The sequence below is a fragment of the Bradyrhizobium sp. LVM 105 genome (genome assembly GCF_003957705.1).
GTDB lineage: Bacteria > Pseudomonadota > Alphaproteobacteria > Rhizobiales > Xanthobacteraceae > Bradyrhizobium > Bradyrhizobium frederickii.
Window position 1 is genome coordinate 110,001 of the sequence record NZ_QZMV01000009.1, and the last position, 55,212, is coordinate 165,212.

At 65.1% G+C, this 55,212-nt stretch carries 58 protein-coding genes (1 of these 58 cut by a window edge); 37 read left to right on the top strand and 21 right to left on the bottom strand.

Features of this window, described 5'->3' with window-relative positions; genetic code table 11:
- The 5 genes from D6B98_RS24145 to D6B98_RS24165 form a co-directional block, all read right to left on the bottom strand.
- Positions 1-999, bottom strand: partial view of a TRAP transporter substrate-binding protein gene (locus tag D6B98_RS24145; protein ID WP_126259396.1) — the 5' portion only. The gene continues 90 nt to the left of window position 1, outside the view; only the first 999 of its 1,089 coding nucleotides appear in the window; the start codon lies at positions 997-999; the stop codon falls past the left edge of the window.
- A gap of 183 nt (positions 1,000-1,182) precedes the next feature.
- Positions 1,183-2,496 carry an NAD(P)H-dependent oxidoreductase gene (locus D6B98_RS24150; protein WP_126259397.1) on the bottom strand — a complete coding sequence of 438 codons (1,314 nt, stop codon included), beginning with the start codon at positions 2,494-2,496 and terminating at the stop codon, positions 1,183-1,185.
- A gap of 159 nt (positions 2,497-2,655) precedes the next feature.
- Complete coding sequence (locus D6B98_RS24155; protein ID WP_126259398.1) at positions 2,656-3,456, bottom strand: phytanoyl-CoA dioxygenase family protein; 801 nt, start codon at positions 3,454-3,456, stop codon at positions 2,656-2,658.
- A 142-nt stretch (positions 3,457-3,598) separates the two neighbouring features.
- A complete protein-coding gene (locus tag D6B98_RS24160) occupies positions 3,599-4,273 on the bottom strand; it encodes a GntR family transcriptional regulator (RefSeq protein ID WP_126259399.1) in 675 nt (224 codons plus the stop codon).
- 177 nt (positions 4,274-4,450) lie between these two features.
- Complete coding sequence (locus D6B98_RS24165) at positions 4,451-5,308, bottom strand: sigma-70 family RNA polymerase sigma factor (RefSeq protein WP_126259400.1); 858 nt, start codon at positions 5,306-5,308, stop codon at positions 4,451-4,453.
- A 99-nt stretch (positions 5,309-5,407) separates the two neighbouring features.
- On the opposite strand from D6B98_RS24165, the gene D6B98_RS24170 reads away from it, so the two are divergent.
- Positions 5,408-5,863 (top strand): carboxymuconolactone decarboxylase family protein, encoded by a 456-nt coding sequence (locus tag D6B98_RS24170; RefSeq protein WP_126259556.1) that lies wholly within the window; start codon positions 5,408-5,410, stop codon positions 5,861-5,863.
- A gap of 49 nt (positions 5,864-5,912) precedes the next feature.
- Here D6B98_RS24170 and D6B98_RS24175 read toward each other — a convergent pair whose 3' ends face one another.
- Both D6B98_RS24175 and D6B98_RS24180 read right to left on the bottom strand, forming a co-directional pair.
- Positions 5,913-6,725 (bottom strand): alpha/beta fold hydrolase, encoded by an 813-nt coding sequence (locus tag D6B98_RS24175; protein ID WP_126259401.1) that lies wholly within the window; start codon positions 6,723-6,725, stop codon positions 5,913-5,915.
- A 17-nt stretch (positions 6,726-6,742) separates the two neighbouring features.
- Positions 6,743-7,561, bottom strand: a complete 819-nt coding sequence (locus D6B98_RS24180) for an alpha/beta fold hydrolase (protein ID WP_126259402.1) — start codon at positions 7,559-7,561, stop codon at positions 6,743-6,745.
- A gap of 136 nt (positions 7,562-7,697) precedes the next feature.
- On the opposite strand from D6B98_RS24180, the gene D6B98_RS24185 reads away from it, so the two are divergent.
- Positions 7,698-8,240 carry a methylated-DNA--[protein]-cysteine S-methyltransferase gene (locus D6B98_RS24185; RefSeq protein ID WP_126259403.1) on the top strand — a complete coding sequence of 181 codons (543 nt, stop codon included), beginning with the start codon at positions 7,698-7,700 and terminating at the stop codon, positions 8,238-8,240.
- 118 nt (positions 8,241-8,358) lie between these two features.
- On the opposite strand, the gene D6B98_RS24190 is transcribed toward D6B98_RS24185, so the two are convergent.
- Both D6B98_RS24190 and D6B98_RS24195 read right to left on the bottom strand, forming a co-directional pair.
- Complete coding sequence (locus tag D6B98_RS24190; RefSeq protein ID WP_126259404.1) at positions 8,359-9,903, bottom strand: acyl-CoA synthetase; 1,545 nt, start codon at positions 9,901-9,903, stop codon at positions 8,359-8,361.
- Between the two features lie 115 nt (positions 9,904-10,018).
- The gene (locus D6B98_RS24195) at positions 10,019-11,191 is read right to left on the bottom strand and encodes an acetyl-CoA C-acetyltransferase (RefSeq protein ID WP_126259405.1); all 1,173 of its coding nucleotides are present in this window, start codon (positions 11,189-11,191) and stop codon (positions 10,019-10,021) included.
- Positions 11,192-11,402: 211 nt separating this feature from the next.
- Here D6B98_RS24195 and D6B98_RS24200 point away from each other — a divergent pair, with 211 nt between their 5' ends.
- The 8 genes from D6B98_RS24200 (at position 11,403) to D6B98_RS24235 (ending at position 20,608) form a co-directional block, all read left to right on the top strand.
- On the top strand, positions 11,403-12,005 hold the full coding sequence (locus D6B98_RS24200) for a TetR family transcriptional regulator (RefSeq protein WP_126259557.1): 603 nt from the start codon (positions 11,403-11,405) through the stop codon (positions 12,003-12,005).
- Between the two features lie 55 nt (positions 12,006-12,060).
- Positions 12,061-12,819 (top strand): SDR family NAD(P)-dependent oxidoreductase, encoded by a 759-nt coding sequence (locus D6B98_RS24205; protein WP_126259406.1) that lies wholly within the window; start codon positions 12,061-12,063, stop codon positions 12,817-12,819.
- A 211-nt stretch (positions 12,820-13,030) separates the two neighbouring features.
- Positions 13,031-13,837 carry an enoyl-CoA hydratase/isomerase family protein gene (locus tag D6B98_RS24210; RefSeq protein ID WP_126259407.1) on the top strand — a complete coding sequence of 269 codons (807 nt, stop codon included), beginning with the start codon at positions 13,031-13,033 and terminating at the stop codon, positions 13,835-13,837.
- Between the two features lie 42 nt (positions 13,838-13,879).
- Entirely contained in the window at positions 13,880-15,751 is a 1,872-nt protein-coding gene (locus D6B98_RS24215; RefSeq protein ID WP_126259408.1) for an AMP-binding protein, read from the top strand.
- A 161-nt stretch (positions 15,752-15,912) separates the two neighbouring features.
- On the top strand, positions 15,913-17,040 hold the full coding sequence (locus D6B98_RS24220) for an acyl-CoA dehydrogenase family protein (protein WP_126259409.1): 1,128 nt from the start codon (positions 15,913-15,915) through the stop codon (positions 17,038-17,040).
- A gap of 118 nt (positions 17,041-17,158) precedes the next feature.
- Entirely contained in the window at positions 17,159-18,403 is a 1,245-nt protein-coding gene (locus D6B98_RS24225) for an acyl-CoA dehydrogenase (protein ID WP_126259410.1), read from the top strand.
- 123 nt (positions 18,404-18,526) lie between these two features.
- Positions 18,527-19,771 carry an acyl-CoA dehydrogenase gene (locus D6B98_RS24230; protein ID WP_126259411.1) on the top strand — a complete coding sequence of 415 codons (1,245 nt, stop codon included), beginning with the start codon at positions 18,527-18,529 and terminating at the stop codon, positions 19,769-19,771.
- 135 nt (positions 19,772-19,906) lie between these two features.
- Entirely contained in the window at positions 19,907-20,608 is a 702-nt protein-coding gene (locus D6B98_RS24235; protein WP_126259412.1) for a nitroreductase, read from the top strand.
- Positions 20,609-20,699: 91 nt separating this feature from the next.
- Here the strand turns inward: D6B98_RS24235 and D6B98_RS24240 are convergent, their stop codons facing one another.
- Together D6B98_RS24240 and D6B98_RS24245 are read right to left on the bottom strand one after the other, a co-directional pair.
- Positions 20,700-21,248 (bottom strand): sigma-70 family RNA polymerase sigma factor, encoded by a 549-nt coding sequence (locus tag D6B98_RS24240; protein WP_018316216.1) that lies wholly within the window; start codon positions 21,246-21,248, stop codon positions 20,700-20,702.
- Positions 21,248-21,481: a NepR family anti-sigma factor gene (locus tag D6B98_RS24245; RefSeq protein WP_164718820.1), complete on the bottom strand. Its 234-nt coding sequence runs from the start codon at positions 21,479-21,481 to the stop codon at positions 21,248-21,250. Before D6B98_RS24245 ends, D6B98_RS24240 begins: the two co-directional genes overlap by 1 nt.
- A 208-nt stretch (positions 21,482-21,689) precedes the next feature.
- On the opposite strand from D6B98_RS24245, the gene D6B98_RS24250 reads away from it, so the two are divergent.
- The gene (locus D6B98_RS24250; protein ID WP_164718821.1) at positions 21,690-22,496 is read left to right on the top strand and encodes a response regulator; all 807 of its coding nucleotides are present in this window, start codon (positions 21,690-21,692) and stop codon (positions 22,494-22,496) included.
- A gap of 64 nt (positions 22,497-22,560) precedes the next feature.
- On the opposite strand, the gene D6B98_RS24255 is transcribed toward D6B98_RS24250, so the two are convergent.
- Complete coding sequence (locus D6B98_RS24255; protein ID WP_164718822.1) at positions 22,561-23,034, bottom strand: TonB family protein; 474 nt, start codon at positions 23,032-23,034, stop codon at positions 22,561-22,563.
- A gap of 183 nt (positions 23,035-23,217) precedes the next feature.
- Between D6B98_RS24255 and D6B98_RS24260 the strand changes: the two genes are divergently transcribed.
- The 10 genes from D6B98_RS24260 to D6B98_RS24305 all read left to right on the top strand — a co-directional run bounded on the left by D6B98_RS24260 (position 23,218) and on the right by D6B98_RS24305 (position 32,254).
- Positions 23,218-23,832: a nuclear transport factor 2 family protein gene (locus D6B98_RS24260; RefSeq protein ID WP_164718823.1), complete on the top strand. Its 615-nt coding sequence runs from the start codon at positions 23,218-23,220 to the stop codon at positions 23,830-23,832.
- Between the two features lie 275 nt (positions 23,833-24,107).
- Positions 24,108-24,542, top strand: coding sequence for a hypothetical protein (locus tag D6B98_RS24265; RefSeq protein WP_126259416.1), 435 nt, complete (start codon positions 24,108-24,110; stop codon positions 24,540-24,542).
- A gap of 123 nt (positions 24,543-24,665) precedes the next feature.
- A complete protein-coding gene (gene htpG / locus D6B98_RS24270; RefSeq protein WP_126259417.1) occupies positions 24,666-26,543 on the top strand; it encodes a molecular chaperone HtpG in 1,878 nt (625 codons plus the stop codon).
- Between the two features lie 228 nt (positions 26,544-26,771).
- A complete protein-coding gene (locus D6B98_RS24275; protein ID WP_126259418.1) occupies positions 26,772-27,047 on the top strand; it encodes a DUF3551 domain-containing protein in 276 nt (91 codons plus the stop codon).
- A gap of 33 nt (positions 27,048-27,080) precedes the next feature.
- Positions 27,081-27,344 carry a DUF3551 domain-containing protein gene (locus D6B98_RS24280; protein ID WP_126259419.1) on the top strand — a complete coding sequence of 88 codons (264 nt, stop codon included), beginning with the start codon at positions 27,081-27,083 and terminating at the stop codon, positions 27,342-27,344.
- 304 nt (positions 27,345-27,648) lie between these two features.
- Positions 27,649-29,454, top strand: coding sequence for a long-chain-acyl-CoA synthetase (locus tag D6B98_RS24285; RefSeq protein WP_126259420.1), 1,806 nt, complete (start codon positions 27,649-27,651; stop codon positions 29,452-29,454).
- A gap of 141 nt (positions 29,455-29,595) precedes the next feature.
- Entirely contained in the window at positions 29,596-29,841 is a 246-nt protein-coding gene (locus tag D6B98_RS24290; protein WP_028134192.1) for an acyl carrier protein, read from the top strand.
- On the top strand, positions 29,828-31,210 hold the full coding sequence (locus tag D6B98_RS24295; RefSeq protein WP_164718824.1) for a class I adenylate-forming enzyme family protein: 1,383 nt from the start codon (positions 29,828-29,830) through the stop codon (positions 31,208-31,210). The genes D6B98_RS24290 and D6B98_RS24295 overlap by 14 nt, the downstream gene beginning before the upstream one ends.
- Positions 31,203-31,925 (top strand): SDR family NAD(P)-dependent oxidoreductase, encoded by a 723-nt coding sequence (locus tag D6B98_RS24300; protein WP_126259422.1) that lies wholly within the window; start codon positions 31,203-31,205, stop codon positions 31,923-31,925. Before D6B98_RS24295 ends, D6B98_RS24300 begins: the two co-directional genes overlap by 8 nt.
- Before the next feature lie 125 nt (positions 31,926-32,050).
- Entirely contained in the window at positions 32,051-32,254 is a 204-nt protein-coding gene (locus D6B98_RS24305) for a hypothetical protein (protein ID WP_126259423.1), read from the top strand.
- A 75-nt stretch (positions 32,255-32,329) separates the two neighbouring features.
- Here D6B98_RS24305 and D6B98_RS24310 read toward each other — a convergent pair whose 3' ends face one another.
- The gene (locus D6B98_RS24310) at positions 32,330-32,719 is read right to left on the bottom strand and encodes a hypothetical protein (protein ID WP_126259424.1); all 390 of its coding nucleotides are present in this window, start codon (positions 32,717-32,719) and stop codon (positions 32,330-32,332) included.
- 219 nt (positions 32,720-32,938) lie between these two features.
- Here D6B98_RS24310 and D6B98_RS24315 point away from each other — a divergent pair, with 219 nt between their 5' ends.
- On the top strand, positions 32,939-34,084 hold the full coding sequence (locus tag D6B98_RS24315) for a DUF3095 domain-containing protein (RefSeq protein WP_126259425.1): 1,146 nt from the start codon (positions 32,939-32,941) through the stop codon (positions 34,082-34,084).
- Positions 34,085-34,170: 86 nt separating this feature from the next.
- On the opposite strand, the gene D6B98_RS24320 is transcribed toward D6B98_RS24315, so the two are convergent.
- Complete coding sequence (locus D6B98_RS24320) at positions 34,171-35,556, bottom strand: MATE family efflux transporter (protein ID WP_164718825.1); 1,386 nt, start codon at positions 35,554-35,556, stop codon at positions 34,171-34,173.
- Positions 35,557-35,637: 81 nt separating this feature from the next.
- On the bottom strand, positions 35,638-36,165 hold the full coding sequence (locus D6B98_RS24325; RefSeq protein WP_126259427.1) for a GNAT family N-acetyltransferase: 528 nt from the start codon (positions 36,163-36,165) through the stop codon (positions 35,638-35,640).
- Positions 36,166-36,410: 245 nt separating this feature from the next.
- Between D6B98_RS24325 and D6B98_RS24330 the strand changes: the two genes are divergently transcribed.
- From D6B98_RS24330 to D6B98_RS40085, 11 genes are all read left to right on the top strand, one after another.
- The gene (locus D6B98_RS24330) at positions 36,411-37,007 is read left to right on the top strand and encodes a superoxide dismutase (protein ID WP_028134201.1); all 597 of its coding nucleotides are present in this window, start codon (positions 36,411-36,413) and stop codon (positions 37,005-37,007) included.
- 255 nt (positions 37,008-37,262) lie between these two features.
- Entirely contained in the window at positions 37,263-37,874 is a 612-nt protein-coding gene (locus D6B98_RS24335; RefSeq protein ID WP_126259428.1) for a permease, read from the top strand.
- Positions 37,871-38,371 carry a hypothetical protein gene (locus D6B98_RS24340; protein WP_126259429.1) on the top strand — a complete coding sequence of 167 codons (501 nt, stop codon included), beginning with the start codon at positions 37,871-37,873 and terminating at the stop codon, positions 38,369-38,371. Before D6B98_RS24335 ends, D6B98_RS24340 begins: the two co-directional genes overlap by 4 nt.
- Positions 38,372-38,501: 130 nt before the next feature.
- Entirely contained in the window at positions 38,502-38,744 is a 243-nt protein-coding gene (locus tag D6B98_RS40940) for a hypothetical protein (protein ID WP_126259430.1), read from the top strand.
- Positions 38,745-38,746: 2 nt separating this feature from the next.
- Positions 38,747-39,502, top strand: a complete 756-nt coding sequence (locus D6B98_RS24350; protein WP_164718826.1) for a metal ABC transporter ATP-binding protein — start codon at positions 38,747-38,749, stop codon at positions 39,500-39,502.
- A 6-nt stretch (positions 39,503-39,508) separates the two neighbouring features.
- Positions 39,509-40,378, top strand: coding sequence for a metal ABC transporter permease (locus D6B98_RS24355; RefSeq protein ID WP_126259432.1), 870 nt, complete (start codon positions 39,509-39,511; stop codon positions 40,376-40,378).
- A gap of 2 nt (positions 40,379-40,380) precedes the next feature.
- Positions 40,381-41,244: a metal ABC transporter solute-binding protein, Zn/Mn family gene (locus D6B98_RS24360; protein WP_126259433.1), complete on the top strand. Its 864-nt coding sequence runs from the start codon at positions 40,381-40,383 to the stop codon at positions 41,242-41,244.
- A gap of 55 nt (positions 41,245-41,299) precedes the next feature.
- Entirely contained in the window at positions 41,300-42,346 is a 1,047-nt protein-coding gene (locus tag D6B98_RS24365; RefSeq protein ID WP_126259434.1) for a CobW family GTP-binding protein, read from the top strand.
- Positions 42,346-43,365, top strand: a complete 1,020-nt coding sequence (locus tag D6B98_RS24370; protein ID WP_164718827.1) for a WD40 repeat domain-containing protein — start codon at positions 42,346-42,348, stop codon at positions 43,363-43,365. Before D6B98_RS24365 ends, D6B98_RS24370 begins: the two co-directional genes overlap by 1 nt.
- Before the next feature lie 30 nt (positions 43,366-43,395).
- Positions 43,396-44,112 carry an MgtC/SapB family protein gene (locus D6B98_RS24375; protein WP_126259436.1) on the top strand — a complete coding sequence of 239 codons (717 nt, stop codon included), beginning with the start codon at positions 43,396-43,398 and terminating at the stop codon, positions 44,110-44,112.
- Positions 44,113-44,213: 101 nt separating this feature from the next.
- Complete coding sequence (locus tag D6B98_RS40085; RefSeq protein WP_164718828.1) at positions 44,214-44,546, top strand: hypothetical protein; 333 nt, start codon at positions 44,214-44,216, stop codon at positions 44,544-44,546.
- Positions 44,547-44,698: 152 nt separating this feature from the next.
- Here the strand turns inward: D6B98_RS40085 and D6B98_RS24385 are convergent, their stop codons facing one another.
- The 5 genes from D6B98_RS24385 to D6B98_RS24410 form a co-directional block, all read right to left on the bottom strand.
- A complete protein-coding gene (locus D6B98_RS24385) occupies positions 44,699-46,141 on the bottom strand; it encodes a homospermidine synthase (RefSeq protein WP_126259437.1) in 1,443 nt (480 codons plus the stop codon).
- A 64-nt stretch (positions 46,142-46,205) separates the two neighbouring features.
- Positions 46,206-46,595, bottom strand: a complete 390-nt coding sequence (locus D6B98_RS24390; RefSeq protein ID WP_126259438.1) for a RidA family protein — start codon at positions 46,593-46,595, stop codon at positions 46,206-46,208.
- A gap of 145 nt (positions 46,596-46,740) precedes the next feature.
- Positions 46,741-47,328 (bottom strand): GNAT family N-acetyltransferase, encoded by a 588-nt coding sequence (locus tag D6B98_RS24395; RefSeq protein WP_126259439.1) that lies wholly within the window; start codon positions 47,326-47,328, stop codon positions 46,741-46,743.
- A gap of 132 nt (positions 47,329-47,460) precedes the next feature.
- Positions 47,461-48,603, bottom strand: coding sequence for a type III PLP-dependent enzyme (locus tag D6B98_RS24400; protein WP_126259440.1), 1,143 nt, complete (start codon positions 48,601-48,603; stop codon positions 47,461-47,463).
- A 689-nt stretch (positions 48,604-49,292) separates the two neighbouring features.
- Positions 49,293-49,547: a hypothetical protein gene (locus D6B98_RS24410; RefSeq protein WP_045004054.1), complete on the bottom strand. Its 255-nt coding sequence runs from the start codon at positions 49,545-49,547 to the stop codon at positions 49,293-49,295.
- Positions 49,548-49,687: 140 nt separating this feature from the next.
- On the opposite strand from D6B98_RS24410, the gene D6B98_RS24415 reads away from it, so the two are divergent.
- Genes D6B98_RS24415 through D6B98_RS24425 form a run of 3 tightly spaced genes read left to right on the top strand, consistent with a single transcriptional unit; the run spans position 49,688 to position 53,528 of the window.
- Positions 49,688-51,769 (top strand): M3 family metallopeptidase, encoded by a 2,082-nt coding sequence (locus tag D6B98_RS24415; protein WP_126259441.1) that lies wholly within the window; start codon positions 49,688-49,690, stop codon positions 51,767-51,769.
- A gap of 8 nt (positions 51,770-51,777) precedes the next feature.
- Entirely contained in the window at positions 51,778-52,410 is a 633-nt protein-coding gene (locus tag D6B98_RS24420) for a DUF1007 family protein (RefSeq protein ID WP_430644587.1), read from the top strand.
- Positions 52,407-53,528 carry a nickel/cobalt transporter gene (locus D6B98_RS24425; protein ID WP_205680524.1) on the top strand — a complete coding sequence of 374 codons (1,122 nt, stop codon included), beginning with the start codon at positions 52,407-52,409 and terminating at the stop codon, positions 53,526-53,528. Before D6B98_RS24420 ends, D6B98_RS24425 begins: the two co-directional genes overlap by 4 nt.
- A gap of 159 nt (positions 53,529-53,687) precedes the next feature.
- Here D6B98_RS24425 and D6B98_RS24435 read toward each other — a convergent pair whose 3' ends face one another.
- A complete protein-coding gene (locus tag D6B98_RS24435) occupies positions 53,688-54,086 on the bottom strand; it encodes an MAPEG family protein (protein ID WP_126259444.1) in 399 nt (132 codons plus the stop codon).
- Between the two features lie 82 nt (positions 54,087-54,168).
- Here D6B98_RS24435 and hemH point away from each other — a divergent pair, with 82 nt between their 5' ends.
- The gene (gene hemH / locus D6B98_RS24440; RefSeq protein WP_126259445.1) at positions 54,169-55,206 is read left to right on the top strand and encodes a ferrochelatase; all 1,038 of its coding nucleotides are present in this window, start codon (positions 54,169-54,171) and stop codon (positions 55,204-55,206) included.
- The last annotated feature ends 6 nt before the right edge of the window (positions 55,207-55,212 follow it).

Here is a 55,212-nt window from a genome sequence, read left to right on the forward strand (position 1 = left end):
CAGGCTCGCATACATCTTGCCGAAATGCGGATTGCTCTTGGCGAGATCGGCGTAGATCCCGTTGGCTGCGCCATAGCAGGCTTCGAGCACTTCCTGCGGGAACGGCTTGAGGATCGCGCCGACAGACAGCAATCGCTTCAAGGCCGGCGGATTGACCGAATCGTACTTGCCCGTCACCCACGTGAAGGTGTCCAGCGAGGCCGCGCTGATGGCGGCCTGATAAGGCTTCGGCAGCGCGTTCCACTTTTCGAGGTTCATGATGTTGTGGCCTTGGCCGGTGCCTTCCCACCAGCCCGGATAGTAATAATACTTTGCGACCTTCACGAAGCCGAGCTTCTCGTCGTCATACGGGCCGACCCATTCGGCCGCGTCGATCGTGCCCTTCTCCAGCGCGGGATAGATATCGCCGGCCGCGATCTGCTGCGGCACGCCACCGAGCTTTGCGATGATGGTGCCGGCGAAGCCACCGACGCGGAATTTCAGGCCCTTGAGATCGTCAACGGTCTTGATCTCCTTGCGGAACCAGCCGCCCATCTGCGCGCCGGTCGAGCCTGTCGGCACGCCGATGGCATTGTACTCCTTGAGGAGGTCGTTGAGCATGTCCTGACCGCCGCTCCACAGCAGCCAGGAAATGTGCTGGCGCGTGTTGAGACCGAACGGCAGCGACGTGCCGAACGTGAACGCCGGGTTCTTGCCCCAATAATAATACAGCGCGGTGTTGCCCATCTCGACCGTGCCGTTGGAGACGGCGTCGAGCACTTGCAGGCCAGGCACGAGCTCACCGGCAGCAAAGGGCTGGATCTGGAAACGATTGTCGGTGATCTCGGCAACGCGCTTGCAGAAATATTCGCAGCCGCCATAAAGCGTATCGAGTGATTTCGGCCAGCTCGCGGCGAGCCGCCATTTCACCTCCGGCATTGATTGCGCGATAGCTGGCGCTGCAACTGCGCTTGCGGCAAGGCCCAGCCCGCCTGCCGTCAGGAATTTACGACGTTCCATGCGTTTCCCTCCTGTGATGCCGAGTCCTCGACGAGGGATCGCGGTCTTGGCGCCGCTTTCGTCTTCGTCGCTGGCCGACGTTTCCTTATGTATGTCCGAAATTCAGTATTCCCGGATCGCAGCCAGCATGACCAAAGGGGAACCGCAAATCAAGCGCGCTTTGGCTGCTCCCCACCAAGTCGGTCAATGCTGCGCTGCGAATGCGGTTTCCATGGCCTTGCGCGTCTTCACCGTTTCGTTGCCCGCATCGAATTCGACATCGCTCCAGCGCACCACCGCGCCGTGCGCGACGTCATGCTTCAACTTCACGCGGTGTGCGAGGCCGATGGGCAGCGCGCCGGCCTTCAGGCTCGCGGCCGCCGGTACCAGCTTGCCCCACACCGTGTAACCGCCCTCGCCGTCCAGCAACTCGCCCGCGCGCAAATTCCGCTTGGCGACCGCCGCCACGTCGCCGCGGAAGCCGCTGGCCTGGCCGGTCGGCTCGCCCCGCAGCGCGGCTGACAGCACCGAGATGTTCAGCTCGAGCCCGATCAGGTGATAGGGCTTGTACATCGCGGCATAGCGCCCGCTGGCGTCGGTCTTCAGGCCGTATTGCCGGAAGCAGTCGGCGGCATAGTCGCTCGGAGCCTCCAGCACGACGTAGACACCCCAGCGCAGGTCGCGGAACACCGGCCGGCCGTCGCGCTCGAGCGAGGAGACGACCTCGACCACGCCGGGCCGCTCCAGCACGCCGCCGCGCGACCGCGGCCGCATGATGTGCGGCAGGTCGTCGACGCCGCAGGGCGGAAACAGCAGGCCGTCAGCGGGCACGTCGAGCGCGCAGGCATTGGCGATCGCAGCCATCTCGATCGCCGATTTGGTGCCGTCGAGGAACGAGTTGAACATCTGCGGATTCATGCCGGCCGACTGCGCTTCGCCTGCGGTCAGGCCGTAATGCTGCCAGACGCCGTCAGGCGTCACGTCGTGGTAGGCCGGCAGGTATTTCGTGCCTTTGCCGGCGGCCACGACGCGGAAGCCGGTGGCGCGGGCCCAGTCGACCATCTCGGCGGTGAGCGCCGGCTGGTCGCCATAAGCGAGCGAATAGACCACACCCGCCTTGCGCGCTTCCTCGGCGAGCAGCGGCCCCGCCAGCACGTCGGCTTCGACATTCACCATCACGATATGCTTGCCCGCGGCGATCGCGGCACGCGCATGCTTGATCCCCGCGGCGGGATTGCCGGTCGCCTCCACCACCACATCCATCGCGCCGCCGGCGATGGCGCGCGCGCCGTCGTCGGTGAACATTGTTGCCGCGATACGCTCCGCATCCCAGCCGACGGTGCGGCAGGCCTCGCGTGCGCGGTCGCGGTCGATGTCGACGATGATGGGCACCTCCAGCCCGGGCGTGTGCGGCACCTGCGCCAGAAACATCGAGCCGAATTTGCCCGCACCGATCAATGCGACACGGACCGGCTTGCCGGCGGAGGCGCGGGCCTGGAGGAGGCGGAAGAGGTTCATGGGAATGGTCCGTGAGCGATATGGCTGTCAGGCGAGGTGAGCTATCAACGTTCGTCATTCCGGGGCGCGCGAAGCGCGAGCCCGGAATCTATTCTTCCGCAGTCTCTGCGGCCCAATGGATTCCGGGCTCGACGCTACGCGTCGCCCCGGAATGACAGTCTACTCCGCCGCCTGCCGCGGGGCACGGGCGAGCCGCAGCAGCGCATCGTCGTCCACGGTCTTGATCGGCGTAAAATCGCGATGGGCGATATAGTCCGGCCGCGTGGGGGTGCGGATGTAGTTCGAGACCGCGTTCAGCGTCAGATACACGATCTTGCGCGGATAGGGCGTGATGTTACCGCTCGAGCCGTGCACGAGATTGCCGTGGAACATCAGCATGCCGCCGGGCTTGCCGGTCGGCGCGACGATGCCGCCCTGCGCGACGAGGCGCGTCACCGTCGCCTCGTCCAGCGTCCACAGCGGATAGGAGGTGGTGGCGAGGTCGTGCGAGGCCTCGAGATCGCCGGCGTTCTGGCTGCGCGGCACCAGCATCAAGGGGCCGTTGATCGGCATCACCTCGTCGAGGAAGATCGCGATGTTCATCGCCCGCGGCTCCGGCATGCCGTCGTCGCGCTTCCAGGTGCCGTAATCCTGGTGCCATTGCCAGACGTCGCCGGTAAAGGCCGATTTCGCGTTGATCTTGAACTGGTGCATGTAGACCGGCTCGCCGAACAATTGCTCGACCGGCTCGATCATGCGCGGATGCGCGCCGAGGATGCCGAACGCCTCGTTGTAGAGATGCGCGGCAAACGCCGTACGCGGTGCGCCGCTCTTCTCGCGCCAGACCTCCGGCCGGTTGGCCTCGTAAATGGCGACCGCCTCGCGCGCGAGCAGGTCGATCTCCTCCTGGGCGAACAATTCGGGCAGGAATAACCAGCCCTCGCGGTGGAAGAACTCCAATTGCTCCTGAGACAGTTTCATGGGCCGTCCTCCTGTTTTGTTATTTGTCATTCCGGGGCACGCGAAGCGTGAACCCGGAATCCATTTATCCTCAGCGCGTCCCGCCCGATGGATTCCGGGCTCGACGCTTCGCGACGCCCCGGAATGACGGCGTATGTTGCGGCTACGCCGCCTCGTTCGTCGCCCTCAACCTCTCCTCGGTCATCCGTCCCGCCGTTTGCGCATGCGCGAGCGCGGCGCGTTCGGCCGCGCTCGCATCGCCTGCGAGAATGTGCCCGGCGATACCGGCGTGCTCGGCCCAGGCGCTGCCGCGATAGTCGAGCTCCGACAGCACCGTCGCCATCGAGCGGCGCATATGCGGCCATTGCGGCGCGATCGTCTCCTCGATCACGGGATTGCCGGCGAGCTGATAGATCGCGCGGTGAAAATCGACATCGAGCACGATGAGCTCGGCCAGAGTCGTGGTGCGGTCGATGCGGCCTCCGGCGGCCAGTGCCGCTTCCAACCGCGCGCGGCCGGCCGCGTCGTGTCCCGCGCGTATCGCAGCTAACCGGGCCGCCAGCGCATCGATCGCGCCGCGCACCTCGTAGAGCTGGCGGATACGCGCAGGGTCGAGCTGGGTGACCTCGAAGCCGCGCTTGCCGCTCTCGGCGACGAGACCCTGCCGGTGCAGCAGATGCAGCGCGTGCGATACCGGCTGGCGGGACACGCCGAGCTTGTCGGCGAGCTCGTTCTGGCGGATGCGCTGGCCGGGCTCGAGCGTGCGGTCGGAGATCGCCTCCAGGATGCGCGCATAGACTTGGTCGATCAGGTTCGGGAGCGGGTCGAGGGGGATCACGCCGGCAGCTCCGAATAGGAATACGGAATTCCGTATTCGACGCTACGCTCTGCCAGGGAGGTCGTCAAGCGGTATCGGAGGGTGCGCAATGCCCTCGCGTGGCGTTAGCTAAGCGATTGATATCGCTAGGCCCGTCTACTGTGCATGGGGTTGTTTTCGCGATATTGCGTTCGGGCCTCAGCCCTCCAGCACCTCCACCTCCAGCGCGGCGATCCGCTCCGCATCAGCCAAGGCCTCGATCCCGGCAATGCGGTCATTCTTGAATGTCACGCGCACCGCGATGCGCAGCTGCCCGCCGAGGATGACGGCCACGCCGATCTCGCCGTCGACCAGCGCCGTCCGCGCCGTCTGGGCACGACCCTTGTAGAGCTGCGCGACCGCATCCGCGCCGCGGATCTCGGCCAGCGTGCCGAGCCGCACCGCGGCCTCGTCGGCGCGGAAGACGACGTCGGGATCGAGTACGGCCAGCAGCCCCTCGAAATTGCCCTCGCGCGACGCTTTGAGGAAGGCATCGACGATGGTGCGCTGACGCGACAGGTCCGTCTCGGGGACCGGCGCCCCCTGCACGCGCCGCCGCGCCCGGCTGGCGAGCTGCCGCGACGCCTCGACCGAGCGGCCGACGATCGGCGCGATCTCCTCGAAGGGCACCGCAAACATGTCGTGCAGCACGAAGGCGAGCCGCTCCGCGGGCTGCAGCGTTTCCAGCACGACGAGCAGCGCCGCGCCGACGGAGTCGGCCATCTCAGCCTCGCGCAGCGGCGTCTCGTCGACCGGCTCCGGCACATGCGGGCCCATCGGTTCTTCCTTGCGCGATTTGCGCGCGCGCAGCATGTCGAGGCAGATGCGCGCGACCACGGTGGTCAGCCAGCCGCGCAAATTCGCGATATCGGACATGTCGTAGCGGCTGACCCGCAGCCAGGCCTCCTGCACGGCATCGTCGACCTCGGCGCGGGAGCCCAGCATCCGGTAGGCGACCGCGCGCAAATGGTCCCGGCTGGCCTCGAACTGTTCAGTGAGAAAATTTTGCTCGGTCATCGGTCACATTCCCTCGTCGCGAACCGTCATGCCCATGACGAAGCCAATCCGGCCGATGTGACCGGAACCTTCGAAATTCGAGCGATGGAGACGAAAATGATGCACGCCCGCATGAATCACCCCGTCATGGTCCTCCCCGAGGCCATGAATGTCCTTCAGTCCCTCGGCAACCTGACCAAGCAGGGCCTGCCGGAAAAGCTCCTGGAACTGGTGCACCTGCGCGCCAGCCAGATCAACGGTTGCAGTGTGTGTGTCGACATGCATCCCAAGATCGCCCGCAAGCTGGGTGAGACCGACGAGCGCCTGTTCGCCGTGTCCGCCTGGCGCGATGCGCCCTATTTCACCGAGGCCGAGCGCGCCGCGTTGGCGTTGACCGAGGCCGTCACCCGTCTCGCCGATCGCGAGGATCCGGTGCCGGATGCGGTCTGGAGCGAGGCCGACAAGCATTTCGACGAACGCGAGCTCGCGACGCTGATCCTGTCGATCGCGACCATCAATGTCTGGAACCGGCTGAACGCAGCGATCAAGATGCCGGTCGGTGTGTGGAAAGCGTGAGGTCTTGTTTTTCGCCTCTCCCCGCTTGCGGGAGAGGCGAACAGCACCGCTACTCCGCCAAGAACCGGTTCACCACCTCGCCGAACTCCAGCGGCGCCTGCTCGAACATCCAATGGCCGGCGTTCGGAATCACCGCCGTCTCAGCTCCCGCGATGTGGGCGGCCAGCACGCGCCACAACACCGACAGGCTTCCTGTCGTCGCGCCGCCGCCGATCAGCAGCGTCGGCGTCCTGACCGCCTGCGCGTCCTTGAGCGTATAGGGCCGGCGCTGCTCGTTGATCTGGCCGAGGAAGGTGAGCACGTTGTCGCGCAGCTGCTGCTTCGCCGCCGCCGGAACGCGCCGCCAGGCGCCGTCGCCTTCGATGCCCTCGTAGAAATTCTGCAGCGCGCCCTCGAGATCGCCGGCGCGGATCATCTCGACCGAGCGCGCCGTGCGCGCCGCCAGCGGCGGATGCGCGGGCGTGCCTTCGGGCACGGGCAGGCTGGCGTCGAGATCGCCGCCCGGCTCGGCCAGCACCAGTTTTCGCAGCAGATCCGGCCGCGCCTGCGCCACGCGAAACGCGATGTGGCCGCCGCGTGAATGGCCCATCAGATCCACGGGCGCGGGCTTCACCTGCTCGATGAACGCGATCACGTCGGCGACGTGCTGCGCCATCTTGTAGTCATCGCCGACGGCGTCCCAATGCTCGGGGAAGAAATGCCGCAGGCTGACCGCGATCACGCGATGGGTCTTCGACAGAGGACCGAGCACCGAATACCAGGTGCGGAAATCCCCGAGCGTGCCGTGCACGCAGACCAGCGGCCGGCCACTCCCGACTTCGAGATAGGCCATGTCGTAATCGTTGACGCGAAATGTCTGCATGATCAGCTCGCCAAGAATCAACTTGCTAAGTAGTCCAGGACCACTTCGGAGAATTTTTGCGGCGCCTGCTCGAACATCGGATGCGTCGCGTTCGGAATGATTGCGGTCTTGGAATAGGGCACATGCGCGGCCAGCGCATGCAGCACCTTCGGCAGCAGGCCCTTGGTCCGCGCCCCCAGGATGAACAGCGTCGGCATCTTGATGGACTCCGCATCCGCCTTCGAGAAGGGCGGGCGGTTGTCGCGGACCTGGCCGATCAGCGTATAGGCGTTGTCGCGAAGGTTCTGCTTCACCATCGCCGGCAGCCGCGGCCAGGTGCCGGCGCCCTCCAGCGTGTCGACGAAGACGGCGAGGCCGCCGTCGACATCGCCGGCGGCGATCTTCTCGGCCGAAGCCGTGAAACGCGCCAGGAGCGGCGAGGGGCCGCCGACATAATCGGGATCGAGGCTGGCATCGAGCTCGCCACCGGGCTCCGCCAGGACGAGCCGTCGCAGCAGATCGGGGCGTTGCTGAGCCACGCGAAAGCAGATGTGCCCGCCGCGGGAATGCCCCATCAGGTCAACGGGGCCAAGGTCAAGCTTCTCGATGAAGGCGATCACGTCCTGGACATGCTGGGCGATCGAATAGGTGTCGCCGATGCCGTCCCAGCGGTCGGGAAAGAAATGCCGCAGGCTGACAACGATTGCGCGGCGCTGCTGCGTCAGCGGTCCGAGCACGCAGCCCCAGACGCGGAAGTCGTTGAGCGAGCCGTGCACGCAGACCAGCGGCGGCCGGCCCCTGTCCTCGCCCACGTCGAGATAGGGCATGTCGTAACCATTGACGTGGAGGCTTTGCATTCTGGACTCGCGAGGCAGGCGGAACTCCTGTGCAAGATTCCCGGAAACCGGGTGGATCGCAACTATTTCCAAGCCTAGATTTGGTCCGAGATCACGATGGGGGCATGCGACGAGGACGCAAGCCAGGAACCAAATCATGACCGACCAGCATTTTGCCCTGTTCGATACCAGGATCGGCCTTTGCGCCATCGCCTGGGGCCCGCGCGGCATCAACGGCACGCAATTGCCCATGGGTGGCGAGCAGAAGATACGCACCCGCATCAGCCAGCGCCACGCCGAGGCCACCGAAGCCGAGCCGACCGCCGAGGTGCGAGAGGCGATCGACCGCATCACAAGACTGCTCGCGGGCGAGCCGGATGACCTCACCGACATTCCGCTCGATCTCGACGGCGTGCCCGAGTTCAACCGCGGCGTCTATGAGATCGCCCGCGCGATTCCGCCGGGCAAGACCATCACCTATGGCGATATCGCCAAGCAGCTCGGCGGCGTGCAGCTGTCGCGCGATGTCGGCCAGGCGCTCGGCCGTAACCCGTGCCCGATCGTGGTGCCCTGCCATCGCGTGCTCGCCGCCGGCAACAAGCCCGGAGGCTTCTCGGCCAACGGCGGCGTGGTGACCAAGCTGAAGATGCTCGAGATCGAAGGCGCGCTGGTGAACCACACGCCGAGCTTGTTTGATTGAGACGGCTTGCGCCGGCGTCGTAGGGTGGGCAAAGCGAAGCGTGCCCACCACCTTTATCGAAATCGAGAGATGGTGGGCACGGCGCTTCGCGCCTTTGCCCACCCTACGAGATCCCCTCCTAAATCTTCGCCGCGGCCTTCGGCCAATACCGATCGCGCAGATGCCGTTTCACCAGCTTGCCGGTCGGTGTGCGCGGCAGCTCGGGCTCGAAATCGATCGAGCGCGGGCACTTGATGGCGGAGAGGCGGCCCTTGCAATAGGCGATCAGATCGGCCTCGAACGCCTTGCCGGCACGCGTCATGTCGTGCGGCTGCACCACCGCCTTGACCTCTTCGCCCATTTCCTCGTTCGGGACGCCGAACACCGCGACGTCGGCGACGTCAGGGTGGGTGATCAGCACGTCCTCGGTCTCCTGCGGATAGATGTTCACGCCGCCGGAGATGATCATGTAGGACTTGCGGTCGGTGAGATAGAGGAAGCCGTCCTTGTCGAGGTAGCCGACATCGCCGAGCGTCGACCAGCCCCTGGCATTATAGGCCTTCTTCGTCTTCTCGGGGTCGTTGTGATAGGTGAACGCGGGCGCGTCGGCGAAATAGACCGTGCCGATCTCGCCCACCGGCTGCTCCTCGTCGTTCTCGTCCAGAATCTTGACCTTGCCGACCACGGCGCGGCCGACGCTGCCGCGATGCTCCAGCCATTGCTGCGAGCTGCAGACCGTGACGCCGTTGCCTTCCGAACCCGCGTAATACTCGATCAGGATCGGCCCCCACCATTCGATCATCCTTGCCTTGACGTCGACCGGGCAGGGAGCGGCGGCGTGAATGGCGCCTTTGAGCGTGGAGACGTCATATTTGGTGCGGACCTCGTCCGGAAGCTTCAGCATGCGCACGAACATGGTCGGCACGAGCTGCGATTGGGTGACCTTGTACTTCTCGACCAGCTTCAAGAACTCTTCGGCGTCAAAGTGCTCCATGATGATGGAGGTGCCGCCGAGCACGATCGCCATCATGTTGAAGCGCAAGGGGGCGGCGTGATAGAGCGGCGCCGGGGATAGATAAATGCTCTCCGCGTTCATGCCGCACATGTCGGCGCAGAGCACGCGCAGAAGTGGACTCGGCTCGTCGATGGGCTTGCCTTCAAACCCCTTCTTGACGCCCTTGGGCCGCCCGGTAGTGCCGGACGAATACAGCATGTCGTAGCCGGCGACCTCATCGGCGATCGGCGTGGTCGGCTGCGCGGCGGCTTCCTTGTCGTAGGAGCGGAAGCCGGGCAGCGGCTCGTCCATCATGTAGAAGATCGGTTCGCCGGCGGCGCCCTTGTTCAGGCCCTTGATCTGGTCGGCGCATTTCGGGGTGGTGATCACGACCTTGGCGCCGCAATTGGCGATGATGTAGTCGATCTCGTCCTGCTTCAAATAGCGGCTGATCGCGGTGTAGTAGAGCCCGCTGCGCTGCGCGGCCCAGCACAGCTCCATGAAGGCGAGACGGTTCTCCATCAATAGCGCGATGTGGTCGCCGGCCTTCAGCCCGAGCGAGCGAAACAGCTGCGCGCCCTGGTTCGAGAGCTCGTCGAGCTCGCGATAGGTGATCGCCTTGCCGGTCCCGGCCATCTGGTAGGCGATCTTGTCGGGCGTGGTGCGGGCGTGGATGGAGGGGTGAGTCATGACGATTCCTCAAAACGCGAATGGCGAGTAGCGAGCGGCGAATAGGGAAGAAGGGCAATCCGTTCTTCGCCTATCACCATTCGCTACTCGCCACTCATTACTCGCTTTTGTTTTTCTACAGCCGCTCCACGATCGTCACGTTGGCCATGCCGCCGCCTTCGCACATGGTCTGCAGGCCATAGCGCTTGCCGCGCTGATGCAGGGCGTGGACCAGCGTCGTCATCAGCTTGGTGCCGGAGCCGCCGAGGGGATGGCCGAGCGCGATGGCGCCGCCGTTGACGTTGAGATGCTCGGGATCGGCGCCGGTGCTCTTCAGCCACGCGGTCGGCACCGAGGCGAAGGCCTCGTTGACCTCGAACAGGTCGATATCGCCGATCTTCATGCCGGCCTTCTCCAGCGCGCGCTTGGTCGCGTGCAGCGGCGCGTCGAGCATGATGACGGGGTCGCCGCCGGTCATGGTCATGTGATGGACGCGCGCGAGCGGCTTGACGCCGAGCTGCTTCAGGCCCTTCTCGCTCACCACCATGACGCCCGAGGCGCCGTCGCAGATCTGACTGGCGCTGGCCGCTGTGAGCTTGCCGTTCTCGGCGATCAGCTTGACGCCCCTGATGCCGTCGAGCGTGACGTCGAAGCGGATGCCCTCGTCGATGTGGTGGGTGTCCTTCGAGCCGTCGGCGCGGGTGATCTCGAGCGGCACGATCTCGTTCTTGAAGTGGCCTCCTTGCGTCGCCGCGATCGCGCGCTGATGGCTGTCGTAGGAATATTGGTCGAGCTCGTCCTTGGAGAGGCCGTACTTCTCGGCCATCATCTCAGCGCCGGTGAACTGGCTGAACACGATATTCGGGTACTTCTTCTCGATGCCCGGGCTCTTGTAATTGCCAAAGCCGTTCTTGGCGGGAAGCTGCGAGGACAGGCCCATCGGAACCCGGGTCATCGATTCCACGCCGGCCGCGATCACGACGTCCATGGCGCCGGACATCACGGCCTGCGCGGCGAAGTGCAGCGCCTGCTGTGAGGAGCCGCACTGGCGGTCGATCGAGGTGCCCGGCACGCTCTCCGGCAGCTTCGAGGCCATGACCGCGTTGCGCGCGACGTTGTTGGACTGCTCGCCGACCTGCATCACGCAGCCCATGATCACGTCCTCGACCAAGGCAGGATCGACCTTGGTGCGGTCGACCAGCTCGTCCAGCACCCTCGCGGCGAGATCGGCCGGATGCCAGCCGGCGAGGCGGCCCCCCTTGCGCCCGCCGGCGGTACGCGCGGCGGCGACGATGTAAGCCTCGGCCATGTCGGTTTCTCCCTGAATTCTTGCTTTGGGTTGGTTGTCGGGGACGGATTTAAGGGACGGGAGATCGTTTAGTCAATCGATCAATTAACTCTTGTGATGAGGCGCTGCTTGGGCTTATCTGCGCTCCGCTCCGAGCGGCGAACAGGGAACTTCCGTGGCTACCAGCGTACCGAACAGGCTCCCCAGCGGGAAGAATTCCACGGCGGAGAAATTGCTCGTGGCCGCGAGCGAGCTGATGATCGAACGCTCCTCGATCGAGATCTCGCTGTCCGACATCGCGCAGAAGTCGGGCGCCAACGCCGCCCTGGTCAAATATCATTTCGGCAACAAGGACGGCTTGCTGCTGGCGCTGCTGGCGCGCGATGCCGCAACCGAAATGTCCAACCTCGAATACCTTCTGGCGCAACCGATCACGGCGACGGCGAAGCTCAAGCTGCATATCGCCGGCATCATCCGCGCCTATCACCGGTTCCCCTATATGAACCGGCTGATCCACTATCTCCTGCACGAGACCAGTGCCGACTCGGCCGATGAGGTCTCGAAGTTCTTCGTCGCACCGCTGCTGGATTTTCACCGCCGCCTGCTGGCCGAAGGCGTCAGCCGCGGCGAATTCCGCCAGACCGATCCGGTGTTGTTCTACACCAGCCTGATCGGTGCCTGCGATCATTTGTTCTTCGGCCGGCATGCGATGTCCCGCGCGACCGGCGTCGGCCCGGTCACCGATGATGTCTGCCGGCAATATATCAAGCACATGGAAACGCTGATCTGCGGCGGCATCCTCACGCAGGCCGGGGAAGCCGTTGCAGCCGGATGATCCGGCTGAACCTCTTAAAGTCCAGAGAAGAAACGCCCAAGGAAAGGTACAAGCGATGCAGTTGAAAGACGTAGCCGTTCTCATCACCGGCGGCGGCTCAGGCCTCGGTGAGGCGACCGCCCGCGCCATGGCGGCCAAAGGCGCCAAGATCGGCGTGATCGACCAGAACAAGGACAACGCCGAGAAGGTCGCCGCCGAAGTGAAGGGCGTCGCGCTGCATGCCGATGTCACCAGCGAAGAGCAGATCAAGGCGGCAATCGCGAAAGCCGAAGCCGCGCATGGCGTCGCTCGCGTGCTGATGAACTGCGCCGGCATCGGCGGCTCGCAGCGCATCGTCGGCCGCGACGGCGTCTATCCGCTCGAAAAGTTCGCGCGCATCATCAACGTCAATCTGATCGGCACCTTCAACTGCCTGCGCCTGTTCGCCGAGCGCCTCGTCACGATCGAGCCCGTCGGTGAAGAGCGCGGCGTCATCATCAACACGGCGTCGGTCGCGGCTTACGAAGGCCAGATCGGCCAGATCGCCTATTCGGCGTCGAAGGGCGGCGTGGTCGGCCTGACCTTGCCGGCCGCGCGCGATCTCGCCAGCCAGAAGATCCGCGTCAACACCATCGCGCCCGGCCTGTTCTTTACGCCGCTGCTGATGGGTCTGAACGAAGAGGCCCGCAAGAGCCTCGGCGCCCAGGTGCCGCATCCCTCGCGTCTCGGCGATGCCGCCGAATACGGCTCGCTCGCCGTGCACATCGTCGAGAACCCGATGCTGAACGGCGAGACCATCCGCCTCGACGGCGCCATCCGCATGGCGCCGCGGTAAGCGGTGTTCTTCTTACCCTCCCCTGGAGGGGGAGGGTCGATCGCGCGAGGCGCGAGCGGGGTGGGGTGATCTCTCCACACGGGCAGCGTCTCAAACGGAGAGACTGTCACCCCACCCCGACTCACATTTCGCTGCGCGCAATGTGAGTCGACCCTCCCCCTCCAAGGGAGGGTGGGAGACCGTCTCCGTGTGGCACGAAAGGACGAGCCCCATGTCCCAACCGTTGCTGATCGAGCATGACGACGGCGTCGACCGGGTGACGCTGAACCGGCCTGAACACCTCAACGCGCTCGATCCTGCGCTGATCGACGCGCTCAACGTCTATTTCCAGGGCCTGCAGCGCAACCGCGACACGCGTGTCGTGGTGCTCAAGGGCGCCGGCAAAAATTTCTGCGCAGGCCTCGATCTCAAGGCGGCGATGGCGCGCCGTGCCGGGCAGCAAGAACCGCCCGGCGTCACGGAGTCGCTGGATTCGCAACGCCGCATCGCCGACATCGTGATGCTGATGCGACGTTGTCCGCAGCCGATCCTGTCGCTGGTGCAGGGCGCGGCCGCGGGCGGCGGCTTTGCGCTGGCACTCGCCTCCGACATCCGCATCGCGACGAAATCGGCGCGGATGAATTGCGCCTTCATCAAGCTCGGCCTCGGCGGCTGCGATATCGGCACCAGCTATTTCCTGCCGCGCCTCGTCGGCGTCTCCGTAGCATCTGAATTGATCCTCACCGGGCGCTTCATCGGCGCCGAGCGGGCGCTTGCGGTCGGCCTCGTCTCGGAGGTCGTGGACGAGGACAAGCTCGACGAAGCGGCCGAGCCCTATGTCGAGGCGATGATGACGGCTTCGCCCGTGGGGCTGAGGCTCTCAAAGGAATGCCTCAACATGGGTGTCGATTCCGGTTCGCTGGAGGCTGCGATCGCGATGGAGGATCGCAACCAAGTTCTCTGCAGCCGATCGGAGGAATTTTCGGAAGGGATCAGGGCCTTCCTTGAGAAGCGAAAGCCTGTCTATATCAAGCGCTGAACCACGAAGATCCGCGAAGGACATAATTCCGGGAGACGCAAAATGGGTGGAAGCGCGGCGGCGGTGATGACGAAGCCCGCCTTTCGCAAAGTGGAGTGGCTCAAGCGCGACATCGACGTCGAGCGCCGCGCCGACGGCACGGTGGTGCTGAAGTCGCGCATTCCGCTGCAAGCTTACGAGAAGCACATTCCGGCGTCGCTGGCGAAGTGGGCGCAGGAAGCGCCCGAGCGCATCTGGCTGGCGCAGCGCGGCGGCCCGAACCGCGAATGGCGCAAGGTCTCCTATGCTGAAGCCAAGCGCACCGTGGATGCGCTGACGCAAGGCCTGCTCGATCTCGGGCTCGATGGTCGCCCCGTTGCGATCCTCTCCGGCAATTCGATCGAGCATGCGCTGATGACGCAGGCCGCGATGCAGGCACGCTCACCGGCGGCGCCGGTGTCGCCGGCCTACTCGCTGATGAGCCACGATCACGTCAAGCTGAAGTACCTGTTCGACCTGATCAAGCCGGCCGTGCTGATGGTGCAGGACGGTCCGACCTTCGAGAAGGCGCTGAAAGCGCTCGATCTCGCCGGCGTCACCGTGGTTCACGTCGCGCGGCCTTGTGAGGGCATCACAAGCGTCAGCTTTGCCGAGTTGGCGGCCACGCCGGTGACAAAGGACGTCGAGGATTCGATCGCAAGAATTACGCCGCAGACCGTCGGCAAGCTGCTGTTCACGTCGGGCTCGACCGGCATGCCCAAGGCCGTCATCAACACGCAGGAGATGATGTGCGCTAATGCCGCGATGATGATGCAGGTGCGTCCACGCTCGCCTGATGGCCCTGTTGCGACCATGCTGGACTGGATGCCGTGGAATCACACCATGGGCGGCAACGCGGCATTCCACCCGATCCTGATCGATGGCGGCACGCTCTATATCGATGACGGCCGGCCGATGCCCGGCCAGTTCGAGGAGACGCTGCGGAACCTGCGCGAGATCTCGCCGACCTATTACGCCAACGTGCCGGCCGGCTATGCGGCGCTCGCAGCCGCCATGGAAAAGGACGACGCGCTGTGCCGCTCGTTCTTCAAGAATTTGTCGATCATGGCCTATGGCGGCGCGCGGCTGCCTGACGATCTCTATGACCGCATGCAGGCTCTCGCCGTCAAGACCACCGGCGAGCGCATCGTGTTCTACACCGGCTGGGGCTCGACCGAGACCGCGCCGACCTCGACCGGCACCTATTGGGACACCGAGCGCGTCGGCCTGATCGGGCTGCCCTTCCCCGGGGTCGAATTGAAGATGGTGCCGTGCGGCTCGAAATACGAGCTGCGCCTGCGCGGCGTCAACGTCACGCCCGGCTATTTCGGCCAGCCGGAGCTGACGAAGAAGATGTTCGATGAGGAAGGCTTCTACTGCATCGGCGATGCCGGAATTTTCGTGGACGATACCGATCCGGTGAAGGGCATCATCTTCGCGGGGCGGGTGGTCGAAGATTTCAAGCTCACCACCGGCACCTTCGTGCATGTCGGCTCGCTGCGCACCGATGCGATCGCAGCCGCAACGCCGGTGGTGCATGACGCACTGGTCGCGGGACAGGACCGGCCGTTCATCGGCCTGCTCGCCTGGCCGAACCTTCATGCCTGCCGCCAGCTCGCCGGCAATCCTGATCTGAGGTTTGTCGATGCGGTGAAGCATCCTGACGTAGTCGCCTGCTTCAGGCGCGGGCTGGAAGCGCATAACAAGGAATGCGAGGGCGCCAGCAGCCGCATCATCGCGCGCGCCATGCTGATGGTCGAGCCGCCCTCGATCGACGGCAACGAGCTCACCGACAAGGGCTATATCAACCAGCGCGCCGGCCTCGAGCGGCGCGCCGCGCTGGTGGAGCGGCTCTATGCGGAAAAGCCGGATGTCGAGGTGATCGTGTTGCGATGAAGTACTTCTCTCTCCATTCGTCATTCCGGGGCGCGCGTAGCGCGAACCCGGAATCCATCGGGCCGCATACGCCTGGAGAAATGGATTCCGGGCTCGCCGCTACGCGGCGCCCCGGAATGACGGTCTCAATAGAAGTGACAGACAATAAGAGGTAGCCCGCCATGAACTTCGATTTCTCCGACGACCAGAAGCAGCTCCGCGACCAGGCGCGCAAATTCCTCGCTGAAAAGTGCTCGCCCAAGGCCGTGCGCGTGGTGCTCGACGGCAAGGCGCCTTACGACAAGGAGCTGTGGAAGGGCCTCGCCGAGATGGGCTTTCTCGGCGTCGCGATTCCGGAAGAGTTCGGCGGCGCAGGGGCCGGCCATCTCGAGCTCTGCGTGATCGCGGAGGAGATGGGCCGGGCCAATGCGCCGGTGCCGTTCTCCTCGACGGTCTATCTTGCCGCCGAAGCGCTGCTGATCGCCGGCAGCGAGGCGCAGAAGAAGAAATGGCTGCCTGCGATCGCCTCGGGCGAAGCGATCGGCACGCTGGCGCTGTTCGAGGGCAAGGGCAATCCGTCGCCGAAGAATGTCAAGCTGACGGCTGCGAACGGCCTGCTCAACGGCGTCAAGAAGCCCGTCCCCGACGGTGCCATTGCAGACTTTGCGGTGGTTGCCGCGCGCACCGGATCGAGCGGGCGCGACAGCGACATTTCGCTGTTCCTGGTCGATCTGAAGGCTGGCGGCGTCGAGGTGAAAAGCCTCACCAATCTCGATCCGACCCGCGGGCAGGCCGAGATCACCTTCAAGGACGCCAAGGCGGAGCCACTCGGCGCCGCCGGCGAAGGCTGGAGCATCCTCACAGAGGTGCTCGACCGCGCCGCGGTGCTCTGCGCGTTCGAACAGGTCGGCGGCGCCGACCGGGCGCTGGAGATGGGCCGCGACTACGCGCTCGACCGCATCGCCTTCGGCCGCCAGATCGGCTCGTTCCAGGCGGTCAAGCACATGCTCGCCGACATGTACGTCTCGGCGACGCTGGCGCGCTCCAACAGCTATTATGGCGCCTGGGCGCTCTCGACCAACGCCGCCGAGCTGCCGGAGGCCGCGGCCGCCGCGCGCATCAGCGCGACGCAGGCCTTCCAGCACTGCGCCAAGAACAACATCCAGGTCCACGGCGGCATGGGTTTCACCTGGGAGTTCGACTGCCACATGTACTACCGCCGCGCCAATGCGATGGCGCTCGGGCTCGGCAGCCTCAGCTATTGGGAGGACCAGTTGATCGACCGCATGCGCAAGAAGAACGCGGCCTGATGTTGTCGTCATTCCGGGGGCGGCGCGATAGCGCCGAACCCGGAATCCGGAGATGAGTGAATAGCGTCGAGATTCCGGGTTCGCGCTGCGCGCGCCCCGGAATGACAGAGAGAAAGCCATGAACTTCGACGACACCCCGCAGGAAGCCGAATTTCGCGCCACCGCGCGCGCCTGGATCGCGGCGAATGCGCCCAAGCAATACGAGGAGGAGCTGCGCAAATCCTCGCTCGGCCGCACCGTGCTCAAGAATGCCAACATCCTGGACGTCGCAAAGGCCTGGCAGAAGAAGAAGGCCGATGCCGGCTGGGCCTGCCTGCACTGGCCGAAGGAATATGGCGGCCGTGGGTCGTCGCCGATCGAGCGCGTGATCTGGCAGCAGGAAGAGGGGCCGTTCGGCCAATTGTCCCGCATGTTCATCATCGGCCACGGCATGTGCGGGCCGACCATGATGGCGTTCGCGCGCGAGGAGCACAAGCGCACCTATCTGCCGCCGCTCGCCTCCGGCGAGAAGGTCTGGTGCCAGCTGTTCTCCGAGCCGGCCGGCGGCTCCGACGTGGCGGGCTTGCGTACGCGCGCGGAGAAGGACGGTGACGACTGGATCATCAACGGACAGAAGATCTGGACCTCGGGCGCGCATTATTCCGACTATGGCATCTTGCTCACGCGCAGCGATCCGACCGTGCCCAAGCACAAGGGTCTCACCATGTTCTTCCTGGACATGAAGAGCCCCGGCGTCGAGGTGCGGCCGATCAAGCAGGCGAGCGGGGCGTCCGACTTCAACGAGGTCTATTTCACCAATGTCCGCATTCCCGACCACCAGCGCCTCGGCGAGGTCGGCGACGGCTGGAACGTCTCGCTGACCACGCTGATGAACGAGCGCAGCGCGATCGGTGCGGCGGTCTCGACCGGCTTCCCTGAATTGTTCGAGTACTGCTCCAGCCTGTTGCTCGACGACGGCCCTGCGATCGAGGACCGCGCGGTGCGCTCGAAGCTGGCGAACTGGGCGGTGAAGGCGAGCGGGCTGAAATACACCAGCATGCGCGCGATCTCGGCGCTGTCGAAAGGCGAGCGGCCGGGGCCTGAAAACTCCATCGGCAAGCTGGTGGCGGGCTCGATGATCCAGGACGTCGCGACCTACGCACTCGATCTGCAAGGGGCCGCGGGCCTGGCCAGCGGCGAGGATGCCGAGCTGGCCGGTCGTTTCCAGGCCATGCTGCTGCGCGCGCCCGGAACGCGCGTCGAAGGCGGCACCGACGAGATCATGCGCAACATCATCGCCGAGCGGGTGCTGGGCCTGCCCGGCGATATCCGTGTCGACAAGGACGTGCCGTTCAACAAGATCCCGACGAAGGGAAGAGGCTAGAATCGTAGGGTGGGCAAAGGCGCGGTACGCGCCGTGCCCACCAACTCTGTCGAGAACGAAAGGTGGTGGGCACGCTTCGCTTTGCCCACCCTACGCACCCGCGCAAGGATTGAGAGGTCCGCCATGAATTTCGACGACACCCCGCAGGAAGCCGCATTCCGCGAGACCGCGCGCAAATGGATTGACGCCAATGCGCCGAAGGAGCTGCATGCCGAGCTGTCAAAATCCTCGCTCGGCCGCATTCGTCTTGCCGGCCGCGATATCGTCGAGGTCGGCAAGGCCTGGCAGAAGAAAAAGGCCGATGCGGGCTGGGCCTGCCTGCACTGGCCCAAGGAGTATGGCGGCCGCGGCGCGACACCGATCGAGAAGGTGATCTGGCAGCAGGAGGAAGGCGTCTACGGCAAGCTGACGCAGCCGTTCCAGATCGGCGAGGGCATGTGCGGCCCGACCGTGATGGCGTTCGGCAGCGAGGACGCCAAGCGCCGGTACTTGCCGAAGCTCGCCTCGGGCGAGGAGATCTGGTGCCAGCTGTTCTCCGAACCGTCCGCCGGTTCGGACGTGGCCGGTTTGCGGACGCGTGCCGAGAAGAAGGGCGACGATTGGGTCGTCAACGGCCAGAAGATCTGGACCTCGGGCGCGCATTATTCCGACTATGGCCTTTTGATCGCGCGGACTGATCCCAATGTGCCCAAGCACAAGGGGCTCACCATGTTCTTCCTGGACATGAAGAGCCCCGGCGTCGAGGTTCGCCCGATCAAGCAGGCCAACGGCATGCAGGAGTTCAATGAGGTCTATTTCACCGATGTGGTGATCCCGGACAGCCAGCGGCTCGGGGCGGTCGGCGACGGCTGGAGCGTGTCGCTGACGACGCTGATGAACGAGCGCATGTCGATCGGCGCGCGGCTGGCGACCGGCGTGCCTGAGATGTTCGAATTCTGCTCCAACCTCATGCTCGAGGATGGCCTGGCCATCGACGATCCCGCCGTGCGCTCGAAGCTGGCGAGCTGGGCGGCGAAGTCGAACGGGCTGAAATATACCAGCTACCGCACGATCTCGGCGCTGTCGAAGGGCGAGCGGCCGGGGCCGGAGAACTCGATCGGCAAGCTGGTCTCGGGCATGATGCTGCAGGACATCGCGACCTACGCCATGGACCTGCAGGGTGCGGCCGGCGTTCTCACCGGCAGCGACGAGGAAACCGTGCAGGGCCAGTTCCAGCAGATGCTGCTGTCCTCGCCCTCGATGCGCATCGCCGGCGGCACCGACGAGATCCTGCGCAACATCATCGCCGAGCGCGTGCTGGGCCTGCCCGGCGACATCCGCGTCGACAAGGACGTGCCGTACAATAAGATCCCGACCAAGGGGCGGTGACCTCACGTCTCGCGGTATCTCGTAGGGTGGGCAAAGCGAAGCATGCCCACCATATGCAGATGCTTCGGGGCAAGTCTGTCGGTGGGCACGACGCTTGCGCGTCTTTGCCCACCCTACGAGAGCGCGAGCCAATTCATGGATGCAAAAGTGAGCCAGACCCAAGACCGCATCGGCGTGCTCGAAGAGCTGCTCAACGAGCGATACTCCGTCCGCGCGTTTCTTCCGAAGGACGTCGATCGGGCGACCATCGAGCATGTGCTGACGACCGCGCAGCGTACCGCGTCCTGGTGCAACAGCCAGCCCTGGCAGGTCGTCATCGCCAGCGGCGAAGCCAAGGAGCGTTTTCGCCAGGCGATCTACGCGGAAGCTTCAAAGGGTCTCGGCGACGATTACGACTTCACGCCCCCGCGCGAATATGTCGGCGTCTACCTCGAGCGCCGCCGCGAAAGCGGTTTTCAGCTCTACAACACGCTCGGCATCGCCCGGGGCGACAGAAGCGCTTACGCCAAGCAGGCGCTGGAGAATTACAATTTCTTCGGCGCGCCGCATGTTGCGATCATCCACACCAACGAGCCGCTCGGCATTTACGGTGCGATCGATTGCGGCGCCTATGTCTCTAATTTCATGCTGGCCGCGCAGGCGCTCGGGCTCGGCACCATTCCGCAAGCCGCGCTTGCGCGGCACTCCGGATTGATCCGCCGCCACTTCAACCTGCCCGACGATCGCCGCGTCGTCTGCGGCATTTCGTTCGGCTATGCCGACCACGCCCACAAGGTCAACAGCTACCGCACCTCGCGTGCAAGCGTGGCCGAGACCGTGACCTTCGTGGAGGAGTGATCGGCGCGGGCGGCGCGGTTCTCGCACGCATGAAAAGGCGGCCGCGGAAGCGGCCGCCTTCCTGGTGTCTCGAACTTGACGACGCCGGCGGTCAGCCGCCGCTGCCGCCGATCACGGCCCGCACGGTCTCGTCCGGCCCGAAGTCCTCGGCGCCGTCGACATAGAGCAGGGCGGCGAGCTTCGAGCGCGCGCGGTTGACGCGGCTCTTGATCGTGCCGACTGCGCAGCCGCAGATCGAAGCCGCGTCCTCGTAGGAGAAGCCGGAGGCGCCGACCAGGATCAACGCTTCACGTTGGTCTTGCGGGAGCTTGTCGAGCGCCGTACGGAATTCCTCGAATTCGAGATGCGCGTTCTGCGACGGCTGTGTCTTCAGCGTCTTGGCGTAGTTGCCCTCGGCATCCTCGACCTCGCGCCGCCGCTTGCGATAGTCCGAGCGGAACAGGTTGCGCAGGATCGTGAACAGCCACGCCGGCAGGTTGGAGCCGGGCTGGAACGAGTCGATGTTGGCGAGAGCGCGGAGCAGCGTCTCCTGCACCAGATCGTCGGCGCGGTCGGCATTGCCGCTGAGCGAGATGGCAAACGCGCGCAGACTAGGTACGGCCGCCAGGATGTCGTTACGCAGGGAGTCCGTGAGAGGCATTAATCCCTCCCATTGTTGTTGTCGTTAGATCCCCCGTCATTTTCCACTTGGGGTGTGGCTCCCTGGGCATCAAGCTTCTTGATCAGTTCTGCGAACCGATCCGGAACCCCCTGCCGCACCACGTCGTCATACATGGCGCGGAGCTGATGCCCGATCCGGGATTGAATCTCCGGAGTGAGCCCTCCCTTTCCGGGGGTCGTGCTTCTGGTTGCTTGAGACTTGAGATCTTTCATGACCTGTTCCACGTTTCCCCGAGTTAAGTTACTGTAAAATCGAGAAGTTTTCTCAACCGGGAGCCGTTCCCTGAATAGGCACAATTCCAGGTTCGAGAAAAAGTTCCCCCTCTGGCGGAACTTTTCTTGGCGTGAGGCGTAAACAGCCAACAGGGGAACCCGGGCCCCCCGCGTTGCCAGGTTTGGCCCGAAGATGAATGGAGTGGGGATGTCCCGTTCACAGCTCGTTGCCGAACACTTGCCGTTGTTGCGCCGGTACGCGCGCGCCCTGACGGGTAGCCAGGCATCCGGCGACGCCTATGTCGCAGCCATGCTGGAAGCCATGCTCGGAGATCCGTCGGTGCTCGACGAGAGCCATGGACCCCGCGTCGGGCTCTTCCGGCTGTTCACCCAGATCTGGAATTCGGTCTCCGTCAACGACGATTCGGAGGTGACGACCCTGCCGATGCCGCCGGAGCGGCGGCTGTCGAACATCACGCCGCTGCCGCGGCAGGCCTTCCTGCTGCTCTCGCTGGAGGGATTCTCGGAGGAGGAAGTCGCCTTCATCCTCGGCACCGACGTCGCGGAGACGCGGCGGCTGGCGGATACCGCCGGACGCGAGATGGCGGCCGAGATCGCGACCGACGTGCTGATCATCGAGGACGAGACCTTCATCGCCATGGACCTCGAGAGCCTGGTGAAGAATCTCGGCCACAACGTCGTCGGTGTCGCGCGCACCCATGCCGATGCGGTGGCGCTGGCCAAGAACAAGCGGCCCGGCCTCATCCTCGCCGACATCCAGCTCGCCGACGGCTCCTCGGGCCTCGACGCCGTCAACGAGCTGCTGCGCACCTTCGAGGTGCCGGTGGTGTTCATCACCGCCTATCCGGAGCGATTCCTCACCGGCGAGCGTCCCGAGCCGGCGTTCCTGATCTCAAAACCGTTCCAGCCCGCGATGGTGTCGGCGGTGGCGAGCCAGGCCCTGTTCTTCCAGCGCAACTCGCGCAACCGCGCGCCGAGGGCGCCGGCGGCGTAAGAAGACCTGTATCGAACCAGAGGACGGCGCGTCGCAGGGCGCGCCGTTTCTTTGCATACCCTTTTCAGCAGCGCCGGCAGATGCTGCGCATCTTGGCATCGACCTTGGCTTGTTCTGCAGCCGACTCTGCTGGCGGTAGGCTGCCCGTCCACGGTAGCGTCGTTTTCGCCCTGAAGACGATGGGCGCCGTGAGGCGAAGACCATCCTCGTCAATCTCGGCGGGCGGCTCTGGAAATGGCGCAGCCGCTTCCACCATAGCCAAGGCCGCGGCGTCGAGTTCGCCGGAGCCCGTGCTTTCGGCCAGCGCGCTCGAGATCAAATTGCCCGTCCGATCGAGAACAAACAGGACTTTCGCCGTACCGCCTTCGGTAGGCGAATTGCGCGGATAGATACTCTTGCTGACCAACCGATTGGAAACTTGCCTCTTCCAGGCGTTGATAGAGCTTTCTTGGGTGTCTGACGCCACAGTCTGCGCATATGCGGGGAGCGTCGCGAGCAATCCGAGAAGCGCGGCCAGCAAGGAGAATTTCATCTGCATCGCTGCGATTATTAATCGCGGTCTGGTTGATTTCAAGAACCGTTGCGCGTGTCGCGTTTGCTTGGCTGTGGGCAATTCGCAAGGCCGTGTAGCATCACCTGCTTGACGGCAACCCACTTGCTCCATTGATAGGTTGGGCCGATGACGTCCATCGCAGCCTCAAGCCGCCGGGAGATACGGACCATGGACCAGCAACTGCTCGATCGTCTCGCCATCCGCGACCTCGTCGAGAACTGGGCGGTGTGGCGCGATGCCGGCGATTGGGAGCGGTTCGCCACGGTCTGGCACGAGGAGGGCTGGATGTCCGCCACCTGGTTTCAGGGGCCGGCGCGGGAGTTCATGCGCGTCAGCCAGGAGGGGTTTGCCAAAGGCGTGCGCATCCTGCATTTCCTCGGCGGCACCAGCATCGACCTCGCAGGCGCGCGGGCGATCGCCCAGACCAAGATGACGATCTCGCAGCGCGCCCCCGTGCACGACGTGCTCTGCGACGTCGTCTGCACCGGACGTTTCTACGATTTCCTGGAAAGGCGGCAAGACCAAACAGGAATTGGAAAATGGGGCATCGTCCGGCGCCAGCCGATCTACGAGAAGGACCGGATCGACCCGGTCGATCCCGCAGCATCCCTCCGCCTCGACCAGACCGCGCTCGCCGCGCTGCCCGAAGGCTATCGCCACCTCGCCTACATGCAGGAGCTGATCGGCTACAAGGTCAAGCGTGACATGCCAGGCCTGACCGGGCCCGAGGTCGAGAAGCTCTACGGCGAGGGGCGGGACTGGCTCGCGGGCAAGCCCCAATAACTCGAACCGAAGTGGGCCGCAGACAAAAGTAAGGCGCGACCGGCATCACCACAGTCGCGCCCTACGTCGCCGGCTTATGGGGCAGGGGGGAATAGCCGGCTGCAGAGACGACTCCTGTCCAGGCGAGTCGTTCCACGCCTTCCGAAATATTTTGCGAAATATTTTGCACGCTGCTGAGTTTGTCGGACACGGTTAAGTGATCGTGGCGGCCAAGAACCCCCGGTCCTCCCCTCGCGTTGTTCCCGCGATCGCCATGGGGCGAGGGACCGACAGCCATGTCACAGATTCATAAGGTATTTTTGAGCGCAATCGCGATTGTCGCAACGCTCGGCGCGGTGCAATTGGCCTCCGGCCACGATCTGGCCGACCGCTGGCAGGCGGTCGCCGATGTGCCCAGCCACAGCGCGAGCTTCGCCCCGGGTCACGCCCCAAGTCACAATGTCAATCGCGCCGGCAAAGCCGATCGCCTTGCCGAACTCAAGCCGGCCGCGGTTTCCACCCGCACCGTCTCGATGCGGCTGAACGACCTCGCCGCCACGTCGGTGCTGCTGCGGGTCCCGGCGGCGATCGAGACCGGCAACGCCAAGCCGCCAGCACTGCTCCAGAACCAGAAGAAGGTGCGCACCAAGCCGACGATCGCCTGCGAGCCGATGGTGAGCTCGCTGACCGAGGTCGCAAAGCTGCTCCAGCCCGGTCGTTGCGTGACCTGATCCGCCGAGCGAGCGAACAGATCGTCCTCCCGCCGGGAGGGCGATTTTTCACGTCCACTTGATCCCCTGTCGCCTCGCGTTATATCCCGGGTTTCTTCCCTTTCGTTTTGACCGGGTAAACGCATGACGACGTCAGACACGGCTGTGCATACGCAGCCCTTCCAGGCCGAGGTTTCCGAGCTTCTGCACCTCATGGTGCACTCCGTCTATTCCGAGACCGACATCTTCCTGCGCGAGCTCGTCTCCAACGCCTCCGACGCCTGCGACAAGCTGCGTTACGAGGCGATCGCCAGCCCGGCGCTGCTGGGCGAGGGCGACGCGCTCAAGATCCGCATCACCCCGAACAAGACGGCCAAGACGCTTACGATCGCCGACAACGGCATCGGCATGGAGCGGCAGGAGCTGATCGATCATCTCGGCACCATCGCCCGCTCCGGCACCAAGGCGTTCGTGTCGAAGCTGAAGGAGGCCAAGGACGGCCTCGGCCTGATCGGTCAGTTCGGCGTCGGCTTCTATTCCGCCTTCATGGTCGCAGAGAAGATCGTCGTGATCAGCCGCCGCGCCGGCGAGAGCGACGTCTGGACCTGGACGTCCTCCGGCGGCTCCGGCTTCGAGATCGCCCGCGCCAGCGGCGAGGAGGCGGCGCGTGTGAGCCGCGGCACCGAGATCGTCCTGCACCTGAAGGACGATGCCAGGAAATATCTCGAGGCTTTCGAGATCGAGCGCATCGTCCATGCCTATTCCGACAACATCCTGTTTCCCATCGAGCTCGTGCCGGAAGAAGGCGAGCCGCGCCAGATCAATTCGGCGAGCGCGCTGTGGCAGCGTTCGAAATCCGAGCTGACGCCCGAGGACTACAAGAAGGCTTATCAGCAGATCGCGTCCGCCTTCGACGATCCCGCGATGACGCTGCATTACCGCGCCGAGGGGCGCTATTCCTACGCCGTGCTGCTGTTCGCGCCCTCGACCAAGCCGTTCGACCTGTTCGAGCCGAACCGCAAGGGTCGGGTGAAGCTTTACGTCCGCCGGGTCTTCATCACCGATGATGCCGATCTGTTACCGGGGTATCTGCGCTTCATCCGCGGCGTCGTCGACAGCGAGGATCTCCCGCTCAACATCTCCCGCGAGATGCTGCAGAACAATCCGCAGCTGACGCAGATCCGCAAGGCGGTGGCGACCCGGGTCGTGTCGGAGCTTGAAGGCCTCGCCGACAAGGACCCGGAGAATTTTGTCAAGATATGGGATGCGTTCGGGGCGGTGCTCAAGGAAGGCATCTACGAGGATTTCGAGCGGCGCGAAAAGCTGCTGGCATTGTCGCGCTTCACCACGACGTCGGGCGAGAAGCGCTCGCTGAAGCAGGTCATCGCCGATTTCAAGCCGAACCAGACCGAGATCTATTATCTCGTCGGCGACAGCATCGAGCGGCTGAAGTCCAATCCGCGGCTCGAGGCGGCAACCGCGCGCGGCATCGAGGTGCTGCTGCTGTCCGACCCCGTCGACGCCTTCTGGACCTCGATGCCGTCGGAGTTCGAGGGCAAGCCGCTGAAGTCGCTGAGCCAGGGCGATCTCAATCTCGACCTGATCCCGCGCATTGACGAGGCGGACGAGGCGAAGAAGGAGGAGCCGGCCGCGGATGAGGCCGCCACCGTCGCCGTGATCAAGGCCGCGCTCGGCGAGCGCGTCAGCGACGTCAAGGCCTCGACGCGCCTCACCAGCTCGGCCTCCTGCCTCGTCGCCGACAGCCAGGGGCCGAGCCGCGAGCTCGAGCGCATCCTGTCGCAGCAGAACCGCGGCCTGCGCACCAAGCCCATCCTCGAGATCAACCTGCGGCATCCGCTGGTGACGGCGATCACCAAGGCGCAAGACGGCTCGAAAACGGTCGACGATCTCAGCCTGCTCCTGCTCGAACAGGCGCAGATCCTGGACGGCGAATTGCCGGAGGACCCGGCGGCGTTTGCCGCGAGGCTGAACAGGCTGGTGTTGCAGGGGCTCGGCGCCTAAAGCGCGATGCGATTCGGATGAATCGTCATCGCGCTTTAGGTTGTTGTTTAAGCATGATCTTTTCGGAAAACCGCTGCGCACTTTTCCGGATCATGCTTTAGCGCCGCAGCCCGCAGCGCTCACCTTGCCGTCATCGGTCGCTAGGAACAGTCGCCGCCGGCCTCGTGTTATGCCATAGCAGGTCGTCGGCATCAGACCGGCCGACGCCGTCGATTCGGGATTAAGTCCATGCGCCTGTCGATTTTGACGCTCACCGCGATTGCCACGTTGTTCGTCGCGGCACCGGCCGATGCCCAGAGATACGACCCGCGCTATCCCGTGTGCATGCATGTTTACACCGACGGCGGTATCGGCGGCGGCAGTGGCGGTGATTATTTCGACTGCTCTTTCACCTCGATGCCGCAATGCCGGGCCACGGCGTCGGGGCGTGCGGCGAGCTGTGATGTCAATCCCTATTACGCGCCCGAGGAGCCGCCGCGCCGGCGCTACAAGAAGCCGCATTAGCGATCGTCGATGTGCCGTGCAGGAGCACCCTTCATGCGTCTCTGGTTGTATCCCATCATGGCCATCGCGGCATTGCTCGCGGTAACCTCCTCGCATGCGCAGACCTACGATCCGCGCTATCCCGTCTGCATGCACGTCTATGCCGGTCGCGGCGGCCTGAATTGGTATGATTGCTCTTTCACCTCGATGCCGCAGTGCCGCGCCACAGCCTCAGGCCGCTCCGCGACCTGCGATCTCAATCCGTATTATCAGTTCAATGCACCTTCGCAGCGCTCGCGTCACAAGCGCAGCGGCTAGCGGCCACTACGTCCGCCATCAAGCCAAACGCAAGCCGCTTGCGAAGATGACGTGAGCGCCAGCCGCATCCCTGGGGGTGGGATTGCGTGCTCGCAGGCAGCTAATCCTTTCTGTCCGGACAGCTCCGCCCATCTTGCGCCGGCGATCGGCCTGCGCTGACGGCTGCCGAAATCGTCGGCCTGGTAAAGGATGGCTAGCGTTAATCTCGCACTAACCGGGTTTTACCTTGTCCTTTAACACCTGGGCAGGGCGCGGGGGCTAAGCTTGGGGAGCCAGCAGACACCTTCCGAAAGAATGAACGGCAATGACGAGCGCTGTCATCGAGCAACCGAAAGCCCGGCGCACCCCTTCGGCCTCAAAGATCTGGCTCAAGGCGATCGAGCTCACCGCTCGGATCGAGACGCTGCCGGGACGCCTGTTCGCCGACGTCATCGACGATTGGGCGCAGCGCCAGCCCGATCGCGTCGCGCTGCTCACGGATGAAACCAGCCTCGACTATGCGGGCCTGTCGAAACGCATCAATCGTTACGCGCGCTGGGCGCGCTCGGTCGGCGTGGCCAAGGGCGATATCGTCGCCTTGATCATGCCGAACGGCATCGATTATCTCGCAGCGTGGCTCGGCATCAGCCGGGTCGGCGGCGTGGTCGCGCTTCTCAACACCAAGCTGGTCGGACCCTCGCTCGCGCATTGCATCGACGTCGCCAAGCCCTCCCACATCATCGTGGCTCATCAGCTGACGCAGATGTTGGAGGGAGCCGCGCCGCATCTGAAAATTCAGGCCAAGGTGTGGACGCATGGCGATGCCCGCGGCGACCGCACCATCGATGTCGCGCTTGCGGCGCTGGACGACGCGCCGCTGTCGCCGGAGGAGCACGGCGAGGTCACCATCGACGACCGCGCGCTGCTGATCTACACCTCGGGCACGACAGGCCTGCCGAAGGCCGCCAGCATCAGCCATCGCCGTATTCTCAATTGGGGTTTTTGGTTCGCCGGTCTCACCGGCGCGAGCCCGCAAGACCGGCTCTATGATTGCCTGCCGCTGTTCCACTCGGTCGGCGGCATCGTCGCGCCGTGCAGCATGCTCGCCGCCGGCGGCTCGGTGGTGATCGCCGAGAAATTCTCGGCCTCGCATTTCTGGTCCGACATCGTCCGTCACGACTGCACGTTGTTTCAATATATCGGCGAGCTCTGCCGGTACCTGCTCAGGGCTCCGCCCTCGGAATACGAGAACCGCCATCGTCTCCGCCTCGTTTGCGGCAACGGCCTGCGCGGCGACATCTGGGAAGACTTTCAGGCGCGTTTCGCCATTCCCCGTATCCTCGAATTCTATGCGGCGACGGAAGGCAATTTCTCGCTGTTCAACGTCGAGGGGCAGCCGGGCGCGATTGGCCGCATCCCGCCGCTGCTGGCGCATCGCTTCCCTGCCAATCTCGTCAGGCTCGATCCCGACAGCGGCGCGCCGCTGCGCAGCGAGGAGGGCTTTTGCATCGCCTGCGCCCGCGGCGAGGCCGGCGAAGCGATCGGCCGCATCGGTACCGCCGACGAGGGCGGAGGTCGCTTCGAGGGCTACACCGACGCCGGCGAAACCGAGAAGAAGATCCTGCGCGATGTGTTTGCCAGGGGCGATGCCTGGTTTCGCACCGGCGATCTGATGCGGATCGACGACAAGGGGTTCTTCCATTTCGTCGATCGGATCGGCGATACGTTCCGCTGGAAGGGCGAGAACGTCGCGACCTCCGAGGTGAACGAGGTGATGCGCGATTTCACCGGCGTGGTCGACGCCACCACCTACGGCGTCAGCATCCCCGGCGCCGATGGCCGCGCCGGCATGAGCGCGATCGTGGTGAACGAAGGGTTTGACATTGCGGCACTGCCCGCACATCTCGCGCAACGCCTGCCGGCCTATGCGCGCCCGGTCTTCGTCCGCATCTCCCGCGAGATCGATGCGACCGAGACGTTCAAGCAGAAGAAGGGCGATCTGTCGCGGGAAGGCTTCGATCCCGCCGCGATCCCCGACCCGCTGTTCATGGCGGACTCGAAATTCGGAGCCTATGTCCCGCTCGATGCCGAGGCCTATGCGGCAATCCTGGGCGGCTCGATCAGGCTATAACTCCCGCCAAAATCGGCAGATAGGTCCAATTTTATCTGAATTGTCCAAGAAGCCATTTACTTCTCTCCGGTAAACAGGCCGCCATGGGGAGGCGGCCAGCAAGAGCCGCCGCAACACCAACGATAACAAAGCGAGCCAGCCATGTCGGTAAGGTCAAAGGTCATCGAGGCGATCCGGCAGATCGCCAAGGAGCAAAACGTCACGCTTCCGGAGCTGTCGGACGATCTGTCGCTGCACGAGACGGGCTTCGACTCGCTCGCCTTCGCCATCCTGGTGGCGCGTCTCGAGGATGACACCGGCGTCGATCCCTTCACCATTTCCGAGGACGCAGCGTTCCCTGCCACCGTGGGCGATTTCGTGCGGGCCTACGAAAATGTCCCCGCGTGAGATCTTTGCACTCCGCGACCATCTTGGCGCGGAGTTGAAAGGCCGCACGCTGTCCGATCCGCGGACCAGCGTCTCGCTGACCGACATCCTGTCGCAGACGGTCCTGGGCGGCCGGCTGCGCGAATTGTCGGGCCGCTCCGTGCTGCTCAAACTGGCCGACCAGCTCCGGTCGGGCCTTGCCATGATCGAGCTCGACGGCGTCGCGAGCCGCATGCTGTTGTGCCCGCCCGATCTCAACCCGGCACATCTCGACGCGCTGATCGCGGATGCCGGGATCGATGCCGTCGTCACCGACGAATCCGGTCGCTGGGCCGATTCCGGCGTATCGCTCGTCGTGACCGCGCAATTGCCGCTTGAAGCGACCGCGCCGGCCAAGACCGAGCGCGCCACGGAATGGCTGATGCTGACCTCGGGCACGTCCGGCGTGCCCAAGATCGTCGGTCACACGCTGGAAGCGCTGACCGGCGCCATCGTGGCCGAAGGCCCCGCGCGCGGACCTGCGCCGGTGTGGGCGACGTTCTACGACATCCGCCGTTATGGCGGCCTGCAGATCTTCCTTCGCGCCGTCCTCTCCGGCGGCTCGATGGTGTTGTCGGATCCGCATGAAGCGCTCGGCGATCACGTCGCGCGGCTGAAGGCGCGTGGTGTCTCGCACATCTCCGGCACGCCGTCGCACTGGCGCAAGCTCCTGATGAGCGGTTCGGCTACGCAATTCGCCCCGGCTTACGTCCGCCTTTCCGGTGAAATCGCAGACCAGGCGGTGCTCGACGGATTGAAGGCGGCATTCCCCAATTCCTCCGTCGGTCACGCCTATGCCTCGACCGAGGCCGGCGTCGGCTTCGCGGTGAATGACGGGCTGGAAGGCTTTCCGGCCGACTACCTCGGCAATCGCAACGGCGTCGAGATGAAGGTGGTCGACGCCTCGCTCCGAATCCGTTCGACGCGCACCGCGCATGCCTATGTCGGCCGCAGCGCCACGGCGCTCACCGATGACGACGGCTTCGTCGATAGCGGCGACATCGTCGAGCTGCGAGGCGACCGCTATTATTTCGTCGGCCGCCGCGGCGGCATCATCAATATCGGTGGGCTGAAGGTCCACCCCGAGGAGATCGAGGCGGTGATTAACCGTCATCCCGACGTGCGGATGTCGCGGGCCAAATCGCGCAAGAGTCCGATCACCGGCGGCATCGTCGTCGCCGACGTGGTCCTGGCCGACGGCACCGATCAGGCGCGCGCGAAGGAGATCCGCGACCAGATCCTGGCTCAGTGCCGTGCGCAGCTGGCCTCGCATAAGGTGCCGGCGGTGATCCGCTTCGTCGAGACGCTCGATGTCACCCCGGCCGGCAAGCTGGCGCGCACCGATGCATAACGTTCTCGTCACCGGCGGCAGCCGCGGCATTGGTCTGGCGATCGGCAGACGCCTGGTCGGTGCCGGCTACAACGTGATCGCAGTGGCGCGGCGCGCGAGCGAGGAGCTCGAGGGCGCAATCGCCGAATCCGAGGGCCGGCTGCATTTCCGAGCCTGCGACCTTGCCGTGATCGACGCCATCCCGGCTTTTGCAAAGCTCGTGCGCGACGAGTTCGGCCCGGTCTACGGCCTCGTCAACAATGCCGGCCTCGGGACCGAAGGTCTGCTCGCCACCATGCACAATTCCGAGATCGAGGCGCTGGTGCAGCTCAACGTGCTGTCGCCGATCATCCTCACCAAATACGTGGCGCGGCAGATGATGGCGGACGGCGCCGGCCGCATCATCAACATCTCCTCGATCATCGCGACGACCGGCTATAATGGCCTGTCCGTCTATGGCGCGACCAAGGCGGCTGCCACCGGCTTCACCCGCTCGCTGGCGCGCGAGGTCGGCAAGGTCGGCATCACCGTGAATGCGATCGCACCGGGCTTCATCGACACCGAGCTCACCCACAATCTGTCCGACGAGGGGCGCAAGCGCATCGCCGGACGCAGCGCGCTGCGCCGCCTGCCGGAGACGGACGACGTCGCGCGCATGGTGGAATATCTGCTGGGGGATGGCGGCCGCAACGTCACCGGGACCGTGTTCACCGTCGATGCGGGCAACACGGCATAGCGGAACCCGGCCGGCATGATTGCGTTGATCGGGGGCAATGACATTCCGCCCGATTTGGTCGTAACATGCCTCGCAATCGATTGGGTTACGTCAATCGATCTGCCCTAATCGACAGGGAGCAGTCCATGGCCATGCCAAACACGACCGCTTCAATCCGGAGCCGGACGGAGCAAGCCCAGCCGGACGTTGTCCATTGCCCGCCGATGGCGCATCAGAATTCCGGCGCTCACGGCTATGAGATGTACCCGCAGCAATTCGTCCGCCTGGTCGGCTGCCATGACGCGTCTCTCGACACCTCGCGCAAGCGTCAGGATGAGAAGCTGCACTGAAGCGCTTTAGGCTGTTGTTTAAGCATGATCTTTTCGGAAAACCGCTGCGTACTTTTCCGGATCATGCTTTGGCCGTCACGTCCGGTGCTTCGGCGGGTCCTTCGGCAGGTCAATTCGTTCGTGTGAAAATTCGGGCGGCCCTTCGGTGAGGCGGCGGATGCGGCGCTCGCGCTCGTCCTCCGGCAACGCGGGATCGAGCAGCGTTTCGATCTCGTGGACTGCGATCTCCTCGATCCGAGTGGCGTCCGAGGCGACCGGATGCACCGACGGGACCACCGGCGGCGCGAACTTCAGGCCCAGCTCGATCAGTTTGCAGATGGCATCCGAGCGGGTCAGGCGATGGGCTTCAGCCCAGGCATCGACGGCTTCCGTCAATCTCTCGGGCATCTTGACCGCGCTGATCGGGTCGACGCCCGTGCGCCGCCGGACCGGAGAGGTGGAGTCCCTATCGCCGAAGTCGGACACCTTCGATCATCCCATGCAAGGCCGTGGAGTTGAACGAGGATAGCGGCACTTCCCGGCGGGCCGTTTGATGCCGATCAATGACCCCTGCGGCATAGCCGGGGGCCGCACCTTGTCGTTCCGGCCCATTTCGGCCAAATGATTGAAAGGGGCCGCCGGCCGGCGAACCCGGATCGATCCTGCCACGTATCTGTCGCGCATTCCAACCATCCGGCATCCCCGATGACCTCAGGCGAATCCTTCTATGGCGGCATTCCCGTCTTTCGCGGCTTCACCAGCCTGATGGATCCTGCGCTCTATGCGCCGCTTCCGGAGGACTGGAGCATCGGCGTTGCTGACATCGTCGATTCCACCAAGGCGATCGCGGCGCAGCGCTACAAGGCGGTCAACATGGCCGGCGCGGCCGTGATCGCGGCAGTGACGAATGCCTTGGAGGGTCGCGAATTCCCCTTCGTGTTCGGCGGCGACGGCGCAAGCTTTGCGGTCGCGTCCGGCGATCTCGATGCGGCGCTCGCCGCGCTCGCCGCGACCGCCACCTGGGTGCGGGAGGATCTCGACCTGAGGATGCGGATCGCGCTGGTGCCGGTGAGCGCCATCCGCGCGCAGGGCCTCGACGTGCGTGTCGCGCGCTTTGGTCCGTCGGCGAACCTGTCCTATGCGATGTTCTCCGGTGGCGGACTCGCCTTTGCCGACGCGGCGATGAAGCGCGGCGAGTTCGCGCTCGCCGAGGCGCCGGCGGGCACGCAGCCCGACCTGTCCGGACTGTCCTGCCGCTTCGAGATGATGCCCGCCTCGCGCGGGCTGATCCTGTCGGTGCTGGTGATGCCGGCGCGTGGCGTCGATCCGCATGCCTTCCGCAAGGTGATCGAGGACGTCATCCATCTCGTCGAGCGCAGCCCGGACGGCGCCCGTCCGGTGCCGCCGCAGGGACCGCCGCTGAAATGGCCGCCGCAGGGGCTGGACTACGAAGCCCGCTCCAGGCGCGGCGGCCCGCTGCTTGCGCGCCGAGCCAGCGTGCTGGCCTATACGCTGTTCGCCTATCTGATCATGCGCTTCGACATCAAGGTCGGCGGTTTCGTGCCCAGTCTCTACAAGCGCCAGGTCGTCGAGAACTCGGACTTCAGGAAGTATGACGACGGCCTGCGCATGATTCTCGACTGCACCCCGCAGCTCGAGCGCGCGTTGAGCCGTCGCCTCGCGGCCGCCGCCCGCGACGGCATCGTGCGTTATGGCCTCCATCAGCAGGACGCTGCGATGATGACCTGCTTCACGCCCTCGGCGCTGCGTAGCGACCACGTCCACTTCATCGACGGCGCCCGGGGCGGCTATGCCTCGGCAGCGACGGCGTTGAAGGCGATGACGGCGTAGCCGATTCCCGTGTCCCGGACGCTTGGCGAGCGCGGGATGTGAATTCTTGCTGTCGGTGGCACGTTCCTGCGCTTACTTGCCCGCGCTCATTTACCCCAGCGCGCGAACGCGACCGAGGCCGCGGTCGACAGGCCGAACACGACCATGGCGCCGCCGACCAGCGCGAACAAGGTCCAGGCCGGCGCCTGCGCCATCATGAGGCCGATGCCGCCGATCGCGACGATGAGAAGTCGCGCGGTGGAGGCGAGCACCGGTCCGCCGACGCGCGCTGCGCCTTGGGACGAGAAGTAGAGCGACACGCCCACGCCGAAGAACACGAACGCCGGACCGGCCCAGTGGAAATAGCTGTGCGCCGCGGCCGTGACGCCGGGATCTTGCGTAAAGAGTGCAACCCACAGCGCGGGATCGAGCGCGATGACGAGCCCGATCAGGCCGACCGTGAGTCCGGAGGCCGCCGCCGCGGTCCAGGCGACACGCCGCGCCCGCTTCAACTGTCCGGCGCCTATCGCCAGGCCGACCATCGGCACCGAGGCGATGCCGAAGGCGAAGGTGATCGGGATCAGCAGGAATTCCAGCCGCGAGCCGATGCCGTAACCGGCCAGCATCTCGGTGCCGAAGGTCGCCAGGATCTTCGTGAAGATCAGGATCGTGAGCACGGTCTGGAGCGGCGACAGGCAGGCCACCGCGCCGACCTTGAGAATATCCAGGAACATCGCGCGCTCGAAATGGAAGGCGCGGAAGTCGAGCTGCAGCCGGCTGCGGCCGGACCATAGATACCAGAGGAAGAAGACCGCCGCGCAACTGAACGCGATCAACTGGCCGCTGGCGACGCCGGGCATGCCGAATTGCGTCACGCCGAACAGGCCGAGACCCAGCGTGCCGCCGAGCACGACCTGGAGCACGCTCGCTCCGATCAGCGTCATCGACGGCAGGCGCATGTCGCCGGTGCCGCGGATCACCGAGGCCAGCGTGTTGACGAGCCAGATCGCGACCGCACCGGAGAACAGCACCTGCGAATAGCCGCTGGCTTCCTCCAGGACGCGGTCGCGGCCGCCGAGCAGGGTGAAGAACCAGCGGCCGAAGACGAGCATCATCACCGTGAAGAACAGCCCGCCGCAGAGGCCGATGATGGCCGCATGCAGCGCCAGCGTGGCGGCGCGGTCACGATCCCCGGCGCCGAGGGCGCGGCTGATCGCGGAGGATACCCCGCCGCCCATCGCGCCCGCGCTCATCATCTGCGTCAGCATTGCGAACGGAAACACCAGCGCGATCGCGGCGAGCGGGATGGTGCCGAGCCGGCCGATATAGGAGGTCTCGGCGATCGCGACCAGCGTGCTGCCGACCATCGCGATCATGTTGGGGATCGCGAGCCGCAGCAGCGTCGGCAGGATCGGCGCCGTCAGCAGGCTCGCAATGGGGGAGGCGATCGGCCCCCGCGGCGGGACGGCGTCTAGGGGAGCGTCGATCGTCATGTTCACCGGGTGGAATATTAAATGATGATTGACATATTAAAGCGCGCGGGGCGGCCGGCCCAGCCCTCGCTCACGCAGGGCTCACCAGGGCAGGCCGCATAGGTCGATGGTGCCCAGCGTCGGGGCGCGGACGATGTTGAAGACGTAGGGCGCCATGTGGGTGAAGCGGATCCGCCCCTCCGGCTGTTCGCAATAAACCTCACCCTTGAAGGGCAGCCAGCTCCGGGTCTCGTAGAACGCGAAATTGTGGGGCTCGCAAAACAACAGCGCGAAGCGAACGGCCTCGTTGGCCCTGATGGTGTGCACGGCCGCGTCGAGCGCCACGGTCGCATAGCCGCGGCCGCGCCGGTCCTCCCGGGTGCAGACCCCGCCGATGCCGCCGATATGGACCTTCTGCCCATTCCAAGTGACGGTGCGGAAGTAGATGCCGACATGGCAGACCAGGCCGTCCTCGGGCGTCTCGATCAGCACGCGGAGGTCCGCATTGGCCCATTTGACGTGAGCCCAGGACGGCTTCTCCGCCGCATCGTGGTCCCAGACCGCGCTGAGCAGCGGCTTTGCGATCGGCCACGAAGCGTCGCCGTTCAGAATGTCGATCTCAATGCTCATGGCTTTGTCTTTCGCAAGGTCCGTGCGTGGGGCATTCGTTCTGCCATAAGCGCCTCAAAGGCAATGATATTTTGCATCGAGCCACCAGGACCGCGGAGGTCTCCGCGTGCTGCGACGATTTTATGCAATCGAGCCAAGCGTCCCCGTCACGCGTTTTCGAAATTCTGAGGTATTTAACGGCCACGGAACCTTCTATAAGGGGTGACCGTTAGAACTCGTTCCCCACCAGTTGCGGACAAGAACCCATGACCTTTACGCTGCCCCCACTCCCTTACGCCTATGACGCCCTCGGCCAGTACATGTCGAAGGAGACGCTGGAATTCCACCACGACAAGCATCATCAGGCCTACGTCACCAACGGCAACAACGCGCTCAAGGGAACCGAATGGGAAGGCAAGTCCCTTGAGGAGATCGTCAAGGGCTCGTTCGGCAAGAACCCCGCGGTGTTCAACAATGCCGGCCAGCACTACAACCACATCCACTTCTGGAGCTGGATGAAGCCCAATGGCGGCGGCACCAAGCTGCCGGGCAAGCTCGAGAAGAAGATCAACGAGGACCTCGGCGGCTTCGAGAAGTTCAAGACCGACTTCCAGGCGGCCGGCGTCGGCCAGTTCGGCTCCGGCTGGTGCTGGCTCCAGGTCAAGAACGGCAAGCTCGAGATCTCCAAGACCCCGAACGGCGAGAATCCGCTGGTGCACGGCGCCACCCCGATCCTCGGCTGCGACGTCTGGGAGCACTCCTACTACATCGACTATCGCAACCGCCGTCCCGATTATCTCAAGGCGTTCGTCGAGAACCTCGTGAACTGGGAATACGTGGAGTCCCTGTTCGAGAAGGCGTGAGCCTGTCATTCCGGGGCGCGCGAAGCGCGAGCCCGGAATCCATTTATCCGTTCGGGTGACGCCCGATGGATTCCGGGCTCGGCGCTGATGCGCCGCCCCGGAATGACAAAAAGGCGGTCGCATCAGCGCGGCCGCCTTTTTGCTGTGCGGAATTGCCCTGCACGGTGCGCGTATGGGCCTGTGATCGTTCCGTTTGCATCGAGCGGCCGGCGCTTCTAATCACAACGAGCATCCCCTCGATCCGGCCCGAGCCCGTTGTCAGAACCTTCCCCGAAAGACCCGGCGCCTGCCGAGGACGCAGACTCCGAGCCGCGGCCTGGGCGGGTGCGCAAGCCGATCGGCTGGTCGACCATCATCATCGCAGCTCTGGTCGCGGTGAGCGCAGCGCTGGTCTGGCGGCGTGACGGCACCGACGGCGTTCTCGACATCCTGACCCACGATCTCTCGTTGTTCTCAGGCATCCTGCCGCGCGTGCTCGCGGGCTGCCTGCTCGGGGCCTTCATCTCCGAGATCCTGCCGCACGAAAAAGTCTCGCGTTCGCTCGGGCCGAAATCCGGCCTGATGGGTCTTCTGATCGGCACCGCCTTCGGCGCGATCCTGCCGGGCGGGCCGTTCACCGCCTATCCCGTGGCGAGCGCGTTGCTGGCGGTCGGAGCCGATTTCGGCGCCACCATCGCCATGGTCGTGAGCTGGACCCTGATCGGCTATGGCCGGGCGGTGGCCTGGGAGATCCCGATCATGGGCACCGACTTCACGCTGTGGCGGATCGTGATCTCGCTGCCGCTGCCGGTGCTGGCCGGTGCGCTCGGCCGCTTCGTCTACGTCCGGCTCTATCCGAAGCGCGCCAGCGACGAGGACGCGGCATGAGCGCCGCGCTTCTGATCGACATCCTGCTGTGGGGCTCGGTGCTTGGCGTCGGGCTGATCGCCTTTCGCCGCGGCCCGCCGGTGTTCAAAGCCTCGTTGCGCGAAGGCTCGATGGACTTCATCAACATCGTGCCGCGGATCGCGCTGGGTGTGATCGGCTCCGGCTACATCGCCGCCATCATCCCGCAGGAGGTGATCACCGGCTGGCTCGGGCCGGACAGCGGCTGGCTCGGCGTTGCGACCGCCGTGGTCGCCGGCGCGGCGACGCCGGGCGGCCCCGTGATCGGCTTCTCCATCGGCACCGTGGCGCTGAAGTCGGGCGGTGGGATGCCGCAGGTGGTGGCCTATGTCGTCGCCTGGGCCCTGTTTGCCTTCCAGCGGGTGATCTTGTGGGAAATCCCGTTCATGCCGGCCCGCTTCGTCTGGTTCCGCTGTGCCGTCTCGGTGCCATTCCCCTTCGTGGCCGCCGCCATCGCGATGGTGATCGGCAAGCCCTGAGCTTGCACCGTCATTCCGGGTCGGCGAAGCCGGACCCGGAATCTCGAGATTCCGGGTTCGATGCTCTGCATCGCCCCGGAATGACGGCTGGGTCATGGACAGGAGTAATGTTATAATATAACATCTCTCAATGGTTCCCGCCGCGTCCCCCGTCCACCATCACGACCATGCCCACGGCCATTCCCATGCGCACGGGCACGGGCACGGGCATGGACACGATCACAGCCATGCCCATGTCCACGATGCCGCCTCGCCGCATCCCGCCCAGGCGGCGCCCTGGTCGATCCTGCGCATGACGGTGGCCGCGCGTCTTGCGGCTGCGCTCGCCGTCTGCGCCGTGCTCTGGGGCGTGGTCCTGCTGGCGATGAGGTGACGATGGCGGCACTGCACTTTCACAACGTGACGCTCGGCTATGACCGGCATCCCGCCGTGCACCATCTGAGCGGCGAAGTCGCGCGAGGTGCGATGGTCGCCGTGATCGGCCCGAATGGCGCGGGCAAGTCGACCCTGCTGCGCGGCATCGTCGGCATTCTCAAGCCGCTCGACGGCAGCATCCATCTCGGCGGGCTCGACAGCAGGGACATCGCCTATCTGCCGCAGAGCGCGGAGATCGACCGCAGCTTCCCGATCTCGGTGTTCGACTTCGTCGGCACGGGATTGTGGCGGGATGCCGGCTTGTTCGGCGGCATCGGCAAGGCCGCGCGCGGAAAGATTCTCCGTGCGATCGCGTCCGTCGGCCTCAACGGCTTCGAGAATCGCCCGATCGGTACGCTCTCCGGCGGCCAGATGCAGCGCGTGCTGTTCGCGCGCGTGCTGCTTCAGGACGCCAGCCTGATCGTGCTGGACGAGCCTTTCAACGCCATCGATGCCAAGACCACCGCCGACCTGCTCGCGCTGGTCAAGCAATGGCACAACGAGGGCCGCACCGTGCTCGCCGCGCTGCACGACATGGAGATGGTGCGCAACCATTTCAGCGAGACGCTGGTGCTGGCGCGTGGCCCGGTGGCGTGGGGACCGACCGCGGACGTGTTGACGCCGGAAAACCTGCTGGTCGCGATGCGGATGTGCGAGGCCTTCGACGACAGCGCCGCGGCCTGCGCCGCCGATGATATCAGCTCCCGGGCGGCCTGATATCCGATGCTCCATGACGCGCTGATCGGCCCGTTCACCGAATTCGAGTTCATGCGGCGCGCGCTCGCCGCCGTGATCGCGCTGGCGCTGGCCGGCGCGCCGATCGGCGTGTTCCTGATGCTGCGGCGGATGAGCCTCGTCGGTGATGCCATGGCGCACGCGATCCTGCCGGGCGCCGCGGTGGGCTTCCTGCTCTCCGGTCTCAATCTGTTCGCGATGACGGCCGGCGGCCTGATCGCAGGCTTTGCGGTCGCGATCCTCGCCGGCGTGGTCGCGCGCTCGACCGGGCTGAAGGAGGACGCCTCGCTCGCCACCTTCTATCTCGCCTCGCTGGCGCTCGGCGTCACCATCGTCTCGATCAAGGGCACCAATATCGACCTCTTGCACGTGCTGTTCGGCAACATCCTCGCGATGGACGACCAGACCCTGCTGGTGGTGGCCTTCAATGCCACCGTGACGCTGCTGGTGCTCGCCGTGATCTATCGTCCGCTGGTGATCGAGAGCGTCGATCCCTTGTTCCTGCGCACGGTCAGCCGCGCCGGTGGCCCCGCGCACCTCGCCTTCCTCGCGCTGGTCGTGATCAACCTCGTCAACGGCTTCCAGGCACTCGGCACGCTGCTTGCGGTCGGCCTGATGATCCTGCCGGCGGGCATCGCCCGGTTCTGGTCGCGCGACCTGACCGCGATGATCTGCATCGCGGTCGTCGCCGCCGCAATTTCCGGCTATGCCGGCCTCGTGCTGTCGTTCCAGACCCGCGTGCCGTCGGGCCCCGCGATCATCCTCGTCGCGACCGTGATCTACGTGGTCTCCGTCCTGTTCGGCCGCGTCGGCGGCGTCGTCCGGCAGATGTTTCCCGGCCGGCATCTGGAGGCGTGACGATGCGGCCCATCCTGCTTTGCGTGCTCCTGCTGATCGCCTCGCCACTTCAGGCTGCGGAGCGGCTGAACGTTGTCGCGAGCTTCTCGATCCTCGCCGATTTCGTTCGTAATGTCGGCGGTAACAGGATCAATTTGACCACGCTGGTCGGCGCCGACAGCGATGTCCACGTCTACACGCCACCGCCCGCCGATGCGAAGCGCGTCGCGGAGGCAAAGCTCGTCATCGTCAACGGGCTCGGGCTGGAGGGCTGGCTGCCGCGTCTCGTGCAGTCTTCCGGCAGCAAGGCGCGGGTCGTCACCGCCAGCGCCGGCATCACGCCGCTCAAGCTCGGCTCAAGCGCCGACCCCCATGCTTGGCAGTCCGTCCCCAACGCCAAGGTTTACGTGGCTGATATCGCCAACGCGCTGGCCGCGGCCGATCCTGACGCAGCCGACTTCTTTCGCACCCAGGCCAAGGCCTATCTGGAAAAGCTCGAAGCGCTCGACCGCGAGGTCCGCGAGGCCGTTGCCAAAATCCCAACCGAGCGGCGCAAGGTGATCTCCACCCACGATGCCTTCGGCTATTTCGCCGCCGAATATGGTATCCGGTTCGTCGCCCCCCTGGGTGTTTCCACCGAAACCGAGCCCAGCGCCCGGGACATCGCGGCCATCATCGGCCAGATCAAGGCCCAGAAAATCCCGGCTGTTTTCCTGGAGAATATCAGCGACGACCGGCTGATCCGGCGGATCGCGGCAGAGACCGGGGCAAAGGTCGGCGGGACCCTGATTTCAGACGGCTTGACCGGCGAAAAGGGGCCTGCACCCACTTACATTGACATGGTCAGGCACAATATAAAGGCCCTGACCAGCGCGCTTGACCATTAGGGCAGGGGCCACCCCGCCTCGCGTCGCGCGGAAATCGCCCGAAGTCGGAGTTGTTATGTCTGAAGCGACCTCCCAAAAAATTCCCGTGACCGTCCTGACCGGCTATCTCGGTGCCGGCAAGACCACGCTGCTCAACCGCATCCTGTCGGAAAACCACGGCAAGAAATACGCCGTCATCGTCAACGAATTCGGCGAGATCGGCATCGACAACGACCTCATCATCGGCGCCGATGAGGAAGTGTTCGAGATGAACAACGGCTGCATCTGCTGCACGGTGCGCGGTGACCTCGTTCGCATCATGGACGGCCTGATGAAGCGCAAGGGCAAGTTCGACGCCATCATCGTCGAGACCACCGGCCTTGCCGATCCCGCGCCAGTCGCCCAGACCTTCTTCGTCGACGAGGACGTGCAGAAGAACGCGCGTCTCGATGCGGTGGTGACCGTCGCCGACGCCAAATGGCTGTCCGACCGGCTCAAGGACGCGCCCGAGGCCAAGAACCAGATCGCCTTCGCCGATGTCATCGTTCTGAACAAGACCGACCTCGTCAGCAAGGGCGAGCTTGCCGAGGTCGAGGCTCGCATCCGCGCCATCAACCCCTATGCGAAGCTGCACCGCACCGAGCGCTGCTCGGTGGCCTTGGCCGACGTGCTCGACCGCGGCGCGTTCGATCTCGACCGCATCCTCGATATCGAGCCGGATTTCCTGGAGGCCGACGATCATGACCACGACCATGATCACCACCACCATCACGGCCACGATCATCATCATGATCACGGCCACGGCCTGAAGCACTACCACGACGAGGACATGCAGTCGCTGTCGCTGAAGACCGACAAGCCGCTCGATCCCAATATGTTCATGCCCTGGCTGCAGAACCTGGTGCAGGTCGAGGGCGGCAAGATCCTGCGCTCAAAGGGCATCCTCGCGTTCCACGACGACGACGATCGCTATGTCTTCCAGGGCGTCCACATGATGCTGGAGGGCAACCACCAGCGGAAGTGGAAGGAAGGCGAGCCGCGCGAGAGCCGCCTCGTCTTCATCGGCCGCGAATTGCCGGAAGAGGCGATCCGCAAGGGTTTCGAGAGCTGCATCGTCTCGTGATGAAAGAGTTTACGCCGCCTCCCGATTCCGCCTCGATCGTCTCCGTCACCGACCGCGTCAAGCCTGTCACGCTCGGCATGGCCGTGACCTCGGTGCATTTCCTCGGGGATCGTGCCGCCTTCGTCGGCGGCGAGGAGAACGTTGCCTTCGTCGACGCCAAGGGCGAGATCACCAAGGTCGCCGTGCACAGTGGCGGTATTCTCTCCACTGCCTTCGACGGCAAGCGCCTCGTCATGGGCGGCGACGACGGCAAGGTCGTCTCGCTCGACGCCAAGGGCGAGGTAACGCTGCTCGCCACCGATCCGAAGCGGCGCTGGATCGATGCGGTGGCGCTGCACGCCGACGGCGCCTTCGCCTGGTCGGCCGGCAAGACGGCGACCGTCAAGAGCGGCAAGGCCGAGGAGAAGTCGCTCGAGGTGCCCTCGACCGTCGGCGGTCTCGCCTTCGCGCCCAAGGGCCTGCGGCTCGCGATCGCGCATTACAACGGCGTGACGCTGTGGTTTCCCAACATGGAAGGGTCCGCCGAATTCCTGCCCTGGGCGGGCTCGCATCACGCGGTCACCTTCAGCCCGGACAACAAGTTCCTGGTGACCGCGATGCACGAGCCGGCGCTGCACGGCTGGCGGCTCGCCGACAACAGGCACATGCGCATGACCGGCTATCCCGGCCGGGTCCGCTCGATCTCGTGGAGCGCGGGCGGCAAGGGCCTCGCCACCTCGGGCGCCGACACCGTCATCATCTGGCCGTTCGGCAGCAAGGACGGTCCGATGGGCAAGGAGCCCGCGATGCTGGCGCCGCTGCAGGCCCGCGTCTCGGTCGTCGCCTGCCATCCGAAGAACGACATCCTCGCCGCCGGCTACAGCGACGGCACCGTGCTGATGGTGCGGCTGGAGGACGGCGCCGAGATCCTGGTCCGCCGCAACGGCACGCCGCCCGTCGCCGCCATCGGCTGGAACGCCAAGGGCACGCTGCTGGCGTTTGCCGACGAAAATGGGGACGGCGGCCTGCTCGAGCTTTGATCTGTCATGGTTCCAGCCGTATAGGGGACCATGCGATTTCTCACGACTTTCCAGCTTGCTGACTTCGCCGACACGCTGGTCAGCCTGACCACGGCCTTCGTGCTGGGCACGCTGATCGGCGCCGAGCGGCAATATCGCCAGCGCACCGCGGGCCTGCGCACCAATGTTCTGGTCGCAGTCGGCGCCGCCGCCTTCGTCGATCTCGCCATGCAGCTGGACGGCGCCGACGGTGCGGTCCGGGTGATCGCCTATGTCGTCTCGGGCATCGGCTTCCTGGGCGCCGGCGTCATCATGAAGCAGGGCATGGACGTGCGCGGGCTCAACACCGCAGCGACGCTATGGGCTTCGGCCGCAGTCGGCTCCTGCGCCGGTGCCGACATGATCGCGCAGGCGGCTGCGTTGACGGTCTTCGTCATCGCCGGCAACACCATGCTGCGCCCGCTGGTCAATGCCATCAACCGCATCCCCCTGAACGAGAAGGCGCTGGAGGCGACCTACTATTTCAAGCTCGCGGTCGCGGCCGATGCCTTGCCTGACATGCGCGACCGCCTCGTCGAGAAGCTCGAGGGTGCGCAATATCCCGTGGCGGGTGTCGAGGTCGTCGAGATCGGCGAGGACATGCTGGAGATCGTCGCCAAGCTGGTCGCGAGCGCGATCGACCCGAACGAATTGAACGCCGTGGCGACCGATCTGCAGCATCTGCCCGGCGTGCGCCATGCCACCTGGGAAGCCAGCACGACCGAGTGAGCGCGTCGTTTTGGCGCGCAGACGGGCAGATGCCGCCTTGCCGAGGATGGAACCCTGGTCGGTCGATTTCGTTGATCCCGCGGATAAAGGCGGTGATCGACATGCCCGGCCAACATGACAAGCACAGACTGAGTCTCGACCTGACAATCGCTGCCTCGCTGTTCGCGGCGGGACTCGTGGTGTCGGTGATGTCGCTCGCCCAGATCCGCGCCGAGAGCCGGATGCAGATGGCACAGGCGACGCAGCCGCTTCAGGGAACTCCGTCCGACGAGCAGAGCAAGGTGCCAGCGGAGGCCAAGCCCGGCGGCGATCGGCCGACCACGCCGGCGCCTGAGCCCGCGCGCCCCGATCCGCAGACGCAAGGCGCGGCGACCAGGCCGGCACTGCCGCCGGCACCGGCGGAAAAGATCGCGCCGCCGCTTGAGAGGAAGTAGGGCGGCCACCACACAAATGGTGTCATCACCCGCGAAGGCGGGTGATCCAGTATTGCAGAGACAGTTGTGACAGAGCCGAGAAGCCGCGGCGTACTGGATGCCCCGCCTTCGCGTGGCATGACAGTTGTGGGCGAGGCGGGACGCGTCGCCCCTCACCGCACCAGAATGTTCTTGAACTGCCAGGGATCGCTGGTGTCGATGTCCTCCGGGAACAGTCCCGGGCGGTCCGTCAGCGGGGTCCAGTCGGTGTAGAAGCCCTTCACCGGGCCGAGATAGGGCAGCTGGATTTCCAGGAGACGATCGAAATCCATCTCGTCGGCTTCGACGATGCCCTCGTTCGGGTTCTCCAGCGCCCACACCATGCCGCCGAGCACGGCGGAGGTCACTTGCAGGGCGGTGGCGTTCTGGTAGGGCGCGAGTTCGCGGGTCTCCTCGATGGAGAGCTGCGAGCCGAACCAATACGCATTCTTGTCGTGGCCGAACAGCAGCACGCCGAGCTCGTCGATGCCGTCGACGATTTCGTCCTCCTCGAGGATGTGGTGCTTCTCCTGCATCTTGCCGGCGCGGCCGAACAGCTCATGCAGCGACAGCACGGCATCATCAGCCGGATGGTAGGCGTAGTGGCAGGTCGGCCGATAGATCGCCGTGCCTGATGCGTCACGCACCGTGAAGTAATCGGCGATCGAGATCGACTCGTTGTGGGTGACGAGAAAGCCGTATTGCGCGCCGCGGGTCGGGCACCAGGTGCGCACGCGCGTATTGGCGCCGGGCTGCATCAGGTAGATGGCAGCGCCGCAGCCGGCTTCGTGGGTATGCGCATTCTCGGGCATCCATTTCTCGTGGGTGCCCCAGCCGAGCTCCGACGGCTGCATGCCCTCCGAGAGGAAGCCTTCCACCGACCAGGTGTTGACGAAGACGTCGGGCTCTTTCGGCTTCTTGGAGCGCTGGGTGTCGCGCTCGGCGATGTGGATGCCCTTGATGCCGGCCTGCCGCATCAAATCCGCCCATTCGGCCTTGGTCTTCGGCTTGGGGGCATTGAGCTTCAGATCCGCGGCGACATTGAGCAGCGCCTGCTTGACGAAGAAGGAGACCATGCCGGGATTGGCGCCGCAGCAGGAGACGGCCGTGGTCGAGCCTGCGGGGCGCGCCTTCTTGGCGGCCAGCGTCACTTCGCGAAGGGCGTAGTTGGAGCGCGCCTCCGGGCCCTTCGACGAATCGAAATAGAAGCCGAGCCAGGGCTCGTTGACGGTATCGATGTAGAGCGCGCCGAGCTCGTTGCAGAGCTCCATGATGTCGGTCGAGCCGGTGTCGACCGAGAGATTGACGCAAAAGCCCTGGCCGCCACCTTCGGTGAGCAGCGGAGACAGCAATTCGCGATAATTGTCTTTCGTCACGGCCTTCTGGATGAAGCGGACATTGTGCTTCTCGCAATGCGCCTTGCGGCCCTCGTCCTTGGGATCGATCACGGTGACGCGCGACTTGTCGTAATCGAGATGCCGCTCGATCAGCGGCAGCGTGCCTTTGCCGATGGAGCCGAAGCCGACCATGACGATGGGACCGGTGATCTTCGCGTAGATCTGCGAGGGAGGGCTCATGGGACGGTTTCTCCGGAACGTGCTGGCAGGCAAAGGGTGGGTGGATCAGGCGCTGCGGCGCTTGTCAGACGCTGCGGCGCTTGGCGGTGACTTCGATCTCGACCTTCATCTCGGGCTTGGCGAGGGCGCTGACGACCAGCAGGGTCGCGGCCGGCCTGATGTCGCCGAGAACCTCGCCGCAGACGGCGAAGTGGGCGTCGATGTAGCTGGTGTCGGTGACGTAGTAGGTCGCACGGACGATATCGGCCATCTCGAAACCGCCCTCCTTCAGGGCGGCTTCGATGGTCTTGAAGCAGTTGCGTGACTGGCTCGTGACGTCGGCCGGCATCGTCATCGTGCTGTAGTCATAGCCGGTGGTTCCCGCGACGAAGGCGAAATCGCCGTCGATCACGGCGCGGCTGTAGCCGACGGTCTTCTCGAGCGGAGAGCCGGTGGAGATCAGGCGACGGGGCATGGTTTGGAGCCTCGACTGAAGGATGTTTCGCGGGGTTAAAGGGCGTTTCTGGCGCCTGCGCAACCCTAAAGGAGCGGGCGTGACGCAGACGCGGCCGGGCGTTGCCGCTCAGTGCGGCTCGGGTCGCCGCGATGAAAGCGATCCCTCAGGCCGCGCGCGCCACAGGTCCGCGAACCGACCTCCGTTTGGGCAGGGCCGAGCCGGTCGGGACGATCATCCCCTCGGCGCCGTCCAGGGCGCCGTCGGTGAATTCGATCGCCAGCAGGCGGTCGCGTTCGAACGGGCCGGGCAGCGAAAGCCCAGCCGTCTTCTCCGCCGAGAAGCCGAAGCGGGCGTAATAGGAGGCATCGCCGAGCAGGATCACGGCTTCATGCCCGCGCGCCCGGGCGGCGGCCAGCGCTTGATGCATCAGCGCGGCGCCAATCCCGAGCTCGCGGCAGGCAGGATCGACCGCCAGCGGTCCGAGGACCAGAGCGGGCCTGCCTCCGGCGCTGACGTGCCACAGCCGCACGGTTCCCACGAGCTTGCCCTCGCGCACGGCCGACAGGGCGAGGCCTGCGGCAGGCGCGCGTCCGTCGCGCAGGCGCTGGCAGGTGCGGCCATGGCGGTCCTCGCCAAAGCTGGCATCGAGCAGCGCCTCACGGGCGGCGACGTCGACGGCACGCTCGCTGCGGATCGCAAACGGAGCGGCTTTCGAGGTGAGGGCGATCTGTGGCTTCCGAAAAGCAGTCATGGCGCATCAGTCCCCGCTTGAACGGACGTGCGGGCAGCACGCCGGTCCAAGACGTCGTCAGAAATCGAGATGTTGAGGGGGGAGCCGGCAAGCCGGCTCCCGGGTTCGTCAGGCCTCAGACAAAGAGGCGGATCAGATGTGGTACGTCTTCAGCGGCGGGATGCCGTTGAAGGCCACCGACGAGTAGGTCGACGTATAGGCCCCGGTGCCCTCGATCAGAACCTTGTCGCCGATCTCGAGCGTGACCGGGAGCGGGTAGGGGTTCTTCTCGTACAACACGTCGGCACTGTCGCAGGTCGGCCCCGCCAGCACGCAAGGCGTCATGTCCGCGCCGTCGTGGCGGGTGCGGATGGCGTAACGGATCGACTCGTCCATGGTCTCGGCGAGACCGCCGAACTTGCCGATGTCGAGATACACCCAGCGCACCTCGTCCTCGTCGCTCTTCTTCGAGATGAGCACGACCTCGGACTCGATGATGCCGGCGTTGCCCACCATGCCGCGGCCCGGCTCGATGATGGTCTCCGGAATCTGGTTGCCGAAGTGCTTGCGCAGCGCGCGGAAGATCGAGCGGCCGTAGGTCACGACCGGCGGCACGTCCTTCAGGTACTTGGTCGGGAAACCGCCGCCCATGTTGACCATGGTCAGGTTGATGCCGCGCTCGGCGCAGTCGCGGAACACCTGCGAGGCCATCGCCAGCGCACGATCCCACGCCTTCACCTTGCGCTGCTGCGAGCCGACATGGAAGGAGATGCCGCACGGCTCCAGCCGGAGGCGCTTGGCGAGGTCGAGCACCTCGACCGCCATCTCCGGGTCGCAGCCGAACTTGCGCGACAGCGGCCATTCGGCGCCGGCGCAGTCATAGAGGATGCGGCAGAACACCTTCGCGCCGGGGGCGGCACGGGCGACCTTCTCGACCTCGGCGGCGCAATCGACCGCGAACAGCCGGATGCCGAGCGCGAAGGCGCGCGCGATGTCGCGCTCCTTCTTGATCGTGTTGCCGAAGGAGATGCGGTCGGGCGTCGCACCCGCAGCCAGCGCCATCTCGATCTCGGCAACGGTCGCGGTGTCGAAGCAGGAGCCCATCGAGGCGAGCAGGGCCAGCACTTCCGGCGCCGGGTTTGCCTTGACGGCATAGAACACGCGGCTGTCGGGCAGCGCCTTGGCGAAGCTCTGGTAATTGTCGCGCACGACCTCGAGGTCGACGACGAGGCACGGCTCGGTGTCGAGGCCATCCTTGCGGCGGTTGCGCAGGAATTCCTGGATACGTTCGGTCATGGCACTCTCCCAAACGGCCCAGCGACGGGCCCGTTCAAAACATGACGTCGGATAGGAGTGCTCTGGCCGGATCGCGCGATGGAGGCGCGACGAAGCCAAAAGACTCAAACCAGACTGTGCTGCCGTGGATTGGTTGGGAGTATTCCCGCCCGCACACCTGGCAATGAAGGACAAGCCTTTTCAGTAGCCCGCGCCGGCGTTGGACTGCCGGTAGAGACCAAAAAAGCCCGATCCGTCGTTGCTTTAAGTCGCGTCCCCCGTTGAGAGCGGGGTGCGCCGGTTCGCCTCCGGCTGCCAGTCACGGTTGCAAAGAGCGAAGTCACCTTCGACAAGGCATCTCTTTGAGAGAGATGCTGGGCACTCCGGGTTTGCTTCGTCGTCCGACCTTCGCGTCTTGCGACCTCGGCCTTCCGACTTCCGCACTTCCGAAGAGCCCCTCGGCTTCTTCACCCCTTGGCGGCTGTCCGGCCTCTTGTCCGGATACCTACCGACTGACACACGACCACAGGCACGTGCGAAATTGGGCAAGTCCGCACATAAGTGTTTTGACTCGGCTTCGCAAGAATTTTTTTAGGCTGCGAACAGAATTGCCTAACGTCTGCTTGCGCAGTGTTGCGCGAGCGACGCGGAAGATGAACGGGCGTTAAGTTTTTCGTGGCAGCGCGCGCGTCTCTCGCGCGCGAGAGGCGTCAGCCGCGCTTCGTGAAGGGCTCGACGCGCTGAGCCGCGCGGATGAAGGCCGTCATCACGAGCACGCCGAGTGCAAACAGCACGGCCTGCAGGATGTGCGCGCCCTGGTCGCCGAGCCCGAACAGGATCGCGAGCGCCCAGCCGCCGGCGAACGCCGCGCCGAACACTTCGGCGCCGATCAGGATGGCGGCGCTGATGACGGTGATGACGCTGGGCCAGACGATCTGACGGGAAGACGAGGAAGGCGCGTTCATGAGCTTAAGGGGTCCGTGGTCCATCGAGGGCCGCAATCTCCCCGAAAAGGCGGCCGGGAGCAAGGCCAAATGGCCCAAAAAAGCCCCATCGCGTGCTATAGCTGGCCGCAACAATCGAGCCATGAAAACCGGGACTTGCAATGTCAGACCCCCGCCAAACTACGGACTCCGAGACCAATCCGCTGCTGAAGGCCTGGGTGACGACGTTTGCGACCCCGCCCTTCGACGAGATCAAGCCGGAGCACTTCCTGCCGGCGTTCGAGCAGGCCTTCGCCGACCACTCCGCCGAGATCGCGGCGATCACCAACGATCCGGCCGCGCCCGACTTCGCCAACACCATCACGGCGCTGGAGCGCTCCGGCAAGCTGCTGAGCAAGGTCGCGGCGGTGTTCTACGACTTGGTCTCGGCGCATTCCAATCCGGCCATCCTGGAGATCGACAAGGATGTCTCCTTGCGGATGGCGCGGCACTGGAATCCGATCATGATGAACGCCGTGCTGTTTGGTCGCATCGCCCAGCTGCACGAGAACCGCACCGATCTTGGTCTTTCGCCCGAGCAGCTCCGCCTCTTGGAGCGCACCTATACCCGCTTCCACCGCGCTGGCGCCGGCCTGTCCGAGGATGCCAAGGCCCGGATGGCCGAGATCAACGAGAGGCTCGCCCAGCTCGGCACCGGCTTCAGCCATCATCTGCTTGGCGACGAGCAGGACTGGGTCATGGAGTTGGGCGAGGCCGACCGCCAGGGCCTGCCGGAGAGCTTCGTCGCCGCCGCCAAGGCTGCGGCGGAAGAGCGCGGCATGGACGGCAAGGCCATCGTCACGCTGTCGCGTTCCTCGGTCGAACAGTTCCTGAAGAGCTCGGCCCGGCGCGACCTGCGCGAGAAGGTCTACAAGGCCTTCATCGCCCGCGGCGACAATGGCAATGCCAACGACAACAACGAAACCATCGTCGAGATCCTGAAGCTGCGCGAGGAGAGCGCGAACCTCCTGGGCTATCCGACCTACGCCGCCTACCGGCTCGAGGATTCCATGGCCAAGACGCCGGACGCGGTGCGGGGCCTGTTGGAGCGGGTCTGGAAGCCGGCCCGGGCGCGTGCGCTCGCCGATCGCGACGAGATGCAGGCGCTGATCACGGCGGAGGGCGGCAATTTCAAGCTCTCCCCCTGGGACTGGCGCTTCTATGCCGAAAAGCTGCGCCTTCAGCGCGCCAATTTCGACGATTCCGCGATCAAGCCATACCTCGCGCTCGACAACATGATCGCCGCCGCCTTCGACTGCGCCACGCGGCTGTTCGGCGTCACCTTCGAGGAGCGCAAGGACGTTCCGGTTTGGCACCCCGACGTCCGGGTCTGGGAGATGAAGGACAGGGACGGCAAGCACAAGGCGCTGTTCTACGGCGACTACTTCGCCCGCCCGTCGAAGCGCTCCGGCGCCTGGATGACCTCGCTGCGCGACCAGCAGAAGCTCGACGGCGACGTCGCGCCGCTGGTTCTCAACATCTGCAACTTCGCCAAGGGCGCCGACGGCGAGCCCTCGCTGCTGTCGCCCGACGATGCCCGCACCCTGTTCCACGAGTTCGGCCACGGCCTGCACGGCATGCTCTCCAACGTGACCTATCCGTCGCTGTCGGGCACCTCCGTGTTCACCGACTTCGTCGAGCTGCCGTCGCAACTCTATGAGCACTGGCAGGAGCGGCCCGAGGTGCTGCAGAAGTTCGCCCGCCACTACCGGACCGGCGAGCCGCTGCCGGACGACCTGCTCCAGCGCTTCCTTGCCGCGCGCAAATTCAACCAGGGCTTTGCCACCGTCGAGTTCGTCTCCTCGGCGCTGATCGACCTCGAATTCCACACCCAGCCGGCCGCCGCCGCGCAGGATGTCCGCGCGTTCGAGCGACGCGAGCTGGAGAAGATCGGCATGCCCGAAGAGATCGCGCTGCGTCACCGGCCCACGCAGTTCGGCCACATCTTCACCGGCGATCATTACGCCGCCGGCTATTACAGCTACATGTGGTCGGAGGTGATGGATGCCGACGCCTTCGGCGCCTTCGAGGAGGCCGGGGACATCTTCGATCCCGCGGTGGCAAAACGCCTGCACGACGACATCTACGCCTCCGGCGGATCGCTCGATCCGGAAGCCGCCTATGAGGCCTTCCGCGGCCGCCCGCCGGAACCCGATGCGCTGCTGCGCCGGCGGGGCCTGCTCGACAACGCCAAGGCTGCCTGATGGGCACGATGCGCCGCCTGCTCGGACTGCTGCTCGCCGCTGGCCTGTCGCTCGCCGCCGGCGCGGCGAGCGCGCATCCGCATGTCTGGATCACCGCCACCAGCGAGCTGCTTTATGCTGCGGACGGCACGATCACCGGCGTCCGCCACGCCTGGACCTTTGACGACATGTTCTCGGCCTATGCGGTGCAGGGGCTCGAGAGCAAGACCAAGGGCGCCTATACCCGCGAGGAGCTCGGGCCGCTGGCGCAGACCAATGTCGAGTCGCTGAAGGAATATGCCTACTTCACCTTCGCGCGAGCGGACGGCAAGAAGGAGCGATTCCAGGAGCCGGTCGACTACTTCCTCGACTACAAGGACACCGTGCTGACCCTGCACTTCACGCTGCCGCTGAAGAATCCGGTCAAGCCAAGGCAGCTGGTGCTCGAAGTGTTCGACCGCTCTTTCTTCATCGACTTCCAGATGGCCAAGGGCAACCCGGTCAAGCTGGTCGGTGCGCCCGCCGGCTGCCAGATGAAGCTCGAGCGACCGAATGACGGTACCGCGAGCGCGCAGAAGCTGAACGAGCAGACCTTCCTGAACGGCGAGAACTCGAATTTCGGCATGATGTTCGCCAACAAGATCACGGTGGATTGCCCTTGAAGCCGCAACTCCCTCCGCTCGCGCGCGGGCTGCTCGCCGGCGCGGCCGTCCTGCTGGCGGTCAGCGTGGCCGATGCCGCGCTCCACGATGTCCTCGCGCAGAATCCGTTCGGCGCGCCGCGCCCGGCGCAGGCGGCCGAGCCCGAGGCCAGCGGCATCATCGGCTGGCTGCTGGCAAAGCAATCGGAATTCTATCGGCAGATGTCGTCGACAATCCGCGCCGCGAAATCCGATGGCTCGGCGGTATGGACGCTGCTCTTCATCTCGTTCGCTTACGGCATCTTCCACGCCGCCGGCCCCGGCCACGGCAAGGCCGTGATCGCCTCCTATCTCGTCGCCAACCGCGAGACCGCTCGTCGTGGCATCGCGCTGTCGTTTGCCTCGGCGCTGATGCAGTCGCTGGTGGCGATCCTCATCGTCGGCATCTCGGCCTGGGTGCTGAATGCGACCGCGAAGACCATGTGCAAGGCGGAAGGGGTGATCGAGATCGCGAGCTATGCCCTGATTGCGCTGTTCGGACTGCGCCTGGTCTGGATCAAGGGCCGTACCTTCATCCGGGCGCTACAGGCGGCCCAGCCGGTGCCGGCGATCGCCGGTGTGCCGCACCATCATGATCATCACCATCATCATGATGCTCACGATCATCACGGTCACGGCCATGATCACCATCACCACGATCACGGCCATGGGCATGTCCATGCCCATCACGGACATGACCATATCCATGACGAGCATTGCGGCCATTCCCACGGTCCCACGCCGAGCGAGCTCGCCGGCCCCGGCGGATGGCGGCGCGGCTTTGCCGCGATCCTCACCGTCGGCATCCGTCCCTGCTCGGGCGCCATCCTGGTGCTGGTCTTCGCGCTCGCCCAGGGCCTGTTCTGGGCCGGCATCGCCGCGACCCTCCTGATGGGGCTTGGCACCGCGATCACGGTTGCGGCGATCGCGGTCGTCGCCGTCTCCGCCAAGGACATCGCCGCGCGCCTCAGCGCCGGGCGCGACGGCGGCGGCGCGCTGTTCATGCGCGGCATCGAATTCGCCGCCGCCGGCGTCGTGCTGCTGTTCGGCGCGGGCCTGCTGTTCGGCTACATCGCGGCTGAGCGGACCACGTGTTTCTGAGCTGAATTCTCGTGCCCCGGACGCAGCGCAGCGTCTCTTGGACGGTGGGCTGCAGAGCCGGGGCCCAACTTTCCGCAAGCAGCGGTGGCCTCTGGGTCCCGGCTCTGCGGAGCAGCGCAAGGGCGCTGCACCGCGTCCGGGACACGGCGGCGAGAGACCTCACACCGGCAGGAACCGCTTCAAGGCCGGCATGAAGAAGATCCCGAGATTGATCGCAAAGCCGACGGTCCAGAGGATCGAGCGTAGCGTCGGTCGGTTGCCGAGATAGGTCAGCACATAGGCGAGGCGGACGATGAGGAAGAGGGCCGCGAGCTCGTCGATCAACCGCTGCGGCGAATCCCGGTATTCGGCGAGCAGCACCGCAAAGGCGAAGAACGGGAAGGTCTCGATGCCATTCTGGTGCGCACCGAGCGCGCGCTGCGAGAGGGGGTCCTCATAGAAGGCGGGGTCGCGCGGCCGGGAATTGTCGAAGCGCCGAAACCTGATCCATTTGACCGCGGCGATCGTAGACAGATAGAGCAGCAGCGCTCCAAAGACGCACCATTCCGCGAGTGTCATCGTCGTTCCTCGGCCTGGGTGCGACCCTAACGAAATCGGCCTCATCTTGACAAGTTCGGACCAACGCGCGACCCACACAGGCATGACCAGTGTCGTCCCCATCGAGACCGGAAAACCAGCCGCCCAATCCGCCCTGCCGCGTGTCGGCGTGCTCCTTGTCAATCTCGGCACGCCCGACACCGCCGATGCGCCAGGCGTGCGGGTCTATCTGAAGGAGTTCCTCAGTGACGCCCGCGTCATCGAGGACCAGGGCCTGATCTGGAAAGCCGTGCTGAACGGCATCATCCTGCGCAGCCGTCCCCGCACCAAGGCGCTCGACTACCAGAAGATCTGGAACACCGAGAAGAATGAATCGCCGCTGAAGACCATCACGCGGTCGCAAGCCGACAAGCTCGCCGCGGCACTGTCGGACTGTGCCCACGTCGTGGTGGACTGGGCGATGCGCTACGGCAATCCCTCGATCAAGTCCGGCATCGACGCGCTGATCGCGAAGGGCTGCGAGCGTATCCTCGCCGTGCCGCTCTATCCGCAATACTCCGCCTCGACCTCGGCGACCGTCTGCGACGAAGTGTTCCGCGTGCTCGCCCGCCTGCGCAACCAGCCGACGCTGCGGGTGACGCCGCCTTATTATGAGGACGCGGCCTATATCGAGGCGCTCGCGAGCTCGATCGAGACGCATCTGGCGAGCCTGCCGTTCAAGCCCGAGCTGATCGTTGCGTCCTTCCACGGCATGCCGAAATCCTATGTCGAGAAGGGCGATCCCTATCAGCAGCACTGCATCGCCACCACCGAGGCGCTGCGCCGCCGGCTCGGCATGGACGAGACGAAGCTGCTGCTGACCTTCCAGTCGCGCTTCGGCAATGCCGAGTGGCTCCAGCCCTATACCGACAAGACCATGGAGCGGCTCGCGAAGGAAGGCGTGCGTCGCATCGCGGTGGTGACGCCGGGCTTTTCCGCCGACTGCCTGGAAACGCTGGAGGAGATCGCGCAGGAGAACGCCGAGATCTTCAAGCACAATGGCGGCGAAGAGTTTTCAGCGATTCCCTGCCTCAACGACAGCCAGCCCGGCATGGACGTGATCCGCAGCCTGGTGTTGCGCGAGCTGCAGGGCTGGATATGACAGGCG

Coding starts and splice junctions, on each gene's coding strand:
- D6B98_RS24150 (WP_126259397.1), bottom strand. CDS start 2,496: ATGAACCTCTTCCGCCTCCTCCAGGCCCGCGCCTCCGCCGGCAAGCCG.
- D6B98_RS24155 (WP_126259398.1), bottom strand. CDS start 3,456: ATGAAACTGTCTCAGGAGCAATTGGAGTTCTTCCACCGCGAGGGCTGG.
- D6B98_RS24165 (WP_126259400.1), bottom strand. CDS start 5,308: ATGACCGAGCAAAATTTTCTCACTGAACAGTTCGAGGCCAGCCGGGAC.
- D6B98_RS24170 (WP_126259556.1), top strand. CDS start 5,408: ATGCACGCCCGCATGAATCACCCCGTCATGGTCCTCCCCGAGGCCATG.
- D6B98_RS24175 (WP_126259401.1), bottom strand. CDS start 6,725: ATGCAGACATTTCGCGTCAACGATTACGACATGGCCTATCTCGAAGTC.
- D6B98_RS24180 (WP_126259402.1), bottom strand. CDS start 7,561: ATGCAAAGCCTCCACGTCAATGGTTACGACATGCCCTATCTCGACGTG.
- D6B98_RS24185 (WP_126259403.1), top strand. CDS start 7,698: ATGACCGACCAGCATTTTGCCCTGTTCGATACCAGGATCGGCCTTTGC.
- D6B98_RS24190 (WP_126259404.1), bottom strand. CDS start 9,903: ATGACTCACCCCTCCATCCACGCCCGCACCACGCCCGACAAGATCGCC.
- D6B98_RS24195 (WP_126259405.1), bottom strand. CDS start 11,191: ATGGCCGAGGCTTACATCGTCGCCGCCGCGCGTACCGCCGGCGGGCGC.
- D6B98_RS24205 (WP_126259406.1), top strand. CDS start 12,061: ATGCAGTTGAAAGACGTAGCCGTTCTCATCACCGGCGGCGGCTCAGGC.
- D6B98_RS24210 (WP_126259407.1), top strand. CDS start 13,031: ATGTCCCAACCGTTGCTGATCGAGCATGACGACGGCGTCGACCGGGTG.
- D6B98_RS24215 (WP_126259408.1), top strand. CDS start 13,880: ATGGGTGGAAGCGCGGCGGCGGTGATGACGAAGCCCGCCTTTCGCAAA.
- D6B98_RS24220 (WP_126259409.1), top strand. CDS start 15,913: ATGAACTTCGATTTCTCCGACGACCAGAAGCAGCTCCGCGACCAGGCG.
- D6B98_RS24225 (WP_126259410.1), top strand. CDS start 17,159: ATGAACTTCGACGACACCCCGCAGGAAGCCGAATTTCGCGCCACCGCG.
- D6B98_RS24230 (WP_126259411.1), top strand. CDS start 18,527: ATGAATTTCGACGACACCCCGCAGGAAGCCGCATTCCGCGAGACCGCG.
- D6B98_RS24235 (WP_126259412.1), top strand. CDS start 19,907: ATGGATGCAAAAGTGAGCCAGACCCAAGACCGCATCGGCGTGCTCGAA.
- D6B98_RS24240 (WP_018316216.1), bottom strand. CDS start 21,248: ATGCCTCTCACGGACTCCCTGCGTAACGACATCCTGGCGGCCGTACCT.
- D6B98_RS24245 (WP_164718820.1), bottom strand. CDS start 21,481: ATGAAAGATCTCAAGTCTCAAGCAACCAGAAGCACGACCCCCGGAAAG.
- D6B98_RS24250 (WP_164718821.1), top strand. CDS start 21,690: ATGTCCCGTTCACAGCTCGTTGCCGAACACTTGCCGTTGTTGCGCCGG.
- D6B98_RS24255 (WP_164718822.1), bottom strand. CDS start 23,034: ATGCAGATGAAATTCTCCTTGCTGGCCGCGCTTCTCGGATTGCTCGCG.
- D6B98_RS24260 (WP_164718823.1), top strand. CDS start 23,218: ATGGACCAGCAACTGCTCGATCGTCTCGCCATCCGCGACCTCGTCGAG.
- D6B98_RS24265 (WP_126259416.1), top strand. CDS start 24,108: ATGTCACAGATTCATAAGGTATTTTTGAGCGCAATCGCGATTGTCGCA.
- htpG (WP_126259417.1), top strand. CDS start 24,666: ATGACGACGTCAGACACGGCTGTGCATACGCAGCCCTTCCAGGCCGAG.
- D6B98_RS24275 (WP_126259418.1), top strand. CDS start 26,772: ATGCGCCTGTCGATTTTGACGCTCACCGCGATTGCCACGTTGTTCGTC.
- D6B98_RS24280 (WP_126259419.1), top strand. CDS start 27,081: ATGCGTCTCTGGTTGTATCCCATCATGGCCATCGCGGCATTGCTCGCG.
- D6B98_RS24285 (WP_126259420.1), top strand. CDS start 27,649: ATGACGAGCGCTGTCATCGAGCAACCGAAAGCCCGGCGCACCCCTTCG.
- D6B98_RS24290 (WP_028134192.1), top strand. CDS start 29,596: ATGTCGGTAAGGTCAAAGGTCATCGAGGCGATCCGGCAGATCGCCAAG.
- D6B98_RS24295 (WP_164718824.1), top strand. CDS start 29,828: ATGTCCCCGCGTGAGATCTTTGCACTCCGCGACCATCTTGGCGCGGAG.
- D6B98_RS24300 (WP_126259422.1), top strand. CDS start 31,203: ATGCATAACGTTCTCGTCACCGGCGGCAGCCGCGGCATTGGTCTGGCG.
- D6B98_RS24305 (WP_126259423.1), top strand. CDS start 32,051: ATGGCCATGCCAAACACGACCGCTTCAATCCGGAGCCGGACGGAGCAA.
- D6B98_RS24315 (WP_126259425.1), top strand. CDS start 32,939: ATGACCTCAGGCGAATCCTTCTATGGCGGCATTCCCGTCTTTCGCGGC.
- D6B98_RS24320 (WP_164718825.1), bottom strand. CDS start 35,556: ATGACGATCGACGCTCCCCTAGACGCCGTCCCGCCGCGGGGGCCGATC.
- D6B98_RS24325 (WP_126259427.1), bottom strand. CDS start 36,165: ATGAGCATTGAGATCGACATTCTGAACGGCGACGCTTCGTGGCCGATC.
- D6B98_RS24330 (WP_028134201.1), top strand. CDS start 36,411: ATGACCTTTACGCTGCCCCCACTCCCTTACGCCTATGACGCCCTCGGC.
- D6B98_RS24340 (WP_126259429.1), top strand. CDS start 37,871: ATGAGCGCCGCGCTTCTGATCGACATCCTGCTGTGGGGCTCGGTGCTT.
- D6B98_RS40940 (WP_126259430.1), top strand. CDS start 38,502: ATGGTTCCCGCCGCGTCCCCCGTCCACCATCACGACCATGCCCACGGC.
- D6B98_RS24350 (WP_164718826.1), top strand. CDS start 38,747: ATGGCGGCACTGCACTTTCACAACGTGACGCTCGGCTATGACCGGCAT.
- D6B98_RS24355 (WP_126259432.1), top strand. CDS start 39,509: ATGCTCCATGACGCGCTGATCGGCCCGTTCACCGAATTCGAGTTCATG.
- D6B98_RS24360 (WP_126259433.1), top strand. CDS start 40,381: ATGCGGCCCATCCTGCTTTGCGTGCTCCTGCTGATCGCCTCGCCACTT.
- D6B98_RS24365 (WP_126259434.1), top strand. CDS start 41,300: ATGTCTGAAGCGACCTCCCAAAAAATTCCCGTGACCGTCCTGACCGGC.
- D6B98_RS24370 (WP_164718827.1), top strand. CDS start 42,346: ATGAAAGAGTTTACGCCGCCTCCCGATTCCGCCTCGATCGTCTCCGTC.
- D6B98_RS24375 (WP_126259436.1), top strand. CDS start 43,396: ATGCGATTTCTCACGACTTTCCAGCTTGCTGACTTCGCCGACACGCTG.
- D6B98_RS40085 (WP_164718828.1), top strand. CDS start 44,214: ATGCCCGGCCAACATGACAAGCACAGACTGAGTCTCGACCTGACAATC.
- D6B98_RS24385 (WP_126259437.1), bottom strand. CDS start 46,141: ATGAGCCCTCCCTCGCAGATCTACGCGAAGATCACCGGTCCCATCGTC.
- D6B98_RS24390 (WP_126259438.1), bottom strand. CDS start 46,595: ATGCCCCGTCGCCTGATCTCCACCGGCTCTCCGCTCGAGAAGACCGTC.
- D6B98_RS24395 (WP_126259439.1), bottom strand. CDS start 47,328: ATGACTGCTTTTCGGAAGCCACAGATCGCCCTCACCTCGAAAGCCGCT.
- D6B98_RS24400 (WP_126259440.1), bottom strand. CDS start 48,603: ATGACCGAACGTATCCAGGAATTCCTGCGCAACCGCCGCAAGGATGGC.
- D6B98_RS24410 (WP_045004054.1), bottom strand. CDS start 49,547: ATGAACGCGCCTTCCTCGTCTTCCCGTCAGATCGTCTGGCCCAGCGTC.
- D6B98_RS24415 (WP_126259441.1), top strand. CDS start 49,688: ATGTCAGACCCCCGCCAAACTACGGACTCCGAGACCAATCCGCTGCTG.
- D6B98_RS24420 (WP_430644587.1), top strand. CDS start 51,778: ATGCGCCGCCTGCTCGGACTGCTGCTCGCCGCTGGCCTGTCGCTCGCC.
- D6B98_RS24435 (WP_126259444.1), bottom strand. CDS start 54,086: ATGACACTCGCGGAATGGTGCGTCTTTGGAGCGCTGCTGCTCTATCTG.
- hemH (WP_126259445.1), top strand. CDS start 54,169: ATGACCAGTGTCGTCCCCATCGAGACCGGAAAACCAGCCGCCCAATCC.